This is a genomic window from Carboxylicivirga caseinilyticus (assembly GCF_050589785.1).
Lineage (GTDB): Bacteria > Bacteroidota > Bacteroidia > Bacteroidales > Marinilabiliaceae > Carboxylicivirga > Carboxylicivirga caseinilyticus.
The window spans coordinates 1-40781 of the sequence record NZ_JBNGOX010000050.1 but is presented as its reverse complement, the minus strand read 5'-3'; the positions used below and the strand labels follow the sequence as shown (position 1 = coordinate 40781).

The window sequence follows — 40781 nt, the reverse complement described above, 5'->3', positions numbered from 1 at the left end:
TTGGTGTTAATTATTTAAATTTCAGATACTTAAATATAATCAAAACCTTGTTTATTTCCTTGTAAATCAGTCAGTTTTTATTTCGAACTCAGGTTTATAAGGTAAACAGTAATTGTGTGGGTTGTGGCGATTGTATTGATAAATGTGAAAGCCAGGGCAATGCAATTTCCTATTCGGTTGCCAACTACAGTGTTAATACAAGCCGTTGTCATGGTTGTACCGACAGATGTTCGAGTGGATGTTCTGTGGGTGCCATTTCAAAAGTTAACGGAAAAGCTTCCATTGATACTTCAAAATGTACCAAATGTGGTAATTGCTTAAAAAAATGTGGGCATGGTGCCATTACCAATGCTGAAGTTACCATCGATCAGGATAAATGTACTCATTGTGGTGATTGTTATGATGAATGTTCAAAAAGTGCCATTACCAAGAGTGGAACAGCGTCAACAGGAATTGCCAATATTGATACTTCTAAATGTAATAGTTGTGGCAAATGTATGGATGTTTGTAACGATGAGGCTATTAGTTTAGAGCAGGCTTCTTCGCCTTCTGTTCCGTCCATCAACCAGGATGAATGTGTAAGTTGTGGAGAATGTTTAACCGTTTGTACGGTTGATGCCATAGAAAAAACAACTTCATCAGATGCACCTGAAATTGATGCTGACTTATGTGCCAACTGTGGCGAATGCTATCCGGTTTGTCCTGAGGATGCCATATTGCGTGAGATTGGAACGGCTGAGATAACTCAGAATAATTGTTCAAAATGTGGTAAATGCGAATCAGTTTGTCCTGAAGGTGCGATTCAAAGTAACTAAGATGAATAGAACACAAAGAAGGATATGGATGCTTTCAGTAGGAGTGCTGCTACTTTATTCTTTTGCATTTACAATTGAAGCAGATTGCCAGACTGTAAAGGCTCAAATCAAAATTACAAAGGGAGAAAAACTAACTTATGCTCTTTCTGATGTGATTTCTTTGGAAGGTCAGGTTCAGTTACCTACTGAAATATGCGAGGATGGAATGGGTAATACCAAACTTTTTCTTTCGGGCTTGGAATTACTTAAAGATGAGGGTTGGCAGCGTGATACCTGCAATTACTGGATCAGGAAAATAGATGTGAAGGTCATTGGAAACAAGAAAGGAATAAGCAAAATAACCCTGATGCGTAAAGCAGATAAAGGGGAGTTTTTTACGCAATTAAAATTAAAAACAGATGATACCGGCAATCAGTAATAGGTGGGTGATCGATAAAGAATGGGTAGCAAAGGTGGTTGTTTTTTCCACTTTGACTTTGATGCTGGCTGATACCATCTATATGAATATTTCAGGAATAGGCTACGGTCATAAGGAAGAATGTGCATTGTATCAGTTTTTGCCTCGATGGGGGTTTTATATCTACGAGCATTTTGTTGAACTTTTTATGGTTGTATTGTTGGGAATATTTGGAGGTGTTTTAATTGAGCAACACACTAAAAAACTCAAACGATTCTTTCCTAAAAATCAGCTGTTGGCCTTTGTGTATGCTTCTTTTTTACCGGTTTGCTCTTGTGGTGTTATTCCGGTTGTTGAGTCAATGAAAGAAAGGGTAAAACTACGTACGTTAGTAACCTTTATCATAGCTACTCCTTTGCTGAATCCTTATATTGTTTTTATGTCGGTTACAGTCTTGGGAGTCAAATATGCTTTGATTCGTGTAATCGCTTCTTTTATGGTGGCAGTCTTTTCGGGTTTGATGGTTGAAAAACTGGCAAATTATTTTCAATTACAGATTAGCGGTGTTTACGATAATTGTGGAGCATCGTGTGGCGTTGGTAATATGAGCCCTTTTCGAAAGACCATGGTATATATGAAGAAGATTTTACCGTATATGCTTATTGCCGGCTTGCTTACATTACTATTTGAATACTTTCAGCCACAACGTTTTTTGGAGTCTTTTTCATTCTCAACAGAGCCCTTTTCAACGGGTATTATGATGTTGGTGGGTATTCCTATTTATGTTTGTAATGGAGCGGATGTATTGTTTTTAAAACCTTTGCTCGAATTCACCGATCTGTCACTGGCTTCAGCCATGGCATTTTCACTGGCCTCATCAGCTGTCTGCATCTCATCAGTTGTTATGTTACTGAAGTTTTTTGGAAAGAAGCTGGCAATAGCTTTAATTGGGGCTGTTATTTTTAGCATCATTTTGGTTACAGCAGGTGTTTATTTAATCGATGATCTTCTAGTTCTGATCTAGACTTTTAAAAATTGAGATAGTTAAATTTATCAGGGATCATACTTTTTTCATATCTTGCTTAGCAAAGATACCTGCCCATGATTCTTGTTTATAAATTCTTCAAAGAGAGCTTCCTGTTTGCATTAAATGCATTACGTTCAAATGTATTGCGTACAGTGCTTACTCTCTCTGGTGTTACCATAGGTATTTTTTCCATTATTTCTGTTTTTACTTTGATTGATACACTTGAGAATTCTGTTCGTGAGAGTGTTGAATCGTTGGGTAACAATGTTATTTACATTCAAAAATGGCCCTGGGCACCACCCGAAGGAGAAACAGAATATCCCTGGTGGAGATACATGAATCGAAGAGTACCCGGATTAGATGATTATGAGCAGGTTCAGAAAAGATCACAGCTGGCAGAAGCTGTTTGTTATGTGATGGCTTCGTCGCGTCGCCTGGTATACGAGAACAATTCGTACGATAAAGTGGCGGTGATGGGGGTGACTCATAGTTTTGAAGATATCTGGAGTTTTGAGATTGGATCAGGCCGGTATTTTTCTCAGCAGGAGTCTCATAATGGGAGTAATGTTACTGTTATTGGTGCTGATATTGCGGCAGAGTTATTTCAGGGCTTGGATCCTTTAGGAAGAGAGATTAAAATGATGGGTCGGAAATTGAGAGTGGTAGGCGTCATTCAAAAGCAAGGCTCAGATATGTTTGGTAACAGCCTGGATAAAAATATACTGCTACCAGTTAACTATGCTAAAACAATGTTTAATCTTCGCAGCGAGTCAGTTAACCCTTTTATCATGGTGAAAGCTTTACCGGGCTATACATCGGATGATATAAGTGATGAGTTGACAGGAATTATGCGTGCTGTGCGTAGAATTAAACCAAAAGCCGATAATGATTTTGCATTAAACCAGATCAGCCTTCTTCAAAAAGGATTGGATGGTTTATTTGGCGCTATTGATATAGCCGGTTGGTTTATTGGTGGATTTTCTATTTTGGTAGGTGGTTTTGGAATTGCCAATATCATGTTTGTATCAGTAAAGGAACGTACCCGTATCATTGGAATTCAAAAAGCTTTGGGTGCAAAGCGACGTTTTATCTTGCTCCAGTTTTTGATTGAAAGTACTGCTCTGTCATTAATCGGTGGATTAGCCGGATTACTAATCATCTTTATTATTACTGTACTGGTAAGCGTTAGTACTGAATTATCAATTTCATTAAGTTTAGTTAATATTTTAAACGGGATTGGGATTTCATTAATCATTGGAATTTTATCAGGTTACATACCCGCCTGGAAAGCTTCCAAAATGGATCCAGTGGAGGCTATCAATGCATTGTAAGAATAGAAAGGATATTAAATTATCCAATATGATCTTTTTTGGCTAAGAGATTTTACGTAACTTCTTATCTCATAAAATTCACTTTTCTATTTGCAATCGGGATGAGATGGTTATTCATTTATATTATTCATTTAATCTTTATGCTTTCAGGTATTAATCTCAAGGCAAGTCAAATAGATTTCTTTATTCTTCATTATAATACCCATTATAATCTTCCAGCTGATCTTATCAAAGATGTTAATATGGATAATAAAGGTGGCTATTATCTGGCAACCGATGAAGGATGTTTTCTTTTCTGGGGTCGTGAAAGCATTAAGTTAAAGACTCCTTTAAACAGATCAAACTATTTTAAAAAGTTACTGCGCAAAAAGGATGGAACACTTCTTTGTATTTCAGATGATGCCTTATATGAGATTGATTACAATCTGCAAGGTCCGTATTTGAAACTATTATTGGGTAAAGGAAGAAGTGTAAATGATACAATTCCATATTATTATAAAAACATATTCGAAGATAATTTTGGAATCATCTGGTTAGCCGACAGGCGTAATATTTTTTCCTTAAGCAAGGGTAAAGTCAAGAAATTTGAGATGGATGCAAAAAATGCATCGACCTCCTATCAGCGATCTTATCAGTTTATGGAATTTGCAGATAATCAACTATCAGTATTATCGCAACAAGGTTATTTTTATTTGTATGACAGAGAACAGGAAGTATTTGTTGAGTACCCGGATTTATTAACTGAAGAGGTGTATTCTTCGACACGCATGGATAAGAATAGCTATTTGCTGGGTTGTAAAGATGGATTATCAAAATTGGAGTTTAATCAGAATTATAAATTGAATTCAATTACTAATTCTCAGGGAATAGTCTTTTCTGCTTTTGGTAAGATTGAAGATCAGATTTTTTTGGGAGGTAGCTGGAGTCAGGGGGTTTTTGTTTTAGACTTTACAGGAAAGAGGCTTGATATGAAACAAGTGGATGATTTTCCTTATAACGGAGTGCAAAACCTTTATACTTCAGATAATTTGGATTTTATAGCATCCACTAATCTGGGAGTGGTTGTTCTAAGACGCAAACAATTCGAAGCGGTTTTTGATGATGTTAAATCTGGGATTATTAATCACCTTTTTATTGATAACGAAGATCACATATTTTTTATCAGAAACAATGTGATTTATAAATCTACCAACGATAAATCAGGGTTAAAGCCGATTGTAGGCAAAAGGAGCAACGACACAAATTTGGTAATGCATTATTCAAATGATAGTGTTTTAATCGGAACGAGTGACGGTAATCTGCTTTTATATTATAAAGGTAAACTGATTGAAGAATTACAATTGGAGCAAAAGTACGTTATAGACATCGTTAAGGACAAATTTGGATTTTATTGGATTCAAAATGGGCATGAACTATACCAGGTAGACTTTTCGATTCACAAGCTAATAAATCATACTGCCAATATACCAACTCAAAACAGTGTTGGTGCTATAGCTCTTGATACTGATTCTCTCTTAACCATTGGAACGAATGAATGGCAGGAACCGATTATACAATTTGATTACAAGGATAATATATTTCATGGAGTTAAATCGGAATTCTTTCCCGACAGTATCCAGGAATACAACTGTCTCAAACTACTTATTCTTAAGGATAGTTTATTGATTGGAACCTCAAAAGGGATTTATGTTTTTAAACAAGATACTCTGAGCAAATTGGAGGTAGGAGAGTATTCAAATGAAGAGGTTCATGCCATGGCTTCTGATTCCATTGGAGCACTGTGGTTTTCTACAAGCAAAGGACTTATTAAGTGGGAAGATAATGAATGCTGTATCTTCACAGACTTAAGTGGCATCCCTTCCAAAACAATTAATCGAGACGGTATATTAATAGATCAACAACAGGCTGTTTGGCTGGCTACCAATAATGGGGTTGTCAGGTTCAATAAAAACATTCAATCTGTTGAGGCAAGAAAACCTGTTGTAGTTTCGCAAAGGCATAATCGATTTATATATAACGATCATGAGGAGCTTGAAATAACAGCAGATGAGTATTATATACTTAGTTTGCATTCATCTTACTTACCTCAGTATGCAAATCAGTTTCGTTATAAGGTAGTATCAGGTGACAAGCAAATATCAAGTTGGGAAAAAGTATCAACTGAAGATGAATTGTTCTTAAAAATTAGTAATACAGGAAAATATCAATTGCTTATCTCTTCGAAGAATGATGGATTATCAAAGTGGAGTTCCCCATTAATAATTGATATAAATGTTGTATTGCCATTTTATAAAAGGTGGTATTTCCTACTAGTTATATTCCTGATTTTATTTGCTTTAGTTGGTGTATATATTTATCACGATCGAAAAAAATCAATCAGAGAGAAGCAGAAGCTTGAGAAGCTGGTTGCTCAACGAACCTGTGAATTAAGATCCTCGAATAAAGAACTGAAAGCTCTTAATAAAACAAAAGATCGTTTTTTATCAATCATTGCACATGACTTAAGAAGCCCATTTCAGACATTGATTGGGATTTCAAGTCTTCTGATCCAATCGTATGATGAGTTAAGTGATGATGAGCGTAAAAAGATGATCAGAAACCTCCAAAAAACTTCTGAGTTATCGTATGATTTACTTATGAATTTATTAGTGTGGACAAGGGTTCAGACGGGAGCTTTTGATGTGAAAATATCTAGTTTCAGATTAGATGAATTGATTAATCGTAATATTGAATTTGCAAAAGAATCAGCTGCCATTAAAAACATACAATTCGAACAAAACCTAATTCAACTTCAGGTAGAGGCAGACGAAGATATGATCAGTACAATACTTCGAAACCTGATATCCAATGCGATAAAATTTTCCAATCATAATACTGTCATCAGAATCAATATGTGGACAGAAAAGAGAAAGGTTTATGTAAGTGTAGTTGATCAGGGTCGTGGAATGACAGCGGAAGAAATAGGTATAATAAAAAGAGAAGACTCAAATTATTCTACCGAAGGCACTGACAGAGAAAAAGGGACAGGTTTTGGACTTTCGATATGCAGGGAATTTATTAAAGTAAATAAAGGGAAGATGAAAATCGAAAGTGCAATTAATGGAGGATCCACTTTTACCTTTTCATTACCTATAGTCGAGAGATAAAAGAACAGAGATGCAATTACTAACTTGGTAATAACTACATCTCTGTAAATAATATTATCTGTTTAAATCCCATCCACTGATTGGAATCGATACTCCAACATTCACAGGATAAATTTCCGGACCTTTGTTATCCTCAAACATACTGGTTAGATAATAGGTGCCATAAAGGTTGATGGATCTGTAACCCATGCGTACCATTATGCCATATCGCCAGTCACGTATGTTGAAATCATTGTTTTTCTTTTCTTTCTCAGGACCCAGATTATCGGTGTATTTAACTCTTGAGAAAGAATTGATTCTAACTCCACCGATCACACCGCTTGACAAATAAAAGGGCTGATGACTATGTGTTGGTATCTGTAGCTCCAATAAAAAAGGAGCATTAATATAAGTGCTGGTAAACTGGTTCGTTTTAATACTTCTATCCGAAGTGTAGTAAGAAGTATTACCGTTATCGTCTTTAGCAATGATTTCTGACCCTGACAGGCGATATCTGCTATGATCAAGACCTAAACCGGTAACCAGTCCAATATTGCCTCGTCGCTGCAGTCCAATACTCCATTGCATAAAATTTAAGCCGATATTGTAACTCTGGCCATCGTTCAACGATAAGAAGTCGGCATCACCAGGTAATTCAGTGGTTCCATCTGCATTCAGGAAATTGGAAAAACCAAGTTCAACACCTGTGTAGTGTCCGTTAAACCTGCGATCTCTGTAATAATACGCTTTATTGGTATTACCTGAGCCGATTTCAACATATGTATTTTTTCCATCTTCTTTGATAATTACATTGCCTCCTGGAACACGAACACGTGTCTCATTGCCTCTGCCATCTTCAATAATTATCTGTTTTTCTTTCTGAGTAGAAGACTGTGATTGTGTATTATAGTCAATGGCATCCGATTGTTCAACAGGGATATCCAATAATTGGCCCTGCTCATCTATCCAAACCATCTGACCATCCAAAAGTGCTTTGGCTCTTCCATTCTGAAATTCCCAGATATGAGAATAAACCGGAGCAATTACTTCGTTTCCCTGTTCATCGATGTAACCAACTTTACCATCTTTCAAAACTCTGGCTCTACCATTTTCGAATGACCATATTTGTTGATAAGCAGGAGGAATAACTTCTAAACCTTGTTCATTAATATATCCTACCTTACCATCTTTAAGTACTCTGGCTCTTCCATCTTCAAATGACCATATTTGCTGATAAATACAAGGTACAACAGCTAATCCTTCACGGTTAAAAAAACCAAGTTTTCCACTCTGCATCACTTTGGCCCAGTCGCCATTGAATGACCATATCTGATCGTATTCAGCCGGAATAATCACTCTCCCACTTTCATGATAAACACCTGCTTTCCCACTTTTCAACACTCTGAAAAATCCATCAGAATCAATATTCCAAACCTGGTTGAATTCGCAGGGAACTATCACATCACCTTTGTCTGTAATAATACCCATTTTGTTGTCAAGCATTACCCTGTACAATCCTTCTTTAATTTCCCAGTAACGATCGTATTTCGAAAGAATGTTATCAGTGCCTGTCTGAGCAATCGTAATCGATGACATTAAGCTGATTAGAAGTAGTATATATATTTTGCGAATCATCATAGCAATTTGTTTTTAAGTTTAGAAACTTAATAAAGTTATTCCAACGGTGTAAGGATATAGCTCAGGACCCTTGTTTGTTGAATAAAAGGTTGAGAAATTATACGATCCGTAAAGTTTAATAAATCGATAACCCAATCGAACCATTACGCCATATTGAAATGGATTTACATTGATATCTTGTTTACTTTTCTCTTTTTGACGCGATCCTCCTTCATGGTAAACCATTTTGGTTCTTCCCCATAGGCGAAAACCTGCATATGGACCAGCTGATATAAAGAAACGATTTGCATCATTGGAGGATGGCAACTGCCATTCAAGCAACAAAGGAAAATTAATAAAGGTCGATTCAATCTTGTTCTTCGAAACACTGATGCCATCAGGTACGGGAATTCCTTCAGTATCATTCGTTACCGGATTCTTTTGGAAATAGTATGGACTATCAGTGCGGTAATTGTACCACGATATACCTGATCCCATCACTAATCCAAGGTTATTTTTATTTCGTTGTAAAGCAATATTGTATTGCAAGAAGTTAATGCTAAAAGTTACTGCTTTACCTTGATTTAAATCCATAAAGTTTGCACTGGCAGGTAAACCTGTCGAAAAATCAGAGGTCACATATCCGTTAAATCCTATGTCAATACCAGCCCAATGGCCTTTAAATTTTTCTATGGGTAAACGAACCATTCGAAGACGTGCACGATTATGATCATCAATAACCTCAAAGCGCTTACGCCCCATGGTAATTTTCGTAATGGTATCATTAAATTCATCCACTTCAACTTTTATGCCGGGTACCACTACCTCGGTTCTCATTCCATCTTCAGTGACTGTAACTATTTTAGTTACCGATTCGTTTTGAGCCCATATAGTGGTAAGACAAAACAAAAATATAGAAGTTAAAAAATATCGGTTCATAGCTTAAATTTTTGAATTCATTTCTTATTCATGAGGTAGGACGGCTGTTGACTTTTTATTGTTACAGGAGAAAATGAAAAAATATTTGAAGAGATGTGATCAAACTGTTTATGTTATTGATTTCTAATCGAGATCAAAGCATAAAATAATTATATGGTAAGATCTATTATCCAAATTTGAAAATGGTTATTCAGATAAAATTGCTTAATAACTGTCGTTTGTAAAATAAATTCAGTAATTTAAATATGCGAACCTTACATCGAAAATTTATGCATGTAGTAATATTCATAGGCAGTCCACGGAAAGATGGTAATACAACAGCAATGGCTAATTTATTAGCCGGTAAGTTAAGAGATGATGAGACCATCGTTGAATTGTTTGATTTATACGATCATGATATTGATCCATGTATTGATTGCAGAGAGTGTAAAAAGGAACAGCTCGTTTGTATGCAGACCGATGGAATGAAAAAGCTATATGCAAAAATGGAAGAGGCCGATGTTTTGGTTTTTGGTACTCCTGTTTATTGGTTTGGACCATCAGGACGAACCAAATTAATGATTGATCGCTTTAAACCATATTTCATTAATAAAAAACTTTATGGCAAAAAAGGCGCGCTTCTTTTGCCTTCTGCCGTTGATAGAGAAGAGAGTAACCTTACAATTGATCAATTCAAGCGACTTTTTAAGGCTCTGGGAATGGAATATCTTGATGCTATTACAATTGAAGCATACGAGGCAGGAGATGTTCTTAAAAATAACAATCTTCACGATCTAATTATTGATTTAAAAGACCGCATTATCGAGAGTCATCAAAATGTTTTAGAAGAATAAAATGGGCGATTAAATCATAGATGTAAGCCACAATAAATTCTATAATTACCTCAGAAACACTTGTTAAAAGTAATTAGAATTTTCCTCTAATATATTCGGATCGTTTTATCTGTAAAACTATTAAACTTATTCATTTATAATTCGTTACTTAGGAGCAATATTCTTATTGCTTAGCATGGGATGATAATTAAAAAATGAATGAATGTTTAAGGCAGCAGAGGTAAAAGAAAAAGTTGAAAGTGCATTTGATGGGCTTTTAAATGAATTAAAAGAGAAAATGAAAAGTGTTTATCATCAGCGATCAAAGGTTGATGATTTGGCAATCAAACGGGGAATGCCCCCTTTTGTGATGCGCGAGATTATGTCGGTAAATCCGTTTTCAGCAATTATACCAAAAGAATATGGAGGGTTAGGCGGTGATGTAAAAGAAAGCATTGCTCTGATGAGTGCTGCATCTTACGAATCACTTGCTTTATCTTTAACTTTCGGAATCAACATGGCATTGTTTTTACAACCGGTTATAAAAGCCGGACAGAAAGAAAGCAAAGCAGAAGTAATGAAACGTTTTGTTGAAAAAAGCAACATGGGTGGCTTAATGATTACGGAGCCCGATTTTGGTAGTGATGCTTTAAGTATGAGGACTCATTATAAGGATAATGGTTCGCATTATAATTTAAAAGGAACTAAGCATTGGGCCGGATTAACCGGCTGGGCTGACTATTGGCTTTTAACAGGCCGTAAAGATACAGGAGATGGCCAATTAGCCCGCGACATCGATTTTTTTGTATGTGATGTTACTCAACCCAATCAACATATCGTTGTTGAAGAATATTTCGAAAATTTGGGTTTGTATCAAATACCCTATGGCAGAAATAAGATAGATGTTGAAATACCCAAGGTTCAAAAGTTAGAACCAGAACAGTCGGGAGTGAAAATGATGCTTGATTTGTTGCACCGGAGTCGTATGTCATTTCCGGGTATGGCAATGGGTTTTATACAGCGTATGCTGGATGAGGCTATCAAACACTGTCAGCAGCGATTCGTAGGAGGTAAAAGCTTGCTAAAGTATGATCAGGTGCAACAGCGTTTGGCTGAATTACAATCGCGATTTACCATTTGTTCAGCTATGTGTGTTAACAGTAGTGGTAAGGCAGGTTTGCAAAACGATCTTTCAGGAATTGGTATTGAAGCCAACAGTGTGAAAAGTATTGCTACAGATATGATGCAGGCAGCATCTCAAACCTTACTTCAGTTGGTAGGAGCCAAGGGGTACCGTTTGAATCATATTGCCGGTCGATCAACGGTTGATAGTCGTCCATTTCAGATTTTTGAAGGATCAAACGATATGTTGTATTCACAAATATCAGAAGGGGTACTTAAATTGATGCGAAAAGCCAAATTGGAAAATTTGTTTGAGTTCATCAAGGATTTTCATCTAACCAAAAAAGCGAGTGAATTGGTGAAAGATTTAATCAATTTTAAAATTGATTTAAATATGCCTCAGCGAAAGATGGTGGAATTAGGACAGGTTGTGGGACGTATTGTATGTGTTGACCAAGTACTTGAATTAAGTACTAAAGGTTTCGACAATAACTTAACGAATAGTGCCATTGAATATCTTCGTCAGGAAATAACCGGAATATTATCTTCGTTTAAATACGCAAATTCGGTGCAGGTTATTGAAGATTATAAATCAGACAGTAACTGGCTTAACTTTGCATAAAGCAAAAAAAGCTCCGGATATCCGGAGCTTTTTGTTAGTTTTCATCCAAATTTTTCATAGTCAAAGTAATCGGATATTTTTTACGATACTCTTTTTGCTCTTCGTAATCTAGGTTTTCATAGTGCTTTCCATCAAAGAAAGCCGCTTCTTTTCTGTTGTCATTTATTGTTTTGTATACCAGATCAATTGTTTTAATGTAATCTTCATAGCTTGTTTTGTTATCATACTCATAAAGCATTACATATTTCGTATTTGACTTAGTAAATTCTTTTAATCGTTTGGAGAAGTCATTATGTTTTTTTCCTATTTCAAATAAGGAGATACCTTCTTTAGCAATATCTTCTTTTTCCAACCATTTGGCATCAAGGGGAGGAAGTAAATTAAACAGAGCCATGTAATCAGATCCTTCTTTTCCCTCCATCTTAGCAAGATAGCCTAGTTTTAAGTTGTTTGAATTTCTGAGAGCCGTTTTGATCTGATCAACATATTTCATGCTTGCATCTTTATCTATATTTAATAACACAGACATTTTATCAACCTTGCTCTGGTCTGCTGAACTTCTTAACTTGGTTAAAATGCTTTCGAGTTCAGAAAAGCTGCATTTATTGCCATCTATTGTAAGTATATCACCACTTAAAAAGATGGTGCACAAGATCATCTCTTTTTTATAAGGATTCAATTGTGTTGCATAAGGAAGATTTAACTTTTGAAATCCTTCATCCATTAGAGTATATGAGTCTGTTTCAATTTTTCGCAGATAATCTACTTTTCCCTTGAGACCCCAGTCGATAGTCAGTTTATTATTATTAATAATATAATCCAGCTTTAGAATATCATCGCCATCTTTAAGAATTAATTTTTTCTTTTTTGTCTCAAGTTTATAGTCGGTTATATTAAGAGAATTATTGCCTACAGTAGTTACAGCAAGTAATTTTTCAGGCTTAATTTCAACAAATTGTATTTGATTAATTCCGGTTTCATTGCTTACCCAGGATCCAACCAATTCATTTGTATCAGTTACAATATTGTCTTGTAGGTTAAGCGTTTCACTTCTGCTTGTCATATCTGTAAAGAAGAAGAATGCTGCTAATAGTATAGGAACTACGGCAATGGCTTTTAATTGTGCCCATCTGCCTGATTTATGTTTGTTCATCATGGCTATTCGTTTTTTAATTGATAATAAATTAAAGTTATTGACCAGCTCTACTGAGCGAATGCTGATTAACTGACTCAGTAATAGAGACTGATAATCAAATAAACCATGTCCTTGCAGCACAACCTGACGGTCGGCTATATACTCGTGACACGTTTTAATTGATTTCTGTATGCGCCATGTTAGTGGATTAAACCATTGGAAAATGGTCATGATATGCGCGAGCAATAAATCCACTGAATGTTTATGCTGCACATGAACTTTTTCATGTGTTAGTACTTGTTCAAATTCTTCGGGTTTAAGTATTTGCGGATTAACAAAAATCCATTTCAGAAAAGAGAACGATGGAACTTCATCATTGATAAGCACCAGGTTCATTCCATTGTCCTTTTGAATTTTTGCTCTTCTCAGCATCTTTCTGATACCTCCAATCAAATAAAAGAGACGAAAGCTGAAGAACAGTACTCCCAGAATATATATGCTTATCAGAATGCCTGAAATAGAAATAATTGATTCTTTCGATATGATTTGGCTGCTATTAGTTGTCTGACCTCCTGTTGTTTTTGCCATTGGGTCGGCTAAAGCGCCCGGATCGGTTAATTGAATCAGGTGCTCGTAATAATTTCTAAACTGCCGAACACCATTGGCTGTTTCGTGTAGATATCCCTGGTTGGTTAGATCAAATGGAAATGAAATGAGTGGTACGGTAAGAGCCAGTATCATCGATCCCAGTAAATAAAACCGGTTGAAGGTGAAATAGGTCTCTTTACGAAAAAACACTATGTAACCAAGATAGAACAGGCTCAAACATAAGCCCGATTCAAACAGGTAGATCAAAAACTTAGCCATTTTTCTTTTGTTTAAGTTCTTCAAGCATTCGTATTACTTCATTAACTTCGTCTGTTTTAAGGTTTTTATTTTCAGAAAAGAAATTGACTACTTGTTTAAAAGAGTTGTTAAAATAATTATTAACAAGGCGTTTCATCTGACCGCTACGATATTCTTCTTTCGATAGCAATGGAAAATACTCGTAAGTACCGCCATACTTTCTAAAACCAACAATTTCCTTTTTAACCAGTACTCTTACAATGGTTGAAACACTATTGTAAGGTGGTTTTGGGTCCGGAAACTGAGCCTGAATATCTTTCACAAATCCTTTATCAAGATCCCAAAGGATCTGCATAATATTCTCTTCCGCTTTTGTTAAAGTAATCATTGTATACTAAGTTAGTTAATCAGCAATGTAAACGTATAACTTATTTTTAAGTTTGTCAACTTAAAAATAAGTTAAATAACGTAGGATTAAGTTTTGTGACTTAGTTTTTAATAATGAATGCCTTACTGGTAAAGGAATCTGGTTAGTTGAATTTTTTTTATATTTGATATGAATTTGACCTTAAAATTTTGAAATATGAGTGACCCTAACAAAGAAAAGTTGGTGATTGTATTCTCAGGACTACCAATGGATGCACAAAAGATCAAACAGTTTTTGATCAATCATAATATAGAAGCAAGTGTTTTAAACGGCTATACGAGTAGCATTGCTCCACACATTGTTCCGGAAGCAAGTGTTATGATTCATGAAAAGGATAGGGATGAAGCTGAAGCTTTATTGAAATATTTAAGTTTGAATAATTAAACGCTGTTTACGTCACTTGTAGGTAGATTACATACTTTATTTTCACATTTGTAAATGAGTGTTTTATCTTCCTGATATCTCTGGTTTAGAAGATCCAGATGGGTTTCAGGTTGATTGGTTCCAGCATAAATTGTTCCAACCCGAAATGTTTTTTGAATCTCTTTTCTATACTCATCAGCCTTTTCACCGCAGATTACAATTTCCTGTCGTTTGTTTTGAAGTAAACTTAACAATGCCCATTGCGCATAATACACAGGATTCTTTTCAGCCTGCTCATAAAGTTTAGATATTAGCATTTCAGCGATTGTTTCGTATTCAGGTAAATGCATTAATTGAGAAAGATGAATAAGATTCTGAACCATGGTTCCAACAGAAGAAGGTATGACATTGTCCTGAATCTCAGTTTTTCGGGCAACTAATGTTTCTCCTTTAGATGAGGTATAGTAAAAAATACCGTTTGCGTCATTATAAAAATGATCCATCACATATTGGCATAGCGAAAGGGCTTGTTGAATATACTTTTCGTTAAAAGTAACCTGATAAGTATTTATTAAAGCCTGAATAAGAAAAGCATAGTCATCTAAAAATCCTGTTATTTTACTAATACCATTTTTTGATGTTCGGTGAAGTGATCCATCTTTTTGCAAGGTCACATTGAGTAAATAATTAAGTGCCTTCTCTGTAGATTGCAAATAATCTTCACGACCCAATGCCTTATAGGCTTCACATAATGCCGAAATCATAAGGCTGTTCCATGCCGTTAGTATTTTATCGTCCAAACCCGGTCGGATTCGACTGCTACGCTGTTGTAGAAGAAGTTCAAGTTTTCTCTGTAGGTCTTCTTCAAATTTTAGAGGATCGATATCTTCATTTTTTGCATAATTTTTTCTGTTAATACTACTATGCAAAATGTTTAAACCGTCTTCCCAATTACCATTCAGACGAATGTTAAAGTACTTGTAAAAATGCTCATCTTCGCCAATAATAGTTTTTAGTTCATTATATCTCCAGATATAAAACTTCCCTTCTACACCTTCGCTATCAGCATCCAGAGCTGAGTAAAAAGCTCCTTCAGGAGATGTTAATTCTCGCAAAGTGAATGCAATGGTTTCAGAAACAATTCGTTTATAGTCTTCATTTCTTGTTATCTGATAGGCAATGCTATATAAACTAACCAGTTGAGCATTGTCGTAAAGCATTTTTTCGAAGTGAGGAGCAAACCAATGTTCATCAACCGAATAACGGGCAAATCCGCCACCCACCTGATCGTAAATGCCTCCATTAGCCATTTTATCTAAAGTCAGAAAACTAAAACCTGGTAAGTTATTATTATTGTTTAAATAACCCCATTGAAGAGCCAGATTTAAAGCAACGGGCATTGGAAATTTCGGTGCAGACCCAAAGCCGCCATTTATCGAGTCAAAATGAGCATTTAAATTTTTTATGATTGTTTCTTCATCAGCTGTTTTCGGGAGTATTGATAATTCTGGAAAATCCTGTTGTTGAATACCTTCTGTAAGATGCTTTGCCTGATCAAGTACTTTTGGGCGTTCATTCTGATAAATGTTACTTAATGTGGAAAGGACTTGTTTCCATTGTTCCTGCGGGAAATAGGTGCCTCCCCAAACCGGCTTTCCATCGGGCAAGGCAAAACAGTTTAATGGCCATCCACCCCTGCCACTAATCATCTGAACAGCTTCCATGTAAATGTGATCCACATCGGGTCTTTCTTCCCTGTCAACTTTAATGCAGATAAAGTGCTTATTCATCAATGCAGCAACAGCTTCATCTTCGAAAGATTCATGCTCCATCACATGGCACCAATGGCAGGCAGAATAACCAATGCTTATGAGAATCAATTTATCTTCTTTACGGGCTTTTGCAAAAGCTTCGTCCGACCAGGGATACCAATCAACCGGGTTGTGTGCATGCTGTAAAAGGTATGGACTGGTTTCGTGAATTAATTTATTGTTTCTCATATTGATTATTCTTGTTTCAACAAAACATCTGATAATGATCTCTGTTCAATAATGGGTTGACAAAGTCAGTTAAAAAGGCAATATTATGCCTACATTTACGTGTATAAGTTAAATTGTAGATCATGAAACCTACCTTGATCATATTGATTGTTTTTCTGCTGTTTGGCTGTGTTGGGATGGAGTATGATAAAATCTCTGATGAGGTAGTTTATGAGCCCACAATTGCCTTGCCCGTAGGATCGTTTTCATACGATTTTGATAATGCCTATCAAATACCTGGAGAGATACCAATGATAGGGGATTTAACTCCTGTTGATGTTGTTTTAAACGATACTTTATTTTTTAGTTTGAATGATTCTTTTGAATCACGCGAATATATTCAGAAAGCATTTTTACATTACGATATTGTTAATCGATTTCCAGCCAAGGGTATTCTTCGGCTTTATTATCTTGATAATTCATTCAATGCAGTTGAATTCACTCCAGCCGGAGGTGTTGAGGTTGAACCTGCCGGTATTGATGATACTGGAGTGATAACAAAAGAATCCAAGGAAACATCTTTCGTTGAAATAACAGATCATTTGGATGGTTTGTATGCAGCAGATCGCATTATAATTGAACTGGAAGTCAGTGATCTTATTCTGACCAATGAAGTACGCCTTAATTTCAATAAATATTCAATTAAGAGTTCTGTTGGTGTAAGGGTTGAACTTAAATTTGAGCTCAATGAAGGTTCTTTATAAAAGATTATTCAACCTGATTCTCTTCATGGTTATGGGAGTTAATGTTGGAGCTCAGCAAAACTTAACTCTATTTCTGATGCATGATCTACCACAGGCAAATTTTGTAAATCCTGCCGTAACTCCTGAATGTCCTATGGTTATTGGAGTGCCAGCATTATCCTCTTTACATCTTAATTATTCTAATACTGCATTTGCAGCAAAGGATCTTTTCAGAAGTGTAAACGATTCGCTTTATTTCAATCCTGATGCTGCTATTAATAATATGCGAGGACATGAATTGATTGCAGTTGAAACTCATTATACACCTTTGTATTTTGGGATGTGGCTAAAAGGCTCCTACTGGACATTTGCTTTGACTGAAAAGGTTTATACTTATAATACCATCAATCAGAATACCGCAAAATTGTTTTGGGAAGGTAATTATCCGGCATTCACTGGTAGCAGTGCATCCTTAAGTGGTTTGCGTTTAAATGTGAATCATTATCGTGAGTATGCGGTTGGATGGGCCAAACAAACGGGTGAGAGATTTCAGATGGGAATAAGAGGTAAATTGCTTTTTGGAAAAGGCAATGTTTATACTCCGGTTACCAAGGGAGGTTTATACACAAATGATCGAAATTTTGCTCTGGATTTAAACCTGGATTCAAAAGTTAATACATCTTTTCCTTTAGAAGTAACAACCGATGAAGAAGGATTTGTAACTGATATAGCTGTGCAGGAGGATATTGATTGGTTAAAATACATGATGAACAATCGAAACCTTGGGCTTGGGGTTGATTTTGGATTTATCTACAAACTAAATTCCCGGATGACCTTATCAGGAAGCTTGCTTGATATTGGATTTATCAACTGGACAAGTGATGTTAACAATTTTGAATCGGCGGGATCATTTCAATATAGCGGAACAGATAGTGGGAGTGACTTTGATAATCCAAATTATATTTCGAATATCACTGATAGTTTGCAAAACATGTTTGTTCCAAAACCTACTTCTTCAGGTTATGTTTCGCCTCTGGTTCCGCAAATGTATGTGGGATTAACCCGAGTATTAACTGATCATATTAATACCGGAGCGGTTATTAGAAATGAGTTTTATCGTAACCGCTTTCGTTCGTCTTTAACTTTATCAGCAAATACCTATAATTATAAAATATTGAATGGATCACTTTCGTATTCTGTTATGAATGGGGATTATTTTAATGTGGGTGCAGGCATAGGTGCTAAGTTAGGAGTAATTCACATTCATGCCATTTCAGACAATCTTTTCTCGTTTTTTAATCTGAGTGAAGCACGAGGAGTTAATCTGCGTTTTGGTATCAGTATTATTCCATCATGCGATCCTAAAAATAAAAACAGGATGCCAAATAAAGGAATTCAGGCCTTACCATGTTATTATAATCCGTTCACAAAACAGAAGCGAGCCTGGTAATAAAAAAGCCGGATACTAATGCATCCGGCTAATCTTATATATGTTTTAATCTTAATTCTTCATCGATCGTTTATCTCCGGCGTGACTTAAAATCTCACCACTTAGTAAGCCATCATATTGCGATTTGTTTTTTAGCAATTCTTTGGCTTTAGCCAATTCTGCATCTTTTTGCAAACCAACTAAAATGGCTCCGTTCTGGTAGTAATATCTTTTGGAAATTTCCATTGCCATCAATTCTTCAATCTCGCTTTTGAATAACTTCAGGTCTTTCGCAACATCCAACTTAAGTGTGTTTTCAAGGTTTTTAAATTCATCCTCAGCCTTTGAGTAATAGTCTTCTCTTTTAGCTGATTCGATCAATTCTTTTAGTTTTTCCTGAGAACGTGATGTGTATTTAAATCCTTCTTTTGCTTTTACAAATTCAATGAATTTATTGTAGGTAGCATCATCAATGGTAAATTCGTTTGCCGGAGCAATGCTCTTGTTTTCCAAAACAAACTCTGTGGCATAGTCAAAAATCACTTGTTGCGCAACCAATGCAAAAGTAATATTCGAATATTTTGGAGCATCAACCAATATATCCGGTGATATACCTCCGCCATCGTATACTTTACGTCCGTGTAATGTATTATATTCCGAGATTAATGAATCCGGAATAAGACCTACGCTGCCATCATCATTACGGTTTGTATAATCGAGTGCCTGAATACATCTGCCGGAAGGGATGTAGTATTTGGCTGTTGTAAGCTTTAATTTGGCATTGTACGATAGGTTACGGGTGGTTTGCACCAATCCTTTTCCGAATGAACGTTGCCCGATAATAACTGCCCTATCTAAATCTTGTAATGCACCCGATACAATTTCTGAAGCAGATGCTGAACCTCTGCTGATAAGCACGGCCATAGGCATCACCGTATCGATAGGCTGGCGGGTAGCCTTATATGTTTTGTCCCATTGTTTCACTTTTCCGCGTGTACTCACCACTTCCATGCCCTGAGGAACAAACAGATTGACTATTTTAACAGCCTCATCCAATAAACCTCCGGGATTAGCCCGTAAATCGAGAATAACATTTTTAGCACCTTGTCTGTCTCTTAAATCAAGAAATGCTTTTTCAACCTCGCGAGCACAATCCTGAGTGAAATTATTTAGAATAATTAAGCCTGTTTCATCATCAACCATTCCATAATAAGGAACAGCATTAATCTGAATTTTCTCACGGGTTAATTCAAATGTTAATGGTTTTTTCTCACCCGGACGATCCACTTTTATTTTTAATGAGGTATTAGCCGGACCTTTTAGCAAATCACTAACATCAGGAGTACTTTTGCCAACCATATTTTTACCATCAATTTCAAGGATTTTATCACCGGCAAGTAAACCAGCTTTGGCAGCAGGAAAACCTTCATAGGGTTCGGCGATTACAACATGTTCGCCTCTTTTTGAGATCAGTGATCCGATACCAGCATATTCACCTGTTGTCATAAACCGGAAATCTTCCATGTCCGATTCAGGTATATAGGTTGTGTAAGGGTCCAATGATTCAAGCATCTCGTTGATACTTGTGGTAATCAGTTTTTCTGGTTGTGTTTCATCTACATAATAGCTGTTTAATTCACGAAACAGAGTGTAGTAAATATCAAGGTTTTTAATGATTTCAAAATTGCGTTTGTCGTCATTAAAACTGTATAAACCAAAAAGCATTACGAAGACCACAGCAATTGCAGCTGTCCACTTAACTTTAGGCATTCTCACAAAATTCTTCATATACAATGCGTTTCTTATCTTTTATGATCTTTCGGGTAAATGGAATTATCTTAAATAATTCGTTTAAATAAAGCCGTAAAAGCAAAGTTAATATTTCCGTTTAATTACTTGGCTTCCTGTTTTACTAATCTTAAATTTTAACTCAAGTTTAACTTGCTTTTGATATGACTTTGACAGACCCGCTTAGGGTGCTGCGATGATAAAAGTACGGTCAATCACATTTCCTTTATCGTCACTTATGGTTATAAGATGATTTCCTGGTTCGGGTAATATTTCTACCTGATGAATATGTCGAGTACTACCTATATATTCATTGTCCAAATGCCAAAATAGTATAGCAGATCTATCCTGATGAGAAGCTTTACAGATAATGCGTCCAATTTTACCATCAATTTCTTTTGGTACTATCAGTGATGAATTTGGTTTTGGATAGATAATTTCCAAAGGTGATTCATCATTATTTTTACATCCTTCGAGATAAGGAGGTAGTTTTTTATAGGACGGATTTTTAGCCTGGTAATACCAGGCCATTACAGGAGGTAATATCAACCATGATTTATGTATTATTTTCGAAGCCGGATAACAACCTGCATTAACCTGAAAATTGCCATCGGCAGATAAGTGAACAATTTTGTGATAGGGACAAACCGGAAGATCTTTTTCTACCAAAGAAACATACATTGTGTCTGTGTGAAGGCAATCTATCGAAGCTTTAAAACCTGTTTCTCTGCATATTTCAATAGGTTGCAGATCATCGTATGGTATATCGAACCATGTAGTTGGCGGCAGCAAACGATATAAGTCGAACATAACCGGTGCGGCGGCACTACCTCCAATAATTGCCGGCCTACCTTCGCCAGAGGCATTTCCCACCCAAACCCCAATTGTATATTCGGGTGTAACGCCAATGGCCCATGCATCACGATGACCAAAACTGGTTCCGGTTTTCCAGGCAACTTTTCTTCCTGATGTAAAGTTTTCCCATCCGGTTTCTTCTTCCGGACGCTGTACATTGGTTAATGCCTCGAAGGTATGATAAATGGCTCCTGCCGATAGTATCGGTGTCTGTAAGGGTTTGGTATCTGTCTTTTTTTCTGTTGAGTGATTGATGGCTATTTGCTGATAGGCATTATCTGTATATATGCTGTTGTTTTGGGTGAAATATGAAAGCACTCCTGCCATGGATGAGTAGGCAGAGGTTAATTCAAAAAGATTTGCTTCGGCTCCACCTAAAATAAGGGATAAGCCGTAATGCGATGGAGCTCGTTTAATGGTCGTTAAACCGATTTCCTGTAATAATGCATGAAATCTTTCGACCCTGTAATCATCCAATAATCGGACAGCGGGTATATTTAAAGATCTGGAAAGAGCGGTATGTGCAGGAACGGCACCATCGAATTTCTCAGTGTAGTTTTTAGGTGCAAAATCACTGTAATAAGTTGGAATATCAGCAACCAGCATACGGGGAAGTAAAATTCCATCATCAAGAGAGGCCGCATAGAGGAAGGGTTTGAGAATACTTCCGGTACTTCTTGGGGCCTGAATTATGTCAACATCATGACCATAGTCATCCGATTGAGAATTGCAGTTTCCAACATAAGCTAGTACCTTCTTCGATCTGTTATCCACGACCAACGCAGCTATATTATGAACTTCGTTTTGGCGGTAAATCCTGTAAAACTTTTCAACAATCTGATTGCTTTGTTTTTGCATAGTTACATCCAGCGTTGTGTGCATGGTGCCCCCATCATACAATTTCATCTGTTGGTTTAATAGGTGGGGAGCCAACTGTGGTAATGCTAAGGGTTTATCAGGGAGTGGTTCTTCGAGTGACAGGTAGTAGTTGGTTGAATCAATAACATGATGATTGAGAAGTTTTTCAAGTAAGCGATTTCTCTTATTGAGTAATAGTGACCGATTTTTGCCGGGGTGCATTAACGATGGTGCATTGGGCAGAACAGCCAAAAGAGCTGACTCAGCCCATGATAACTGATGGGATGGTCGACCAAAATAGCGCCAGGATGCAGCTTCCAGGCCAACTACATTTCCTCCGAAAGGAGCATGTGTTGAGTAAAGCTGTAATATTTCATCTTTCGAATATCTGAGTTCAAGTCGGGTTGCCTGTATTGTTTCAATTAATTTACTCCAGAGGGTACGATCTCTATTAAAAGCCATTCGGATTACCTGCATGGTGAGAGTACTGCCACCACTTTGTACAGAGCCACTTTTTAAATTCTGAAGCAAGGCACGCAGCATAGAAGCAGGATTAAATCCGGGATGGTAATAAAAATATTCATCTTCAAAAAGAAGAATTGATTCTTTAAATCGATATGGAATGGAATCTCCAGCTTCGAATCGCCATTGTCCATCATCAGCTATATGAGCGGAAAGTAATTCTCCGTTTTCTGAGTTGATACAGGTTGAGTATGGACTGTCAAATAATTTTTCGGGTAAGCTCCAATAATAGACCAAGAGTAACAAGACAAGAATTGTCCATGTGACTTTGCTTTTAAAAAATGATTTACCCGTTTTCATGGAAATCAAAATTAAAAGTAAAAAAGAAAAAACCTAACAGAAGTTTTCTCCTGTCAGGTTTTTATCCTACCACCGGGCAACCAACGTGAATATCATGTTTCGTCCGGGAGCATTTATTGCCGATGTTCCAGTACTGACAGAACGAGTCAGATGCTCGTAATAGGTTTCATCAAGTAAGTTATTGACACTTGCATTTACCTCAAAATGATTATTTATGGTGTAATCAATCGATAAATTAACCAGTTTAAAAGCAGGAGTTTCTGTTTCACCATAGCTTGTTGCAATTCTACTTTGGTTCCAAACATGACGAAATTGTATTTCGGGCTGCAATTTTTTATTCAGAAATAATCCCTGCAGTGAATAGCGAAAATCCATTGGTGGGATTTCTGGTAAAGCCTCATCAGTATCGTTATTTGTACCATGTGTATATGCCATGCTTAAGCGATGATTGATGTTAGAAGCAATCTTCTGTGTCCATATCAGCTCAAAGCCTTTTAATAATGCTGCATCAATATTGATGTATTGCCTCACACCCGGTGCAGTTGCCATTTTCGGATTCAGATCAGCTCTGATTTCAGATGAAATAAAATCATTAACCAAGGAAACAAATCCTGAAACCTGAAATCTGGTTGCCTTTGAATGGTAATTGAGTATTACATCCATTTGGTTATTTTTTTCTGAAGAGAGGAGAGGATTACCCAACATCTCGTATGGATCAACACCTACGGGCAGAAAATTGATGTATCGTTCCGTTAAACTACCGCTTCTCTCGGCACGGCCGAGCCATAACTCAGCTTTTACCTTTGAGAGCAATTGTTTGCTCAGACCGATACTTAAAGACTTATTCAGGTCAGATGATTCTATGTCTTCATACAGCGTCTCGAAATATGCATCGGGATTGCCGGATTTAGCCTGATTTAATGACAATCGACCTGCATAAACCAATTGCCAGTTACTAAGATTATGTCTGAACTCAGCAAAAATTCCAGTTTGGTCAATTGAAGCGTCCTGCCAAACATTATCATAAATAGTGTTGCCTGTATTGGGTCCCATTAAAAATGTTCTGCTCCTCTGGCCTTCTGCTTTATCTCCTCTGTAATCGGCACCCACATATAGTTGGTTAACGCCTAATTGCCATTTCCCTTCTGTTCTTCCACCAAAGTTATAGGTTTTAGCATCTGTAACAGCATCGGCCATGCGAGGTGTAATAACCTTATCGTAATTATCCATCAGGTGATTAACATAGGTTGAATAAATGTTGGTATTCCATTCTACCAGTTTCTTTCGAAACTTAATAGTGTGGTTAAGACTTCCAAGCCACGTGTCGTCTTTCCGCAGATCCATTGCTAAAGCAGGAAAATCAACATCTTTTGCATAGTTATGACTGACGCTGAGTTTTAAAGATTGATTATCTGATAATTTAAAACCTGCAATAGTTCCAAAGTTGTTTCTGTAGAACGAGGACGGAACCTCATTGTTATCACCATCTTTATAATTATTACCATTTGAAACAGAGCCGTAGAATTTGAGGTCAAATGACTTCTGACTAATCTTAACCAAACCTTCACTTCGGCTAATGTTTCCGTTGGTTTCATAACCGCCGGATATCCGCCCTGAAATGAGTTGGGTAGAATCAAATTGGCTTGGTTCTGTCTTAAAATTGATAGTTCCACCAATTCCGGTTCCGTACCTGAGTGAGTAAGGTCCTTTAAGAATATTAATCTGAGATAACATGTTAACTGGTATCTGACTGCTTGGAGGATCCATCCGATTGGGACAGGCTGCATTGGCACTTTGCGCTCCATCTAAAACAATATTAAGCTGATCGTATTTAAATCCCCTAAGGACCGGATCAAATCCGTAACTTCCACTTTTTTTAATTAATGCTATTTCTGGTAATTGAGCCAACACAGAAGAAACATCATGTGCCAACCGGTTCTGATCGTCACATACAATGATTAAAGAATCATCCATTGAGTGATGCAAAGCAATAACACTGATAGGCTGAAGTTCGAAGATCTGTTTTTTCCAGATTATTTTGCCATCCTTAAGGATGGATATTAATTGATCTGATGTTATTACCAATTGACCATAGTTAACATGCGACAGGTATAATGTTGATTGATCATCTATGTCTACTGTTATTTTACCATCGCTATCTGATGTGCCATGTATGTTGCCATATTTATACGAGGCATTAGCAATGGGTGTATGATGTTGCTGATCAATCAGGGAAATAGTTTGTGCAAATGATAGTGCAGGCCAAATAAAAGCCAGCAACAACCATTGAATAATTCTATTCATATTTGAATGATTAGTTGTTGAAATACTATTGGATACACTTGAGTGTATTGAAAAAAGAATGTACTTGGTTACAGATGCAATTCTTTAGGAGGGTGAAAGATACTTGCTTCGTAAAGTGAAACCGGAGCAAAACAATAGGGTTTATAATTCACTTTTTGTATTGAATTATCAGGCAATAATGATGTTTTTTTAATAATAAAGAAATCAACTACTAATTTGCGATCTGAATTTTCAGGTAAAGCTGATTTTTGCTCTTCCTGAGTTTGCAATTGTTTTTTCAGATGACAACAGCCCTGACAGGTGTTGTTCTCAACATCTTTTTGAACGCATAGGTTTTGAGTAATATAATCCTGATTTATTTTAAATATCAGCAGTGTAACACTGTAGTGTAACGAGGCTACAAGGCTGGCAACAGATAGCAATATGATCAGGATTTTCTTCAAGCCGGGGAAATAGTTTGCTTTTTAACAATAATACTTCCCCATTGTTTGCTTTAGCCGTTAAAAATCATCTTTGGCATTACCAAATAACTTAAAGTTATAAGTGACAGTAAAAATAGGTTGACCAAAAATTGACATCTTATAACCTTTTACCTGATCTCCTTCTGTTCGGAAAAATACATTATATGCATTTTTTCTCCCCAAAACATTATAAACTGCAAAAGTCCAGGAGCTATGATTTAACTTTTTAGCTACCAGGTTTCCGTTTATCGTAGCCGCTAAATCAAGCCGGATATAATCGGGCATTCTAAATGAATTACGATCGGAATAATAAATACGTTGAGATCCACCTAAATCGTAATAGGCAACCGGAGCTGTAAATGGTCTGCCTGTACTGTAAAAGAAATTACTTGAAACATTAAGACGCCTGCTCAGCTTGTAGTTGGTTACAAACTTAAAATCGTGTGGTTTGTCGTAATTAGCAGAGAAGTAGTCACCGTTATTCACTTTTTCTTCCTGATAATTTCCATCAATCTTATGCTGTACTCTCGAATAGGTATAGTTAATCCAACCGGTTAGTTTGCCAGTCTTCTTTTGCAGCATTACTTCAACTCCATAAGCTTTTCCTATGCCGTTTAAAACATCCGTTTCCAGATGTTCATTCATGGTAAGCTGAGCTCCACCCTTGTAATCAATAATGTTTTTCAGGTATTTGTAATATGTTTCAACAGAAGCCTCTATGGTGTTGTTTCGGAGCTTTTTGTAATATCCAATAGAGAATTGATCACCACGTTGTGGTTTCAGATAACGATCGCTTAGTTTCCAGATATCGGTAGGTGACATTGCTGCAGTATTTGAAATCATCTGAATGTATTGATACATTCGGTTATAACCGATTTTCATGGAGCTTGTATTACTCAAGCGGATGTTGGATGAAAAGCGAAATTCAGGACCAGAATAAAAATTAATTGGTCCGGATGAATGATGTGTTGTGTCAACAATGGACTCTTCCGTTCTTGGTAAACCGTTTTGGTAATTATATTCTGTTTTCGGACCAAAATTGGTGTAAAACGACCAGCGTAATCCGGCTGAAATAGACATGAAATGGGTTACATCAAATTCGTCACTAATGTACAGTGCAGCCTCCAATGCCCGTTCGTCTTCAATGGTTTTAGCAGATATCAATGACTCATCACCAATTGGAGTGCGCGTTCCCGGAGATAGCTGATAAAAAATTGAGTTTAATCCAAAATCAATTTTATGATTCTGACTTGAGCGGTAAGAGAAATCTGATTTAAAACCATATTGATTCAGGTTGTACTTCACCGAATTAAGTTGAGTTGAATCAGTTCTTGATTCAATATTATATTCGTAATTGCTAACCATAGCCGAAGTGGTTGAGAATAACTTCGGACTAAAAATATGTTTCCACTTAAGGGTGGATGCCATGGTTGAATACTCAAAGGCATCTTCGGTGTAATAATCGAAATTATCGAAGCTGTAATAACCTGATAGATAAATGCTGTTTTTATCATCAATGTCGTAAGAGAAATTACCCTGAAGATCATGAAATTTGGCCTTGCTCTTACTCAGCTTAGCATCGTCAAGCAAGTTTAAAACCCAATCAGAATAAGTGGTTCTGGCTCCAATAATAAATGAACCTTTATCCTTTTTCAGAGGTCCTTCCGCTATCAATCGTCCGGATACCGGGCTGATACCTCCATATGTTTTAAAATGCTTGCGATTGCCGTCTTTTAGAGTCAAATCCATCACAGATGATACTCTGCCACCATATTTGGCAGGTATTCCACTTTTATAAAGTGTGATATCCTTAACCAGGTCGGAGTTGAAACCCGAGAAAAATCCAAAGAAATGGGAGGTATTTACAATAGGTGCTTCATTTAATAGAATCAGGTTTTGATCTGTACTTCCACCGCGAACATTAAAACCGCTGGATGCCTCCCCTACACTCTGAACACCTGGAAGTAACAAGGTACTTTTAATGATATCAGGTTCACCCATACCTAATGGTAATTGTTTGAGCGTTTTCATGGATATTTTTTCCATACCCATTCGAAGGTTACGAACCGGATCTTCACTTTTGGCAGTGATTGTTACCTCTTTAAGAGCCGTTGTTTCCTGTCTCATCTCGACGTCAAGGTTGCCATCAGAATAAATTACAATATTTCGGTAAGTGGTTTTCATCCCTACAGAACGAAACTCAACCTTGTACCTTCCTTTAGGTATGGTAAAAGAATAATGACCGTACATGTTAGAGACAGTTCCGTTCTTCAGATCCTCAATGTATACTACTGTTCCAACCAAAGCTTCACCATTTTCAATATCTGAAACTTTACCACTAAGAGTGGCAGTTTTTGTATAGGTGTTTTTCGAAGGACTACCAATCGTAAATAATTGATATTCTTTGCTTATTTCAACTTCCTCATCAATTTGCTTTTTCGGAGCTTCATATTGGATGGTATCTCGTACAAAGGCCTCCTTCTGATCGAGGTATTTCAGATAGGTTGCAGCATAGTTTGTTTTTAGTGAATAGTCTTTCAGAAAAACAACATTTATTTCGTCGATTATGGAATAGTTAAGTGCAACTTTTTGTGCAATCCACCTAATGGCACTTTCTGGCGCAATATTTTTGGGGAAGTCCTTAAAATATATATCCTTACTCCACTCTGGGCTGTAAAAAAAGTGATAGCCTGAGTTCTTTTCAAGATATTCGATGGATTGATCAAACGAAATTGAATCGGTTACAATCTCTGTTGATTGACTGAATCCCGAAAGTGCGAGTATAGTGAAATATACCAGTATTAAAGCTTTTTTCATTGATTGGTCAGGTTAAAGCGATTCAGCAAATTTGAGAATTTGTGTAAACTGAAAATTGGTTAGATTTTTAAAGGGAGTGTGATAGGATCGAGTTTTTTTTCGAACTTCTTTTTTGTTTTCAGAAAAGACATTTAATAAGTCCTTTTTCTTTTTTATAAGGAAGCAATTTTCTTCTTCGATCAGGTATCTTTCTATTTTTGGATAATAGGTCAAAATACCATCATGATACAAGTTGCTGGTTGTATATTTTACATGCAATTCGTGCCTACCTTTATAAGGAATCTCGTAAAAACCTTTTGGTAAAACAGTATCCGATTTTCGATTAATAAAAAGATACTGGCTCTTTTCAAAATTTACATAAAACGAGTCAACTTCAGATTTATTTATTTTTACATAAACATTATCTGAAACATATTTTCCTGGCATTACAATTAATTCATCCAGGTTTCTGTCGTAAGCTATCGTTAATTTGTTGTATGCAACTCCTTTATTAAAAATAGTTCCTTCACCTAAAGTTTTTTCCAACAGGGGCGAAGTGGTTGTTGGATTATAATAGGCTTTGTATTCTTTGCCGTTCAGATAATCATCAGGATTGTAAGATTCAGAATAGTAAAAATTTCTGATTGAGTCGGTTTGATTGATAATCACACGTTTATTCTGGCTTTGCAGAGAAATTGAGCTTGTTATGATGAACCAGAAAAAGATATTTTTTAACATAGGTGTTGGAGAATAGGTTAGAGTGTGTTAGGGAGACAAATTTAAAAAAACTGATCGGTTTACAAGGGTATGATGTGTTAAATATTACATTTTTAAATGCATTGCTATGTTAATCCAATTTTTTTTGTCAGATTTGAAGTGATATTGAATACACCAACTCAACTTTAACCTAATAATCTATCATGCTTCGGAAAATCATTTCTGGTTTTGTTCTCATTCTAATTGCCTATTCCTGTATTGAACCATATAGTCTGAATATTGATGGCTATGATAATTTATTGGTAGTAGATGCTTTAATTACCGATGAAAATGTGGCTCATACAGTTTTACTTCGTCGCTCTACAACCAATATCGAAGAAGAATCTCCATATGAATCAGGAGCATCGGTATATGTGACCAATGCAACCGGTCAGCAATATTATTTTGCAGAATTCAGTCCTGGAACTTATAAGTCGGATAGTACAGAGTTGATTGTGAAACAAGGTGATAAGTTTACGTTACACATCCAGACTTCTGATGGGAATACCTATCAATCGGATGAATGCGAGATTCTGGCAAAAACCGAAATTGACAAGGTCTATTTTAGTAAGAATACCGAATGGGACGAGAATGATGAGTATGAGAATGTAGGAATTAGCATTTACGTTGATGGATCTGCCAGTGAAAGTGCATACGTCAGATGGAAATACGAGGAAGACTGGAAATTTAAAACACCATTCCCTGAAAGATATGCATTTGATGAAGATGAAGAATTAGTTGAATTACCTATTGAGAATTATTATTGTTGGAAACATAACTCATCCAATAATATCAATGTTTATTCCTTCGGAGATCAGGTTGGAGGTAATATTAACAGCAGAGAAATCAATTTTATTACTACCGGATTAAACGACCGCTTGACAATAAGATATTCGATTAATGTAAAACAACTATCTATCTCAAGAGAAGAATATGAATACTGGAGGAAGTTATCTGAATCAACAGAGGCTGTTGGTGATGTTTTTGCCAAGCAACCCTTTTCTTTGGTAGGTAATATTCAAAATTTAAATGATGAAAGTGAGCCTGTATTAGGATATTTTCAAACCGGATCAGTTGTGTCAAAACGTTTGTACATTAATACCGATGATATAAAGGATTTTGATGTGCCAATGTATAGTATATATGATAATTGTTCGCTCGACACGGCAACGGTTGATGGAATTACTTACAATACAATTTATGAAGTTTATGTTGGTAAAGTGGTAAATGGCAACTGGAATTTTTATGATCCTATTTATGATGAGATGGGATTTTCTGTTGTTGCTATGCTGTTATCGAGTCAAATATGTTCGGATTGCACAGTGAGGGGAGCGATCAATCCACCGAATTTCTGGGAAGAAGAATAACCTAATCTGAATTAATGATGAAAAAAATTACTTTTATTTTAGTTACCATACTTCTGTCTCAAAGTATCTTATCGCAGGAAACAATTGTATTACGTACCGATAGGGATTATTACATTGGTGGTGAGGATTTGTGGGTGAATATTGTGAATCTTAATCAGGAAAATCTACAAACCTCCGATTTATCCAAAGTAGTTTATCTGGAGTTATTAAATGAAGAGTTTAAACCCGTTTTGCAACAAAAACTCAGATTGGAGGATGGGGAAGTAACATCATTGATTACATTGCCGGACACGATATCAACAGCAAACTATGCTCTGCGGGCCTACACAAGATGGATGAGAAATCTGGATAATGAACCCTTTGCCTATAAAATGATTTCGGTGGTTAATCCTTTTGCCAGGAAATCACTACCGGAAGGAGAAGTAATTGCAGATAATCAAAGTAAGGACAGTAGCCTGGTCAAATCGAATCAATCTGATTTACAGCCCATGTTAAAGCTTAACAGTGCGGCTTATAGAAATCGTAGCAAGGTGACACTTGATTTATCAAAGCTTTCAGAATATAATCACCTGACAGTATCGGTTGTAAAGTCTTGTTTGTTATATGATGAGGTACAGCCTGAACTGTCGAAAAAGGCCGAAAGTAAACAATCTGAAATAATTGAGAGTCATAAGGGTGACATCCTTTTGCCAGAAGTGGAAGGTGAACTTATTACGGGTACTATTACCAATTTAGAAACAGGTGATGCCGTTGTGGGAGAAAAAATGATGTTGAGTTTTGTGGGTGATAAACCAATAATGAAATTTTCGACAACAGATACATCAGGACGATTTCGATTTGTAGTTAATAAGTATGGTAAACGTGAAATGGTTATTCAGCCACTTAAATTAGATACAAGTGCAATCAACTACAAGGTAAACCTCGATCCTGGTTTTTCAGAGAATTATCCTGATGAGCGAATGGCTCCATTATTGATTTCAAAAGAAAAGGTTGCTGACCTGAACAAAACGATTATCAATATGCAGGTTAATACCATTTATTCTGCTTATCGAGAAGATGGAAGTGGCAAGGATACAATTGATGTGCCACCGCCATTTTATGGTGAAGCTGAAATTTTTGTGTCGATTGATAAATTTATTGAACTGCCGACCATCGAGGAGGTTATAAAAGAAATTGTTCCTTATGTGGGTTTGCGTAAACACAAAGGGGAATACTATTTTAAAACATTTGAACCGAAAACATATTATCCCAGAGATGGCGAAACTTTGACATTGGTAGACGGTGTGCCTGTTAAAAATATTAATAGTGTTTTAGCAATCAACCCTGAAGAGTTGGATCATATTGATCTGGTGAATCTGGACTATTATTTGGAAGAGGAAAAACTTGGCCGTTTGTTGTGTTTTTATACGCGCGATGGTAATATGGGCGCGATGGAATTTGATAACAGAATATTCAGACAGGCTCGTGAGTGTTATCATCCATCCTATACATATGTTTCTCCTGATTATTCAACAAAAGAGAAGAAAAAGAATCGTTTGGCTGACTATCGGAATGTATTGTATTTTGGAACTGTTGATTTGTCTGTAGGAAACAATGAATTGGAGTTCTATACCTGCGATGACACTGGTGATTACACTGTTATGGTGGAAGGTATTGACTCGAAAGGGAAAACGTATCGCAAGAGTATTGAATTTACGGTTAGATAAATGTTGGCCCGATAAATTTTTCTGTAGCATTTTTACATCATATCCGATAAGGCATAATCTTTTTATACCTTTGTAAGGTTTGAAACCTAAGAAATAATGAAAAGGGAATACGACTTTTTGGTTATTGGTTCAGGGATTGCAGGTTTAAGTTATGCACTGAAAGTAGCCAAATTTGGTAAAGTTGCGGTTGTTAGTAAAACCGAACTGAAAGAAACCAATACTGCTTATGCACAGGGAGGAATTGCATCGGTGATGTATGAACCTGATACCTTTGAGAAACATATTAGTGATACTTTGATTGCAGGGGATGGGTTATGCAATACTGAAGCCGTTCGGAAAGTTGTAGCCGAAGCTCCTGAGCAAATCAAACAGTTACTTCAGTGGGGAACCGATTTTGATAAAAACAAAGATGGTTTGTATGACTTGCACCGCGAAGGTGGTCACTCAGAACATCGGATATTACATCATAAAGACAATACAGGAGCTGAGATTCAACGGGCACTAATTGAAGAAGTTCGTTCTCATAAATCCATTGATATCTTAGAATATCATTTTGCTGTTGATATTATTACCCAGCATCATATGGGCAAGGTCACTGAGCCGTGGATGAGGGACATTGAGTGTTATGGTGCGTATGTTTTGAATAAAATAACCGGAGCTATCGAAACCATTCTGGCCAAAACTACCATGATGGCAACCGGAGGTATTGGTAGTGTATATCAAACAACCACTAACCCGTTGATTGCAACAGGTGATGGCATTGCAATGGTTTTCAGGGCAAAAGGGATTATTGAAAACATGGAGTTTGTGCAGTTTCATCCCACTTCATTATATAATTTATCCGAACGACCATCTTTCTTGATTACCGAGGCAATGAGAGGTTATGGTGGTATTCTTCGTCGATTGAATGGTGAGGAATTTATGGAAGAGTATGATGAGCGTGGCTGTCTGGCGCCAAGGGATATTGTGGCAAGGGCCATTGATAATGAATTGAAAATGTCGGGTGACGAATATGTTTATCTGGATGTAACCCATAAACCGGCTGAAGAAACAAAGGCTCATTTCCCAACAATTTATAATAAATGTATGAATTTGGGTATTGATATTACAAAGGATATGATACCCGTTGTGCCGGCGGCACATTATTTATGTGGAGGAATCAAGGTGGACCTGAATGGTCGCAGTTCAGTAAATCATTTGTATGCTACCGGAGAATGTGCCAGCACGGGTTTGCATGGAGCCAATCGCTTAGCGAGTAATTCGCTTGTAGAAGCATTGGTTTTTTCTGATGCTGCGGCCAAAGATGCTGCCGAAGCCATTAAAAATATTGAAATAAATCAGCGCATACCCGACTGGAACGATGAAGGTACTTCTCATCCCGAGGAGATGATTCTGATCACTCAATCCAACAGGGAAGTGCAGCAGATTATGAGTAAATATGTGGGTATTGTTCGTTCCAATATTCGCTTAAACAGGGCTTATGACAGGTTGGAAGTTTTGTATCGCGAAACAGAAAACCTATTTCAGGATTCAAAAGTTTCTGAAAAAATTTGTCACTTGCGAAACAAGATCAATGTGGGTTATTTGATTATTAAGATGGCCAGGAAAAGAAAAGAAAGTCGCGGATTACATTATACCATTGATTATCCGGATAAATTGGAAGATTAATCTTTTCAATTAAGGAGAATACACAAAATAAATATGGGTTTCACAAATGATTTAGAGCAAATAAGGCAACTAGGTTTAAAGAGGATGAATGAGTCTTCTCTGGTGATATGTTCCATTGTAAGAGACTGTGGAAGACAATTACAGATAAATATTCCTGTTATCGAAAAGCTTCGCTCTAATTTCCTGAAATCGGCAGTTATCGTTGTTGAAAATGATAGTGTGGACGATACCAAAACAGTTTTGGCTAATTGGAAAAACCAGTCTGATGATGTTCATGTTATTGGTGAGGATACCCAACAAATAACAATCCCCCGTAAAACACAGGATGGAGTTAATCCATTTTATTCGCGTCATAGAATTGAAAAAATGTCGAGGTTTAGAAATATGTATCTCGATCATCTGGATCAGTTGAAGGTTCAGTTTGATTACATGATGGTGATCGATCTGGATATTAATTACTTTGATGTGGAGGGTATAATTCATTCATTTGCACAAAATTACTCCTGGGATGCATTGGTGGCAAACGGGACAAAGTTTTTGTATAAGCGAATGAAAAGAGTTTTTCATGACACTTATGCCTTAAGAGAAGTAGGTGATGAGCGACCTCAAACTGAAATGATTATCGAATCCAATCGCATCAAATGGAATTTCCTTAAAAAAAATCATCCGCTTATTCCGGTGGCATCCGGTTTTAATGGCTTGGCAATTTATAAGTTTGATGCAGTGAAGGGTTGTCGCTATATGGCCATGGATAATAACGATGCGGAAGTACAGGTGCTGTGTGAACATGTTGCCTTCCATCAGCAAATGATTCAAAAAGGTAATGGAAAAATCTTTATAAATCCACGATTGATAACAAGGTATAGAGAGGATCTGTTGAAAGAATTTTTTAATGTTTTGAAACGAAAGAATTGACATCTTAAGATAAGTTATTTTGAATCCTTTAGTTAGCATTATTACGATCGTTTATAACGGAGAAGAAACCCTTCAGAAGACCATTGACAGTATAGCTTGTCAAAGCTATAGCGATATTGAATATATTGTTGTTGACGGAGGTTCTGCCGATAGTACAGTTGATATTATAAAAGCTAACGAAGAATGTATTGCCAGGTGGATCAGTGAACCGGATGATGGTCTGTATGATGCCATGAACAAAGGTGTTGAAATGGCTACAGGCGATTACCTTTGGTTTATCAATTCGGGTGATGAGATTTATGATTCTGAAACGTTATCCAATTTATTTATAAATGATGCATGGGCCGACGTGTACTATGGCGATACTGTAATGATAGACGCAGAAGGAAAAGTTATTGGAGAACGACGGTTGCAACCGCCGGCAACCCTTAGCTGGAATGATTTTAAAAATGGCATGCTTGTTAGTCATCAGTCTATCATTGTGTCTGCAAAGATTGCCGAAAAGTATAATACTAAATATCGTTTTTCTGCGGATTTTGAATGGTGTTTGCTTGCGCTCAAAAAGGCACAAAAAGTGGTAAACAGTAATAGGGTACTTTCGCGCTTTCTCGACGGAGGAATAACCAAACAAAACATTATTCCAGGTTTAAAAGAACGCTTCGTTATTATGCATCGCTACTTTGGTTTAGGTTCTACTATTATGCACCATATACCTATCGCATTTCGATTTTTTAGTTATGTAATAAAACATAAGCGCTTCTAGTATTCTTTTTTACTTTCCCGGATTGCCCTTATCTTTGCAAAAAAAGATAGAGGGATGAGCGAGCAATTAGATAGCTATTATGCCTTGCGCAATGAAATAGATAGTTATGTAGATTATCTTTGGGATGAACATCAAAACCATATGGCATGCAAGAAAGGTTGTGATTTATGCTGTCTGGATTTTGATGTTTTTCCTGTTGAATTTGATGCAATCAAAAAACAGATTGAAAAAGAATATCCTGAAATATTAAAGGCAGATAGACAAAAAAATGATGAAGGAGCTTGTGCCTACCTTAAGAATCATGCCTGTACCATTTATAATGCACGCCCCATAATTTGTCGTACACATGGTTTTCCACTGGTTAATATGAATGAAGCGGGAGATGAATGGGAATTATCTTTTTGTCATTTGAATTTTACCAATGTTGAGGATGACTATTTTGATGATGAAAATATTTTTGAGCAAGATACCTATAACAGTAAGTTATTTGTCTTGAATAAAGCATATCTAGAAGCCAATCCAGGCTTAAATTATTCGGAGAAAGATCTGATTCCTTTAAAAAATATAATGGGTTAATGATGCAAAGCGGAAAAGAAAGAAAAAATATTAAGGCTGGTATTGAAGTAGCCATTGTATTGAAACAAGACCAGCGAAGTGGGGATCTGACTTATGGAGTGGTGAAAGATATACTTACTAAAAGTTCGTTTCATCCTCATGGAATAAAAGTAAGACTCGAAGATGGTCAGGTTGGAAGGGTAAAAGAGATTATTGAAGAGTAATTTTCAGCAAGCTTATCGTATGTTCGATTAATTTACAGAGGTTAGTTGCTTAATTGTACGTCCAATCATTTCCACATACTATTGTCATATTTGCATCAAAAATAAAAAACGGATCATTTATACAATAGACGTTATATAAATGTTTCCCTTTTCGCTTAGAAATCAACAAAAGGATAAGAGTTTTAAACGAACGTAAGTGATAAATCTACCAACCATAAGGTAGAGAAGTTATTGCTGTTGATTGAATTCTTTTCTGGAAGAAAACCATTGTAGACAGTTTTGTACCCATTAAAACAGGTTGGTCATATCCAACGAAATTAAAAGGGGAATAAAATTATGTCTATGAAAAAACTTTTAACAATTATTGTGCTGCTCTGCTTGTTGGGAGTTGTTAGGGCGCAAAATTACAAGTTTCAGGCGCTGTTCATGTATAACATTGCTCAACGAATTGAATGGCCTAATTTGTCGGGTGAATTTGTTATTGGGGTTATTGGAAATAAAGAAATGCATAAGGAGCTGGAATCAATTGCTGGAAAGAAGCAATTATTCGGTAACACGATAAAAGTTGTGCATGTCAGTCCGGATGAACTATCTGATAAAATGTATCACATTTTGTATCTCGATCGTTCGTCAAGTACAAAACTAAATGAGGTGGATAAATCTGTGGCAAAACGACCTACACTGGTAATCACAGATAAAAACGGATTAACCGGAGGTGGAATCAATTTTATTGATAATAGCAGTAAAATTGAATTTGAGATATTTCCAACCGTAATCAAATCACATCAGCTACAACTATCTGGTTCACTTCTTAACCTGGGTATTGTAAGAGAGTAATTCGCATCATCATTTTTTAGTTTCAATCATTATGAATAAGGTAAAATATATATTGATATTAGTAGCGTTGGTAACTGTAGGTAAGGTAACAGTATTGGCGCAGGATACAGAAAAAATAATTCATTACAGCGAAATGTCGCTTGATGAAATGAGAAAATTGACTCAGGATGACCTGCTTCAGATTCCGTTTGAAGATTTGATTGAGCTGGTTAAGCGATTTAAGGTTTCATCCATTGATGAATTGTACCAATTGATTTTGAATCCATCTCAGTCGACAGCATCTAAAAAAGAAGAAGATTTATTTGAGGCAACTCTTGCAACCACTGTAATCAGTTCTGCAGAATTAGAAAACTCAGGAGCCCGAAATATACCGGAAGCACTTAGATTAGCTCCAGGTATCATTGTTCGTGAGAAAACTAACGGAAATTACGACGTCCATATCCGTGGAAACGATTTCCTTCCTCCCGGATCAGATGTTTCCAATTCGGTAAACTCAACAACATTGGTAATGATTGATAACCGTCCGGTTTATAACAAATTTTTAGGTGCAACATTCTGGGAAAATCTACCGGTAACCATTCAGGATTTGGAAAAGATTGAGATTATCTACGGACCCGCAACGGCCCTTTATGGACCGAATGCTGTTTCAGGTGTTATTCATTTAATCACAAAAAAATCAACCGAAGAAGGATTTCATGCCCGTGCCGATGTACAGGGGGGTAGTCATAATTCGGCTATTGGATATGGTAATGTATCGTACTCAAAAGGAAAACTTGGTTTGAATCTTTCAGCAAATTACCAGCAAGCAGACCGTTTTCAGGATAGCTATTATATTCCTTATAATGATACCTATGTATCCGGAAGTGAGATTGGAGGAATTAATGCAGGAATGAATGATATGTTTTCAGCCACTGGTTTAAATGAGGATTACTGGCAAGGGGTAAACAAAGGTGCCATTAATCTGGGTGTTGATTATCAATTCTCTGATAAAACCCGCTTAAATTACATGGGTTCCTATCAGCAGTCTTCGTCACAAACCTCTTATATGGATATTGGATCGGTATTATCAACGCGTGAATCCAATTCTTTCAGCAACAACTTAAACATTACATCTGGCAAGTTCGAAGCGGATTTTTCAGCAATAACAGGTCGTTTAAATGCGATTAAGGGAATGGCTGGTTATGAATATGACTATACTGAATTAAATGGTAAAATGGGCTATAATTTCAAACTAAAGAATTTGAACATTCGTCCGGGTATTGAAGCCGACTATGCCATTTATTCTGATGAGGCTTATGTAGATGCCGATGCAAATGAGGGGTTATTAAATGGATCTGTGGATCTGGGAACAGTGCAGGGAAGCCTTCGATTGGATTATACAGCCTGGGGAAAATTGAGGTTAACCGGAGCATTGGTTCAGGGGTATTTTACAGCTACAGACGATGATTATACATCTTATCAGTTTTCAACTTCATACAAAGCCAATGAATCAACTATATTCAGGGCCGTTGCATCCAGAGCAAATACAGGGCCTTTTGTTTTAAATACCTATATGGATAAAACCATTAATGTGGCAGGTATGGGAGATGAAACTCAACAGGCAGGAGGAATGACGATGTATAAGTTGGGTAATAAAGATTTGATGCCCATGGAGATGACAATGCTTGAATTGGGGATGCGCAAAAAAATAGGAAGAAAACTACAGGCTGATATGTCGTTGTTTTATAATCAATCAAGCAACTTTTCTCAGATGACTAAAGATATGGGCTTGGTTAACGATCCGGAGTCAACGAACACGGTGATAACTGAAAGTGTGCAGAATATTGATTTGAAGGCAAATCAATTAGGTTTGACAGCTGGATTAAAATATGTGCACAACGAAAAGTTAAATGCGTCTTTGTTTGCTACATATCAGCATACTCAGCTTGAGAATTATGAAGTAACCGAAACTTCTTTTTATGAAGGAATTACCGGTAACAGTGCTAATGGGCTTGATTTAAATGCAACTCCGGCATATCTAACATTCGATCACCAGTATACTCCTAAATTTTATGGTGGTGGATACATCAATTATAAACCAGGTACGAAATGGAATTTAAATACCTCATTTTATGCCTATTCAAAACAAAAAACGTTCTACTCAATAGGACAGGATTTTAAATGGGTTCAAATTGATCCTAAATTTACTTGTAACATGAAGGCTTCATACCAGGTGAACGGTTGGTTAAATACTTATTTGAATGTTAGGAATATAACCAATAGTAAGTCGCAGGAATTTTTATTTACCGACCAAACAGGTATTAGCTATTTGGTGGGTTGCAATCTGACCTTTTAATTCCGTTTAAATATGATTGTGAAAGGCCATCTGATCAACGGATGGCCTTTCTTCTATTTATTGCATCACTGATTATATTTAGCCTAGAATAATTTTGCTTAACCCCTGAAATTTCTTAATTTATATGAGTGTTTCACCTTTAATATTTTTTATATGTTTTATGAAAAAGAGTTAATAGAGGAATTACTTCATCCGGATGTATATATGTTTGAAAACTATATGCGCGGAATTAGTGAATTGGAAAAGGTAGCAAGTGATACGTTAAATAAAAGTAATAGCATAGAAGCCAGAATTACCTCTTTATTTATCTATTACCAGATAACAGAAGAGATCCTGGCTTTTGTGGTTAGGTATTGCGATTTAATAATAAGAGGGTCTCTTTATCCGATCAGGTTTTCAAAGAAGATGGAAACAAGGGTGGGTTTTTCAGAAAGCTTAAAACTAATTGAAAACTCAATTGAATTTGAATGTAAATCAGAATTGGTTAACGCAGCCAGGCATTTAGGAGACCTTAGAAATGATTTGGGACATAAAATTGTATCAGATTATTCAACACCACAATTTGATTGTGAAGATGAAATTGAAAAGGTTCAGGAATTATTTGCCATTATGAGCGAATGCCAGCTTAAAGCACAGGCGTGGTTTGTGGATGAGATTAAGCGAATCAGAACCAGAAAAAGTATTCATATACTGATTAAAAAGTATAGTTGAAACGCCTGTCAATAATATTAGTGATAAGAAAAAGAAACAAACCCCTGATGGTGTTACTGTCAGGGGTTTATTTATAATCGTTGTAATGTATGTTGTGTAGCCTATTTTAGGACGACTAAAAATTAACTATTACGTTTGCTGCATAAAGGTGTCAGGACGAGCAAAACCAGCCATGCTTAATGCCAGCGTGTTGTGGGCTGGTGTTTTTAGATAGTTAATCAAGTCCAATTATTCTATTTAGGGATATTCAGAAGTTGATTTATTTCTTTGATAATTAAGTAATTATCACTATCTTAAAAGTGTAACAAAACCCCGAAAACAGGCACTTTTG

At 36.4% G+C, this 40781-nt stretch carries 31 protein-coding genes; 20 read left to right on the top strand and 11 right to left on the bottom strand.

All coding sequences use genetic code 11. The annotated features are described in order from the left end of the window. Window positions 1-116 precede the first annotated feature (116 nt). The 5 genes from ACRD62_RS19610 to ACRD62_RS19590 all read left to right on the top strand — a co-directional run bounded on the left by ACRD62_RS19610 (window position 117) and on the right by ACRD62_RS19590 (window position 6716). Complete coding sequence (locus tag ACRD62_RS19610; protein ID WP_430821820.1) at window positions 117-815, top strand: 4Fe-4S binding protein; 699 nt, start codon at window positions 117-119, stop codon at window positions 813-815. Window position 816: 1 nt separating this feature from the next. Further along, complete coding sequence (locus ACRD62_RS19605; RefSeq protein ID WP_430821819.1) at window positions 817-1233, top strand: hypothetical protein; 417 nt, start codon at window positions 817-819, stop codon at window positions 1231-1233. Further along, entirely contained in the window at window positions 1214-2236 is a 1023-nt protein-coding gene (locus ACRD62_RS19600; protein ID WP_430821818.1) for a permease, read from the top strand. Before ACRD62_RS19605 ends, ACRD62_RS19600 begins: the two co-directional genes overlap by 20 nt. Before the next feature lie 77 nt (window positions 2237-2313). Beyond that, the gene (locus tag ACRD62_RS19595; RefSeq protein WP_430821817.1) at window positions 2314-3570 is read left to right on the top strand and encodes an ABC transporter permease; all 1257 of its coding nucleotides are present in this window, start codon (window positions 2314-2316) and stop codon (window positions 3568-3570) included. 101 nt (window positions 3571-3671) lie between these two features. Continuing rightward, complete coding sequence (locus ACRD62_RS19590; protein ID WP_430821816.1) at window positions 3672-6716, top strand: sensor histidine kinase; 3045 nt, start codon at window positions 3672-3674, stop codon at window positions 6714-6716. A gap of 54 nt (window positions 6717-6770) precedes the next feature. On the opposite strand, the gene ACRD62_RS19585 is transcribed toward ACRD62_RS19590, so the two are convergent. Both ACRD62_RS19585 and ACRD62_RS19580 read right to left on the bottom strand, forming a co-directional pair. Continuing rightward, the gene (locus ACRD62_RS19585; RefSeq protein ID WP_430821815.1) at window positions 6771-8333 is read right to left on the bottom strand and encodes a WG repeat-containing protein; all 1563 of its coding nucleotides are present in this window, start codon (window positions 8331-8333) and stop codon (window positions 6771-6773) included. A gap of 18 nt (window positions 8334-8351) precedes the next feature. Further along, window positions 8352-9251, bottom strand: coding sequence for an outer membrane beta-barrel protein (locus tag ACRD62_RS19580; RefSeq protein WP_430821814.1), 900 nt, complete (start codon window positions 9249-9251; stop codon window positions 8352-8354). Between the two features lie 269 nt (window positions 9252-9520). Between ACRD62_RS19580 and ACRD62_RS19575 the strand changes: the two genes are divergently transcribed. Beyond that, a complete protein-coding gene (locus ACRD62_RS19575; RefSeq protein WP_430821813.1) occupies window positions 9521-10084 on the top strand; it encodes a flavodoxin family protein in 564 nt (187 codons plus the stop codon). 202 nt (window positions 10085-10286) lie between these two features. Then, on the top strand, window positions 10287-11807 hold the full coding sequence (locus ACRD62_RS19570) for an acyl-CoA dehydrogenase family protein (RefSeq protein ID WP_430821812.1): 1521 nt from the start codon (window positions 10287-10289) through the stop codon (window positions 11805-11807). A gap of 34 nt (window positions 11808-11841) precedes the next feature. On the opposite strand, the gene ACRD62_RS19565 is transcribed toward ACRD62_RS19570, so the two are convergent. Together ACRD62_RS19565 and ACRD62_RS19560 are read right to left on the bottom strand one after the other, a co-directional pair. Further along, the gene (locus ACRD62_RS19565; RefSeq protein WP_430821811.1) at window positions 11842-13809 is read right to left on the bottom strand and encodes a M56 family metallopeptidase; all 1968 of its coding nucleotides are present in this window, start codon (window positions 13807-13809) and stop codon (window positions 11842-11844) included. After that, window positions 13802-14176 (bottom strand): BlaI/MecI/CopY family transcriptional regulator, encoded by a 375-nt coding sequence (locus ACRD62_RS19560; protein WP_430821810.1) that lies wholly within the window; start codon window positions 14174-14176, stop codon window positions 13802-13804. Before ACRD62_RS19560 ends, ACRD62_RS19565 begins: the two co-directional genes overlap by 8 nt. Window positions 14177-14371: 195 nt before the next feature. Between ACRD62_RS19560 and ACRD62_RS19555 the strand changes: the two genes are divergently transcribed. After that, complete coding sequence (locus ACRD62_RS19555; RefSeq protein WP_430821809.1) at window positions 14372-14599, top strand: putative signal transducing protein; 228 nt, start codon at window positions 14372-14374, stop codon at window positions 14597-14599. On the opposite strand, the gene ACRD62_RS19550 is transcribed toward ACRD62_RS19555, so the two are convergent. Next, the gene (locus ACRD62_RS19550) at window positions 14596-16578 is read right to left on the bottom strand and encodes a thioredoxin domain-containing protein (protein ID WP_430821808.1); all 1983 of its coding nucleotides are present in this window, start codon (window positions 16576-16578) and stop codon (window positions 14596-14598) included. The two genes, ACRD62_RS19555 and ACRD62_RS19550, sit on opposite strands and share 4 nt — an antisense overlap. A gap of 122 nt (window positions 16579-16700) precedes the next feature. Here ACRD62_RS19550 and ACRD62_RS19545 point away from each other — a divergent pair, with 122 nt between their 5' ends. After that, on the top strand, window positions 16701-17321 hold the full coding sequence (locus tag ACRD62_RS19545; RefSeq protein WP_430821807.1) for a hypothetical protein: 621 nt from the start codon (window positions 16701-16703) through the stop codon (window positions 17319-17321). Beyond that, complete coding sequence (locus ACRD62_RS19540; protein WP_430821806.1) at window positions 17305-18750, top strand: DUF5723 family protein; 1446 nt, start codon at window positions 17305-17307, stop codon at window positions 18748-18750. The genes ACRD62_RS19545 and ACRD62_RS19540 overlap by 17 nt, the downstream gene beginning before the upstream one ends. Before the next feature lie 51 nt (window positions 18751-18801). Here ACRD62_RS19540 and ACRD62_RS19535 read toward each other — a convergent pair whose 3' ends face one another. The 6 genes from ACRD62_RS19535 to ACRD62_RS19510 all read right to left on the bottom strand — a co-directional run bounded on the left by ACRD62_RS19535 (window position 18802) and on the right by ACRD62_RS19510 (window position 29351). Continuing rightward, window positions 18802-20517: a S41 family peptidase gene (locus ACRD62_RS19535; protein WP_430821805.1), complete on the bottom strand. Its 1716-nt coding sequence runs from the start codon at window positions 20515-20517 to the stop codon at window positions 18802-18804. A 183-nt stretch (window positions 20518-20700) separates the two neighbouring features. Beyond that, entirely contained in the window at window positions 20701-23052 is a 2352-nt protein-coding gene (gene pbpC, locus ACRD62_RS19530) for a penicillin-binding protein 1C (RefSeq protein WP_430821804.1), read from the bottom strand. Between the two features lie 66 nt (window positions 23053-23118). Further along, complete coding sequence (locus tag ACRD62_RS19525) at window positions 23119-25356, bottom strand: TonB-dependent receptor domain-containing protein (protein WP_430821803.1); 2238 nt, start codon at window positions 25354-25356, stop codon at window positions 23119-23121. Window positions 25357-25424: 68 nt separating this feature from the next. Next, the gene (locus ACRD62_RS19520; protein ID WP_430821802.1) at window positions 25425-25799 is read right to left on the bottom strand and encodes a hypothetical protein; all 375 of its coding nucleotides are present in this window, start codon (window positions 25797-25799) and stop codon (window positions 25425-25427) included. A 57-nt stretch (window positions 25800-25856) separates the two neighbouring features. Then, window positions 25857-28634, bottom strand: coding sequence for a TonB-dependent receptor (locus ACRD62_RS19515; protein ID WP_430821801.1), 2778 nt, complete (start codon window positions 28632-28634; stop codon window positions 25857-25859). 12 nt (window positions 28635-28646) lie between these two features. Then, the gene (locus ACRD62_RS19510) at window positions 28647-29351 is read right to left on the bottom strand and encodes a hypothetical protein (RefSeq protein WP_430821800.1); all 705 of its coding nucleotides are present in this window, start codon (window positions 29349-29351) and stop codon (window positions 28647-28649) included. 182 nt (window positions 29352-29533) lie between these two features. Between ACRD62_RS19510 and ACRD62_RS19505 the strand changes: the two genes are divergently transcribed. From ACRD62_RS19505 to ACRD62_RS19460, 10 genes are all read left to right on the top strand, one after another. Continuing rightward, window positions 29534-30736, top strand: coding sequence for a DUF4249 domain-containing protein (locus ACRD62_RS19505; protein ID WP_430821799.1), 1203 nt, complete (start codon window positions 29534-29536; stop codon window positions 30734-30736). A gap of 14 nt (window positions 30737-30750) precedes the next feature. Continuing rightward, complete coding sequence (locus tag ACRD62_RS19500) at window positions 30751-32442, top strand: hypothetical protein (protein WP_430821798.1); 1692 nt, start codon at window positions 30751-30753, stop codon at window positions 32440-32442. A gap of 96 nt (window positions 32443-32538) precedes the next feature. After that, window positions 32539-34110 carry an L-aspartate oxidase gene (gene nadB, locus ACRD62_RS19495; protein ID WP_430821797.1) on the top strand — a complete coding sequence of 524 codons (1572 nt, stop codon included), beginning with the start codon at window positions 32539-32541 and terminating at the stop codon, window positions 34108-34110. Window positions 34111-34143: 33 nt separating this feature from the next. Continuing rightward, the gene (locus ACRD62_RS19490) at window positions 34144-35025 is read left to right on the top strand and encodes a hypothetical protein (protein ID WP_430821796.1); all 882 of its coding nucleotides are present in this window, start codon (window positions 34144-34146) and stop codon (window positions 35023-35025) included. A gap of 19 nt (window positions 35026-35044) precedes the next feature. Continuing rightward, window positions 35045-35788 carry a glycosyltransferase family 2 protein gene (locus ACRD62_RS19485; RefSeq protein ID WP_430821795.1) on the top strand — a complete coding sequence of 248 codons (744 nt, stop codon included), beginning with the start codon at window positions 35045-35047 and terminating at the stop codon, window positions 35786-35788. 54 nt (window positions 35789-35842) lie between these two features. Next, entirely contained in the window at window positions 35843-36364 is a 522-nt protein-coding gene (locus ACRD62_RS19480; protein WP_430821794.1) for a YkgJ family cysteine cluster protein, read from the top strand. Then, window positions 36364-36567, top strand: coding sequence for a YwbE family protein (locus ACRD62_RS19475; RefSeq protein WP_430821793.1), 204 nt, complete (start codon window positions 36364-36366; stop codon window positions 36565-36567). Before ACRD62_RS19480 ends, ACRD62_RS19475 begins: the two co-directional genes overlap by 1 nt. A 342-nt stretch (window positions 36568-36909) precedes the next feature. Then, window positions 36910-37404 carry a YfiR family protein gene (locus ACRD62_RS19470; RefSeq protein WP_430821792.1) on the top strand — a complete coding sequence of 165 codons (495 nt, stop codon included), beginning with the start codon at window positions 36910-36912 and terminating at the stop codon, window positions 37402-37404. A gap of 31 nt (window positions 37405-37435) precedes the next feature. After that, window positions 37436-39739 carry a TonB-dependent receptor plug domain-containing protein gene (locus ACRD62_RS19465; RefSeq protein ID WP_430821790.1) on the top strand — a complete coding sequence of 768 codons (2304 nt, stop codon included), beginning with the start codon at window positions 37436-37438 and terminating at the stop codon, window positions 39737-39739. A 153-nt stretch (window positions 39740-39892) separates the two neighbouring features. Further along, the gene (locus tag ACRD62_RS19460) at window positions 39893-40450 is read left to right on the top strand and encodes a hypothetical protein (protein ID WP_430821789.1); all 558 of its coding nucleotides are present in this window, start codon (window positions 39893-39895) and stop codon (window positions 40448-40450) included. Window positions 40451-40781 lie beyond the last annotated feature (331 nt).

Coding starts and splice junctions, on each gene's coding strand:
- ACRD62_RS19605 (WP_430821819.1), top strand. CDS start 817: ATGAATAGAACACAAAGAAGGATATGGATGCTTTCAGTAGGAGTGCTG.
- ACRD62_RS19600 (WP_430821818.1), top strand. CDS start 1,214: ATGATACCGGCAATCAGTAATAGGTGGGTGATCGATAAAGAATGGGTA.
- ACRD62_RS19595 (WP_430821817.1), top strand. CDS start 2,314: ATGATTCTTGTTTATAAATTCTTCAAAGAGAGCTTCCTGTTTGCATTA.
- ACRD62_RS19590 (WP_430821816.1), top strand. CDS start 3,672: ATGAGATGGTTATTCATTTATATTATTCATTTAATCTTTATGCTTTCA.
- ACRD62_RS19585 (WP_430821815.1), bottom strand. CDS start 8,333: ATGATGATTCGCAAAATATATATACTACTTCTAATCAGCTTAATGTCA.
- ACRD62_RS19580 (WP_430821814.1), bottom strand. CDS start 9,251: ATGAACCGATATTTTTTAACTTCTATATTTTTGTTTTGTCTTACCACT.
- ACRD62_RS19575 (WP_430821813.1), top strand. CDS start 9,521: ATGCATGTAGTAATATTCATAGGCAGTCCACGGAAAGATGGTAATACA.
- ACRD62_RS19570 (WP_430821812.1), top strand. CDS start 10,287: ATGTTTAAGGCAGCAGAGGTAAAAGAAAAAGTTGAAAGTGCATTTGAT.
- ACRD62_RS19565 (WP_430821811.1), bottom strand. CDS start 13,809: ATGGCTAAGTTTTTGATCTACCTGTTTGAATCGGGCTTATGTTTGAGC.
- ACRD62_RS19560 (WP_430821810.1), bottom strand. CDS start 14,176: ATGATTACTTTAACAAAAGCGGAAGAGAATATTATGCAGATCCTTTGG.
- ACRD62_RS19555 (WP_430821809.1), top strand. CDS start 14,372: ATGAGTGACCCTAACAAAGAAAAGTTGGTGATTGTATTCTCAGGACTA.
- ACRD62_RS19550 (WP_430821808.1), bottom strand. CDS start 16,578: ATGAGAAACAATAAATTAATTCACGAAACCAGTCCATACCTTTTACAG.
- ACRD62_RS19545 (WP_430821807.1), top strand. CDS start 16,701: ATGAAACCTACCTTGATCATATTGATTGTTTTTCTGCTGTTTGGCTGT.
- ACRD62_RS19540 (WP_430821806.1), top strand. CDS start 17,305: ATGAAGGTTCTTTATAAAAGATTATTCAACCTGATTCTCTTCATGGTT.
- ACRD62_RS19535 (WP_430821805.1), bottom strand. CDS start 20,517: ATGAAGAATTTTGTGAGAATGCCTAAAGTTAAGTGGACAGCTGCAATT.
- pbpC (WP_430821804.1), bottom strand. CDS start 23,052: ATGAAAACGGGTAAATCATTTTTTAAAAGCAAAGTCACATGGACAATT.
- ACRD62_RS19525 (WP_430821803.1), bottom strand. CDS start 25,356: ATGAATAGAATTATTCAATGGTTGTTGCTGGCTTTTATTTGGCCTGCA.
- ACRD62_RS19515 (WP_430821801.1), bottom strand. CDS start 28,634: ATGAAAAAAGCTTTAATACTGGTATATTTCACTATACTCGCACTTTCG.
- ACRD62_RS19510 (WP_430821800.1), bottom strand. CDS start 29,351: ATGTTAAAAAATATCTTTTTCTGGTTCATCATAACAAGCTCAATTTCT.
- ACRD62_RS19505 (WP_430821799.1), top strand. CDS start 29,534: ATGCTTCGGAAAATCATTTCTGGTTTTGTTCTCATTCTAATTGCCTAT.
- ACRD62_RS19500 (WP_430821798.1), top strand. CDS start 30,751: ATGATGAAAAAAATTACTTTTATTTTAGTTACCATACTTCTGTCTCAA.
- nadB (WP_430821797.1), top strand. CDS start 32,539: ATGAAAAGGGAATACGACTTTTTGGTTATTGGTTCAGGGATTGCAGGT.
- ACRD62_RS19490 (WP_430821796.1), top strand. CDS start 34,144: ATGGGTTTCACAAATGATTTAGAGCAAATAAGGCAACTAGGTTTAAAG.
- ACRD62_RS19480 (WP_430821794.1), top strand. CDS start 35,843: ATGAGCGAGCAATTAGATAGCTATTATGCCTTGCGCAATGAAATAGAT.
- ACRD62_RS19475 (WP_430821793.1), top strand. CDS start 36,364: ATGATGCAAAGCGGAAAAGAAAGAAAAAATATTAAGGCTGGTATTGAA.
- ACRD62_RS19470 (WP_430821792.1), top strand. CDS start 36,910: ATGAAAAAACTTTTAACAATTATTGTGCTGCTCTGCTTGTTGGGAGTT.
- ACRD62_RS19465 (WP_430821790.1), top strand. CDS start 37,436: ATGAATAAGGTAAAATATATATTGATATTAGTAGCGTTGGTAACTGTA.
- ACRD62_RS19460 (WP_430821789.1), top strand. CDS start 39,893: ATGTTTTATGAAAAAGAGTTAATAGAGGAATTACTTCATCCGGATGTA.